The organism is Bacillus sp. LBG-1-113, assembly GCF_020708615.1.
Classification (GTDB): domain Bacteria; phylum Bacillota; class Bacilli; order Bacillales; family Bacillaceae; genus Bacillus; species Bacillus mojavensis.
On the sequence record NZ_JAJFDG010000010.1, the window covers coordinates 1 to 57,671 of the forward strand.

The window sequence follows — 57,671 nt, forward strand, 5'->3', positions numbered from 1 at the left end:
GAAGAATTTCTTGTGTGGAACATGAGAAAGACACCGTCCTTTTGAAGTCTTTCTTTTATTTTATTACAGGAGAGTGGGTATTTTAAGAAAAAATAAAGGCTGTCGAGATTTTCTCGACAGCCTGAGAATTTCTTAAGAAATTCTGCTTTTATATGCTAAAACAACGATAATTGGTTTTGATCCGGCAACGACTCCAAACAGCCGTGACGATCTAAATACTCTAAAATCGTTTTTGATACTTTCCCTCTCTTTTGCAAATCTTCTTTTGAGAGAAATTCTCCTTCTTCACGGGCCTTTACAATATTTAGAGCGGCGTTCGTACCTAAACCAGGAATAGAATTAAACGGCGGGATCAGGCTGTTGCCGTCAATAATAAATTCCGTTGCACTGGAGCGATATAAATCGACTTTTTGGAACGAATAGCCTCTTTCACACATTTCCAGCGCTAACTCTAATACTGTGAGAAGGTTTTTTTCCTTCGGTGACGCATCAAGCCCTTTGGAGTTGATATCCTCCATTACAGCTTTGATTGCTGTGGAGCCTTTGATCATCGTATCGATATCAAAGTCGTCTGCACGAACGGTAAAATAAGCCGCATAATACAGTAGCGCGTGATGCACTTTAAAATAAGCAATGCGGACTGCCATTAATACATAAGCCGCGGCGTGGGCTTTCGGGAACATGTATTTAATCTTTTTGCAGGAATCGATATACCAGTCTGGGACATTGTTATTTTTCATTTCTTCTTCCCATTCAGGCGTTAAACCTTTTCCTTTACGCACAAATTCCATGATTTTAAACGCCAGTGACGGCTCGAGGCCTTGATAGATTAAATAAACCATAATGTCATCACGGCAGCCGATCACCTCACTCAGCTCACAAATATTATTGTGAATGAGTTCTTGCGCATTGCCGAGCCATACATCTGTACCGTGAGACAGCCCTGAAATCTGAACGAGCTCAGAAAAGGTTGTCGGCTTTGTGTCTTCAAGCATTTGCCGGACAAAGCGGGTTCCGAATTCAGGGATTCCCAGGGTGCCCGTTTTACATCCTATCTGTTCCTGAGTGACACCGAGTGATTCGGTTCCTTGGAAGATTTTCATTACTTCAGGGTCATCCGTCGGAATCGTTTTCGGATCAATGCCGCTTAAATCTTGGAGCATACGGATTACCGTCGGATCATCGTGCCCCAGAATATCAAGCTTCAGCAGGTTGTCATGAATGGAATGGAAGTCAAAATGCGTCGTTTTCCATTCAGAACCTGTCGCATCTGCCGGAAACTGAATCGGAGAGAAATCATAAATATCCATATAATCAGGAACTACGATAATACCGCCAGGGTGCTGTCCGGTCGTCCGTTTTACACCTGTACAGCCCTGCACAAGCCGGTCGATTTCGGCGCCGCGCATATGGAGATTATTGTCGCCGGCATAGCCTTTTACATAACCGTAGGCTGTTTTTTCTGCAACCGTACCGATCGTTCCGGCACGATATACGTTGTCTTCTCCGAACAATACTTTTGTATAATTGTGGGCCTGCGGCTGATATTCCCCAGAGAAGTTCAAATCGATATCAGGTACTTTATCTCCTTTAAATCCCAGGAACGTTTCAAACGGAATATCGTGCCCGTCTTTTTTCAAAGGCGTTTTGCAATGAGGACACATTTTGTCAGGCAGATCAAAACCTGAGCCGACAGATCCGTCATTAAAGAACTCAGAATGCTGGCATTCAGAACATATATAGTGCGGCGGCAGCGGGTTCACCTCTGTGATCTCAGTAAGTGTCGCAACTAAAGAAGAACCTACCGATCCCCGTGATCCTACCAGATACCCGTCATCTAGAGATCTCTTCACGAGTTTATGAGAGATCAAATAAATAACAGCAAAGCCGTGGCCGATGATACTTTTTAATTCTTTTTCAATACGCGCTTCAACAATTTCAGGGAGCTGCTCTCCGTAAATGCTTCGTGCACGCTGATAGCTCATTTCCCTGATCTCTTCATCAGCGCCTTCGATTTTCGGCGTATATAGGTCATCTTTAATCGGCTTGATGTCTTCGATTAAAGATGCAACCTTTTGTGTGTTGGTTACAACGATTTCCTTCGCTTTTTCTTCCCCTAAGAAGGAAAAAGCTTCAAGCATTTCATCTGTCGTTCTGAAATGCACTTTCGGAAGTTCATGTCTGTTCAGCGGATTCGCGCCGCCCTGTGAGGATACTAAAATCTTTCTGTAAATTTTGTCCTCATCATTCAAATAATGAACATTTCCTGTTGCAACAACAGGTTTATTAAGCTTTTCACCGAGTTTGGTGATATTCGTTATGATTTCTTTCAGCGATTTTTCATCGCGAACCAGTTCTAGCTCAAGCAAGTGGCGGTATACCTCAGGCGGTTGAACCTCGAGATAATCGTAGAATGACGCAACATCTTCCACCTCTTCCGGCGACTTTTGCATCATGCCTTCAAAAACCTCTCCTCTGTCGCAGGCAGAACCGATCAGAAGGCCTTCCCTGTATTTCTCAAGCTGAGATCTCGGAATACGCGGCACTCTGTAAAAATAATGAATATGAGAAAGTGAAACGAGCTTAAATAAATTTTTCAAGCCTGTGCTGTTCACCGCCAGCACCGTTGCATGATAGGGTCTTGACCTTTGATAAGAATTGGACTGACCCATATTTTCATTCAGCTGGTCATGATACTGAATACCCTTTTCAGCAGCATCCTCCAGCATTTTCATAAGCAAATAAGCGGTCGCCTCGGTATCATAGATCGCACGGTGGTGCTGTGTAAGTTCAATGTTAAACTTTTTACATAGTGTGTTCAGACGGTGATTCTTAAATTCCGGATAAAGGAAACGGCCGAGCTCCAGCGTATCAATGACAGGATTTTTTGCTTTCTCGACTTGGAGAAGCTTTTTGAAAGCAACGTTTAAAAATCCCATATCGAAGCTTGCATTATGGGCAACGAGAATGTCATCGCCAATCCATTCTCTGAAATCTCCTATCACGTCTATTACATCCGGCGCGTCGACCAGCATATCATCAGTGATGCCTGTCAGTTCAATGATAGTCGCTGAAAGCGGACGATGCGGGTTGGCAAATGACTCAAATTTATCAATGATCTCCCCGCCTTTCACTTTTACAGCCGCCAGTTCAATAATCGTATCGTACACAGCGGATAGTCCGGTTGTCTCGACGTCAAAAACAACATAGGTTTCTTCATCAAGCAAACGGTGTGCAGGATTATAAGCAATTGGTACCCCGTCATCCACGATATTTGCTTCCATTCCATAAATCATTTTAATCCCATGTTTTTGGGCAGCAGAATACGCATCTGGGAAGGATTGAACGACAGCATGGTCAGTCAAAGCGATCGCCTCATGTCCCCATTTTTTCGCCTGTTCGACAAGCTTTCCGATGCCTGTTACAGCATCCATTTGGCTCATTGGGGAATGCAGATGCAACTCTACCCTTTTTTCTCCTTCAGGCGCCGTGTCCTCACGGGTTTTTGCTTTTATTTCATTTACATCGTTTGCAATCATGACCAAATCTCGGACAAATGTGTCGTTTTGAATGCTTCCGCGCGCTTTTACCCACATACCTTTTTTCAGAGACTTCATGAGGGCCGCATCTTCTTTTTCTCTTGCAAACATTTTAATTAAGATACTATTTGTGTAGTCAGTAATTTTAAAGATGCACAGCGTGCGCCCGCTTTTCAGTTCTCTGGTTTCCACATCAAACACATAACCCTGAACCGTAATTCTCCGTTCCTCGTCCATTATGCTGTCAAGTGTTCTGATTTCCTCGTTATCTTTAATTTGATAGCCAATGACAAGGGGTCCTGAAGGAACTTGATCTTCATCACTTTCTTTATCTTTCTTTTCCATTTCAATTAACGCCTGCATCGCCCGCTCTTGGTCTTCAGCTAGCTTTTGCTCCCGAAACTTTTGTACTTCTTGATCAGATACAAATATTTCAGCATCAAGCTGAAAATCTGGAAACCCAAATTGACGGTATCCCGCTTGAATCATCGCACTGTATTTGTTCTTAAGAGCAGATGCTTCTGTATCCGTTTTTGTTTTGACAATCAGTTTGTTGCCCTTCAGCTTCGGTTTTTGCTGGCTTAAGAGACTGATAATCGGCGGTGAAATACCTTGCAGCTCTTCAATGCAGCGTGTCCAATAATCCTGCACGAGACCTTCGTCAACCTCGGCATCATGCACTGCGATTGAGGACGTCACTTTTGCAATATGGGCAAACGATTGAGTCAGCCTCATGGTTAACATGTCATATATTTGATAAGGCAGCAAAGATTTAAATTTAAAATGAAAATGCCAAGACTTAGACGCTTTGTGTATCGTCAGCTTTTCAATCTCGCCATCTTCAAAGTATGTCATGAAGGTATCATCTGTCATATTAATCTGCTGCAGAAGAATTTGAAACTGCCTTCTGTTTACTGATAACTGCTCCATTAAGACAGTATTCCCCCCTTAAAAACATCATAAGTGAAGGTACCTCAGGCAATGAGGTACCTTCTATTATTTCTATTTTAACATGTTTTTTGATAAATCGTTATGGTGTTTACTGCTTGCTTATAAAAGCAGATAACTCATCAACAGAAACTTCTGTTGACTCACCCGTTTTGCGGATTTTAACCTCTACAATTCCTTCATCAGCCCGTTTGCCGACAGTAATACGGATTGGAAGACCGATTAGATCCGAGTCAGCAAATTTTACGCCGGCGCGTTCCGCCCGATCGTCATATAGCACTTCATAGCCTTTCGCTTTTAAATCTGCGTACAGCTTTTCAGCCAATTCTCTTTGCGCATCGTTTTTGATATTCAATGCAAGAATATGAAGATCATACGGCGCCACGCTTTTTGGCCATATTAAACCTTTTTCGTCGTGATGCTGTTCAGCAATGGCAGAAAGGGTTCTGGAAACACCGATTCCGTAACAGCCCATCAGCATTGGCTGCGCTCGTCCGTTTTCATCTAAATATGTCGCATTCATCGCTTCAGAATAACGAGTTCCAAGCTTAAAGACTTGTCCGACTTCGATTCCTTCTGCAAAACGGATCGTGCCTTTACCGTCTGGTGATGGATCGCCTTCCTTAATAAAACGAAGATCTGCAAATTCTTTAATTTGCGCATCCCGGTTTACGTTGACATTTTTATAATGATACTCTTCTTCATTCGCACCGGCAACAGCATTAACCATTGCTTTAACAGCGACATCTGCATAGACGTCAATCTCTTGATTCACACCGATAGGTCCGACAAAGCCAGGCTCTGTTCCAAGGTGCTGAACGACCTCTTCATGAGAAGCAAGTTCCATAACCTCTGCATGCAGGAGATTCTTCACTTTAATATCATTCACTTCGTGATCCCCTCTTACAAGCACCAGAACAAAACGGTCATCCGCTTTAAACAATACCGATTTAATGCAGGCTTCAGCCGAAACCTGTAAAAATGCAGTCAGCTCATCAATCGTTTTCACATTAGGAGTGTGCACTTTTTCTAAAGCGATAGGCTCTTCATTTGAAGGGACTTCCTGATAAAGAACTTCAGCCATTTCGATATTGGCTGCATATTGGGATTCATCAGAGTACGCAATGGTATCCTCTCCGATTTCAGAAAGCGCCATAAACTCATGTGTATCTTTTCCACCCATGGCACCTGAGTCAGCGATAACAGGTCTTACATTAATGCCGCAGCGGGCGAAAACATTAGAATACGCGTTGTACATTTTTTGATATGTTTCATCCAAGCTCTCTTCGGAAGCATGGAAAGAATAAGCATCCTTCATAATGAATTCGCGGCCTCTTAATAAACCGAAGCGCGGGCGTTTTTCATCCCTGAACTTAGACTGGATTTGGTACAGAGTCAGAGGGAGACGCTTATAGGATTTAACCTCATCGCGAACGAGTGAAGTGATCACTTCTTCATGCGTTGCCCCTAAAGCAAATTCACGGCCGTGACGATCTTTAAGTCTCATCAGTTCAGGACCGTACGTATACCATCTGCCTGATTCCTGCCATGTCTCAGCCTGCTGCAGCGCGGGCATAAGCATTTCTACAGCGTCGATTTTTTCCATTTCCTCACGGACAATCTGCTGAATGTTTTGAATAACCTTATACGCAAGAGGCATATAGCTGTATACCCCGCTCGTATTCTGTCTGATAAATCCTGCTCTTAGAAGAAGCTGATGACTTTTCGCTTCGGCATCAGCTGGAACTTCACGGAGCGTAGGAATAAGCGTCAAGCTTTGTCTCATTTCTTCGCACCTCTGATTGATTTACTTTTCATTTACAAAAACAGCCGCTGGATATCGTTCCATGTTACGACCAGCATAAGAAGCATTAGGAAAGCAACTCCGATAAACACCACAAAGGCTTCTTTTTCTCTGTTGATCGGTTTGCCCCGAATCGCTTCTATAAATAGAAACAACAGTCTTCCGCCGTCAAGAGCCGGAATCGGAAGCAGGTTGACGATACCAAGGTTAATACTTAAAAACGCAGCAAACTGGAATAAATTAATGATTCCCGTCTTTGCCACTTGGTCTGTCATATCGTATATGCCGACAGGACCTGAGAGCATATCAATTTTAAATTGTCCTGTCACTAATTTACTGAGATTCGTTAATATCGCTTTTGTAACATCAACAGTTGATGTTGCACCGTAAGCAACTGCTGAGAGAACGCCTTTCTCAGTCGGCGCGTAAGAACCAAAGCGGCCGATTGTCTTTTTGTTCTCGTCTTTAACGGCTTCCGGAGTAACTGAAATGTGGAGCGTTTTGTTATCTCTTTTTACCTCAACGTCTATTTCTTTATCCGGGTTTTCTTTTACCGCAGAGACAATGTCGGTCCAGGACCTCATCTTCTCTCCGTTAATGCTTTGAATGTAATCTCCTTCTTTTAGCCCTGCTTCGGCCGCCCGTCCGTTGTCTGTCAGCTGTCCAAGCATAGGCTCATTTGACGGAACACCCTGAATCAGCCCAAGCATCACTAAAATGACATAAGCCAAAATGAAATTCATAATCGGGCCTGCGGCAATCGCCTTAATTCGCTGCCACACAGGTTTGGAACCAAATTGGCGGTTATACGGCGCGATCTGCACTTCTTCTCCGTCTACAATGAAAAAGGAGGTTTCACTCACAGTAAAGCCGGAAAGCTCATCCTCTTTGCCCTGTTCATAGCCGGTGATCTTCATGTCATGCTCTAGGTCCGCCGTTTCCACCTCGATGATTAAAGCATCCGGGTATTTTTCCTTTTGATTGATGATGACTTTTTCAACCTGATCCTCTTTGTTAAAAAGAAGCCCGATCGTGTAGCCCGGTTTCACCTCAATCATTTCCGGATCTTCTCCGGCCATGCGGACAAATCCGCCGACTGGAAGAAGTCTGATCGTATACACCGTTTCATTTTTTTTGAACGAAAAGATTTTTGGACCAAAGCCGATCGCAAATTCACGGCACAGAATTCCCGCTCTTTGGGCTAACAGCAAATGGCCCAGTTCATGGAAGAAAACGAGCGTTCCGAAAATAATGATAAACGCTATAACTGTATTCACGAACATACCACCTTATGTGAGTATTGAATTGACGTATCCCCGGGTATCTTTGTCCACTTCCTGAATGTCTGCCAAGCTAGGCTTTTGAATAAGCTGATGGCGGTTTAATGCCTTTTCGATACAGTCTTCAATCGCCAAAAACGATATCTTGCCGGCTAAAAAGGCGGCGACAGCCACTTCATTTGCCGCGTTTAGCACAGTCGGCATTGTTCCTCCTATTTTACCTGATTCAAAGGCAAATTGTAAGCAGCGGAACCTGGCAAAGTCAGCTTTTTCAAAATGAAGACTGCCGATTTCCCACAGCTCGAGTCTTTTGGCGTCCGGCAATGGCAATCGGTCGGGATAGGTGAGCGCATATTGAATCGGGACCCTCATATCCGGAGTACCGAGCTGTGCAATCACACTTTTGTCATGAAACTCTACCATGGAATGGATGATGCTCTCCTTATGTAAGACCACATCAATTTGTTCATACGGAATATCGAAAAGCCAATGCGCCTCAATCACCTCTAATCCCTTATTCATCATTGTAGCCGAATCAATCGTGATTTTTGCACCCATTGACCAATTCGGGTGCTGTAATGCATCTTCAATTGTAACTGATTCGAGCTCCTCCCGCGTCTTGTCCCGAAAACTTCCGCCGGATGCCGTAATGATGAGGCGATCAATGTTTTTAGCCTGTTCGCCTTGTAGCGCTTGAAAAATGGCTGAATGCTCACTGTCAACGGGCAGCAGCGGAACATTGTATTTCTTAGCATGTTCTTTAACTATATGCCCGGCAGTGACAAGAGTTTCCTTATTTGCAAGCGCAATTGTTTTTTTCTGTTCGATCGCCTTTAACGTAGGGATGAGACCGACACTTCCAAGCAAGGCATTGACAACAATATCGACTTCCTCCATAACTGCCGCTTCAATCAGGCCTTCTTCTCCAAGCCCGATTTGGCAATCAAATGAAAAAGAAACTTGTTTTAATTTGTGATATGTATCCAGATCACCGACAGATACAAACTTCGGCTGAAAGGCCTCTATCATCGGCACGGCCTTATCAATATTTTTGCCGAACGACATAGATACCAGCTGAAATTGGTCTTGGTGCGTATGCAATACGTCAAGAGTCTGTTCGCCGATTGATCCTGTTGCTCCTAAAAGACAAATATTTTTCAAAGTGCCACTACTCCTATTCTTTTTGCTGCATAATCAGTCTCATATTCATATTAGACTTTTTTATGAAAAAAGGGCAAGCAGAAAGTACAAGAAAGGCATGACAAACAAAAAACTGTCAAAACGGTCTAGCACCCCGCCATGCCCAGGAAGGATCTTCCCAGAATCCTTTACCTCGTAATGTCTTTTCAGAGCGGATTCTACTAAATCCCCAATCTGTCCGAAAACAGACAAAAACAGTGTGATCAAAAGCAGATAGAAATATGGGATCGGCAGGTTTGCGACAAGCTGAAAAATTGTCGAGAGTACAAGTGCAATGACAATTCCGCCTACAAATCCCTCAACTGTTTTATTAGGGCTGATTTCAGGCCACAGTTTTCGTTTACCAAGCGACTTCCCGACAAAATATGCACCGGAATCAGTCGACCAAATCACGACACAGGCATAAAAGATGTATGTCAGCCCGTGCTGATCAAGGTTTCTGATTTCAATAAAATAATGAAAACACATTCCGATGTAAATCGTTGCAAGGGTAATAAAGCCGACTTCATCAAAGGTAAAAGTGTTCTTCACCAATACTGTGTACGTCAATAAAATAAGTACTGCGAACAAAGCCGCTTCAATTTTCGAGATACCAATCGCTTCAAAAAAAGAATACTGGCTTGGCATTAAGAACATCCACAATAATAAAAGACTGATCAATCCCGGCAGTGACACAAGCTTAAGTTTTTTCATTCGCAAAAGCTCAAAAAGCGCTACACTGCCCATTGCATAAACTAATATGGTGAACGGCAATTCCCCGACAATAACTAAAAATAAAAATACAATTGCTGCCAGAACACCTGTCAAAATTCTTTGTTTCATGTCCACCATCCTCTAAATTCCGCCAAACCTCCGGCCCCGTTGCTGATATTCTCCTAACGCCTGCAAGAAATGATTTTCTTTAAAGTCAGGCCACAGGACGTCAGTAAAGACAAATTCACTGTAGGCAACCTGCCAAAGCATAAAGTTGCTTAGTCTAATCTCGCCGCTCGTTCGGATTAAAAGTTCAGGATCCTGCAAAGATTCAGTCATTAAATGTTTAGAAAAAAGCGATTCATCAATGTCTTCTATATTCAAAGAACCCTCCTTGACTTTTTCCGCGAGTGTTTTTGCAGCAGTGACAATTTCAGTACGCCCCCCATAGTTGAGAGCAAAATTAAGAATCAACCCGTCATTTTGCGCCGTATCCTTTACAGCCTTTTCAATCGCACGCATTGTGTGCGTCGGCAAGGCTGATTCATCTCCTATAATCCGGACCTGCACATTCTCCTCAACAAGCTCCGGGAGATACGTATTTAAAAATTCTTCAGGAAGCTTCATCAAAAAATCAACTTCCATTTTCGGCCGCTTCCAGTTTTCTGTTGAAAATGCGTACAAAGTCAGTACTTTGACACCCAATTCGTTAGCAAGCTTTGTCGTCCTTTTAACCACCTTCATTCCTTCATGGTGGCCTGCAATTCGGGGAAGAGAGCGTTTTTTAGCCCAACGGCCATTTCCATCCATTATAATGGCGATGTGTTCGGGAATTTCTCCCTTAAGTATGTCTTCTTTTGTATAGCGTTCTAAGTTGGAAGCCGCTGTTTGCTGGTTCTTCCAATTTTTGAGTATGTTGAGCATGAGATTCCTCCGTCACCCAAAAAGGTTGCATTCCCTGCTGATAACGATGTAATCAACAGTATTAACAAAAAAACCCCCTGTAAACATGAGAGGGTCTTTTCACTATTATCTATTGTACATAGTTTTTCATTAAACTTCCATGATTTCTTTTTCTTTGTCTTTTGTTACACTGTCAATTTTTGACACATATTCATCTGTCAGTTTTTGAACATCTTCAGTGGAAGCACGTAGTTCATCTTCAGTGATGTCTCCGCTTTTCTCAAGTTTTTTGAGATCATCGTTCGCATCACGGCGTACATTTCGCACAGCCACTTTCGCGTCTTCAGCATATTTTTTTACAACTTTGACTAATTCTTTACGTCTTTCTTCTGTTAACGCAGGAATCGCAATGCGAATCATATTGCCGTCACTCGTCGGTGTTAAGCCTAAATCCGCTTTTAAAATTGCTTTTTCGATATCACCGATTGCTGACTTGTCGTATGGTGTTATAACCAGCATACGAGCTTCAGGCACGTTAATAGAAGACAGCTGATTTAAAGGTGTCTGTGCTCCGTAATATTCAACTGTTACTTTATCTAATAAAGATGGGTTCGCACGGCCTGCTCGTACAGTAGCCAGTTCACGCTGATAAGCAGCAATTGCTTTTTCCATTTTTTCTTTCGTTTGTGTTAATACTTCTTTTGACACGTTATTTCCCCCTCACGATCGTTCCGATTGATTCGCCTGTCACAGCGCGTTTAATATTTCCTTCTTCCATAATAGAAAAGACGATTAGCGGAATGTCATTATCCATGCATAAAGATGATGCTGTTGAATCCATAACTTCCAAACCGTCTTTTAAAACGTCAAGGTAAGAAAGCGATTCATATTTAACAGCTGATTCATCTTTTCTAGGGTCAGCATTATACACACCGTCAACATTGTTTTTAGCCATTAAAATAACGTCTGCTTCAATTTCAGCAGCCCGCAGTGCAGCTGTCGTATCAGTTGAGAAGTATGGGTTCCCTGTGCCCGCAGCAAAAATCACGACACGTTTTTTCTCTAAGTGGCGTATCGCTTTTCTTCTGATGTATGGTTCAGCAACTTGTCTCATTTCAATGGATGTTTGCACTCTGGACTGGATTCCGAGTGTTTCTAAGCTGTCTTGAAGAGCAAGCGAGTTCATCACTGTGGCCAGCATCCCCATATAGTCAGCAGTTGCACGGTCCATGCCCAGGTCACTTCCTGTTTTTCCGCGCCATAAGTTGCCGCCGCCTACTACAACAGCCACTTCGACTTCAAGCTCAGCGATTTCTTTCACTTGCTTTGCAATGGATTGAATGACAGTAGGGTTAATTCCGTTACCCTGTTCCCCTGCCAATGCTTCACCGCTAAGCTTTAATACGATACGTTTGTATTTTGGTTTTTCCATAATAACCTCCAAGTGTAAACATTGCCGTTTTCTATTATGCAAGAGAAAAAAAGGTTTGTAAATATAGTTTTAAAAATAGGGAACACAAAGTGTGTCCCCTATACTGCCTGAAAAGACGCGACTTGATCGCGAAATCTTTTCACCATTATTTTTTCACTTGGTTCATTACTTCTTCAGCAAAGTTTTCTTGACGTTTTTCGATACCTTCTCCAACTTCATAGCGAACGAAAGTTTCAACAGTTGCGTTTTTCGCTGCAACAACTTGTTTCACTTTTTCATCTGGGTTTTTAACGAATGCTTGGTCTAAAAGACAAATTTCTTCGAAGAATTTGTTCAGACGGCCTTCAACCATTTTCGCTACGATGTTTTCAGGTTTTCCTTCTTGAAGAGCTTGCTGAGTTAAGATTTGACGCTCATGGTCTGTTTCTTCTGCTGATACTTGGTCACGAGAAATGTAACGAGGGTTAACCGCAGCAACATGCATTGCGATATCTTTTGCAGTTTCTTCGTCAGTTGTACCGTTAAGAACAGTTAATACGCCGATGCGTCCACCCATGTGAAGGTAAGCACCGAATGCAGAGCTGTCGTCTTTTGTAAGAACAGCAAAGCGGCGAAGAGTGATTTTCTCACCGATTTTAGCTACTGCACTTGTAATGTACTCTTCTACAGTAGATCCGTTGTCCATTTTTTGTCCCATTGCTTCTTCAACATCTGCAGGAGTGTTTGCAAGAAGGTGGTCAGCTAATGTGTTAAGAAGCTCTATGAAGCCTTCGTTTTTCGCAACGAAATCAGTTTCAGAGTTTACTTCTAAAATAACACCTTTGTTGCCGTCAGTTTTAATAAGAGTTGAACCTTCTGCTGCGATACGGTCAGCTTTCTTCGCTGCTTTTGCAATTCCTTTTTCTCTAAGAAGGTCAATTGCTTTGTCCATATCTCCATCAGTTTCAGTTAACGCTTTTTTACAATCCATCATACCCGCGCCAGTTTTTTGACGCAGTTCTTTTACTTGCTGTGCAGTAATAGCCATTTGTATTCCTCCTTATATGTTTAAACAAGATATGTATCATTACATTTTTCTTGAAAAAAGGTGATAAAAGGCAGTCCCTCTTATCACCTTTTGAATAGGTTACGCAGTTGTTGTTTCTGTTTCTGGTGCAGTATCTTCAGCAACTTCCGCTTCTTCTTCGCCTTGCTTCGCTTCTAAGATTGCATCTGCCATTTTAGAAGTTAGAAGTTTAACAGCGCGGATAGCGTCATCGTTCGCAGGAATTACAACATCGATTTCATCAGGATCACAGTTAGTATCTACAATTCCGATGATAGGGATGTTTAATTTGCGAGCTTCAGCAACAGCGATGCGCTCTTTACGAGGATCGATGATGAATAATGCATCAGGAAGATCCTTCATTTCTTTAATTCCGCCTAGGAATTTTTCAAGACGCTCTAATTCTTTTTTCAATTGAACGACTTCTTTTTTAGGAAGTACTTCAAACGTACCGTTTTCTTGCATTTTTTCAATGTCTTTAAGACGTTTAATACGTTTTTGGATTGTTTCAAAGTTTGTTAATGTACCGCCCAACCAGCGTTGGTTGACATAGTACATGCCAGAGCGTTGAGCTTCTTCTTTAACAGAATCTTGAGCTTGTTTTTTTGTTCCAACGAAAAGGATTCTTCCGCCTTCAGCAGCAAGATTTTTAGTGAAGTTGTAAGCTTCCTCTACTTTTTTGACTGTTTTTTGAAGGTCAATGATGTAGATTCCGTTACGCTCCGTGAAAATATAACGCTTCATTTTTGGGTTCCAACGGCGTGTTTGGTGACCGAAGTGAACACCAGCTTCAAGCAATTGCTTCATAGAAATGACTGACATGTTATTTCCTCCTAATATAATGGTTTTTTTCCTCCGCTTAGGTCATTTTTGTGCAGAACTGCCGCCTGCAGCACCCTCTGCATAAATCGTTAAGCGTGTGTATTTAACACCAAGACATAATATAACACAGCTTTATGCGACAATCAAGAATCCTTTACAGCTTTGGAGCGAAATTTTAGAAATAGCTCGATTTCTGTCTTTCCGCTCTTCAATTTCTGAGCAATTTCACCAGCTGAATATCCCTGCTCATGTAATGCCATAACTTGATCTTCAAATGATCGGGCATCGCTGTTTACGTTCTCTTCCGTCCTCTCAACCTCATTGATGAGACCTTCGATATGCTCGGGAAGAGTGTTGTCTTCTTCCTGAACAGCATTCCGCTCTGAATGTTGTTCAGCGTGCAGATGCTCCGTCTTCTGTTTTTCTTCAGTTTGACTAGAAGATGCATCCAAGTTGTCTATCAACTTCTCATTTTCTTCTTTTAATTCAAGAAGAAATGCCGCAAGTGTGTTCTCCGTCTCTTCCAGCATCTTCTTTTGCTGTTTTTCTGTTTCTTTCACAGCTGCGAGCCTCATATACAGGATGATGACAGCGTACAGAAGAACGCCGTGAAGCGTGAAGCTTAAAAGCCATAATAGTGTTGACATGTTTTTCACTCGCTAATCATGAGAATTCTTTATTGAATTACTTTTTCCAGCAGATTCTTTAATTTAAATAGTGCCTTTGAATGTATTTGTGATATACGGGACGTAGAAAGATTCAATACCTGTCCGATTTCTGTCAATGTCAATTCCTCTTTATAGAACAAACTGACCACAAGCTGTTCTTTCTCAGAGAGTTCGTGAATCTTGTCCGCAAGCTGCGCAATCAGTTCATCTTTCATGATCTTTTCTTCCGGCGGGACATTTTTGTCATCTCTGATCATGACCTGGATGTTTTCCCCGTCATCCTGATCATGAAGCTTTTCGTCAATTGACAGCAGGTTTGCAAAAAAACCTTCATTCATTGTTGACACTACATCCTGTTCCGTCATTCCGAGTTCCTCTGCAATTTCTGCGGGCGATACATTCCGAAGATAGCGCTGTTCAAGCTTTTCAATCGCCGCTTCTACCTTCTTTGTTTTTTCACGCGAGGTTCTGGGCAGCCAATCCTCTTTACGAAGCCCGTCAATAATTGCACCGCGAATTCTAAACGAGGCGTAGGTATCAAATTTTAAGTCCCGGCTAGGGTCAAATTTTTCAAGGGCATCATATAAACCAAGCATACCAAGGCTCATAAGATCGTCTTTATGCACCGATTTTGGCAGTCCGACAGAAATTCTGCCTACATGATATGTGACAAGCGGCATATAACGGCGCATTAAATCATCACCGGCCTTAGGATCTTTCCACTCTTTCCAGCGCGACCAAAGCACCTGATCTTCATAATTCAAGGATTGCATTGTTATCCCCCTAATACCTTAATTAAATCGTTTTTTCACCTTGTTTAACAGTTCGAATATGCAGCATGCAGGACTTCGGTTCAAATTCTATCGTCCGGCCGCTTGAGCCGCCCGTATCTTCACTGATAATCGGAATATTATATAATGACAGCTGTTCCTTTATCGCTAAGACATTTCTCGGTCCGATCTTCATCAAATCATTCGTCATTTTAAATTTAAACATCTCTGATCCGCCGGCAAGCTTTGCTTTTAACGCAAACTTTCGGCAGCCCGCTTCTACCAGCATATCAATCGTAGCTTTTACAGCGGTATCGGCATATTTTGCCCGATTGAGTTCAGCTGTTTTTGATAACGTCGAATCCGGCAGCATGACATGAACAAGCCCCGCCGTTTGCTTTTCTTTATCGTAAAGTACCAGCCCCACACACGACCCTAAACCAGCCGTCCGGATCGAATCCGGGAAGCGGGCAATTTTCACGTCCGCAATTCCAACCTTTACAACAGCAGCCTCAGTCGTACTCATAATGAAGCACCCAAGGCGACAAAGAGCTTTTCAAATGAATCATAGTCCGGCAGCATAAACATATGCGCTTTTAGCTCCTGCTGATGGCTCTGATCAAAAATTGACGTATCAACAACAATTGCATGTTCCCCAGCCTGACTGAGCTCCATCAGACCTTCACTGATGACAGCACCGAACATGTCCAGTGAAACTTCTGGAACACTCGGGTAAAGCTGGAGTTTCGTCAAATCAGCCAATGCCGTTAAATATGATCCTGCTAAAATATTGCCCAGTTCATGCAAAGCGGAAGAACTCATATGATCTTCACCCAGATTTTCAATATCAAAATCCGGGTTGCCGATCAGCTCTCTGATAAACTGCTCCGCCTGATAAAAAGGCATTATAAAGAACATCGAGCCCGTCAAATCGCCTTCCATTCTTAAAAAAATGCTGGCGACCGGCATTTCTGCTCCGCCGAAAAAGTCTACAAGTTCATCAAACGATAATAACTTTGCAAACGGGACTTCCATATCAATCTTTCTATTTAACAGCTGGGCCATTGCAGAAGCAGAGTGGCCGGCTCCGATATTGCCGACTTCCCGCAAAATGTCCATCTGCTCTTCTTTGATTCCATTAAAAATACTCATGTCATAACCCCTTTAAGATTAAGCTTGATCGGGCACAGCGGACTGAGATGATTCTTTATCCAAAACCGCATTTGCATCAATAATATTTAAGAGCCTGTTCTCTTGTTTTACAATCTGTTTGATCGACACATACGTGTCTTTTTGAACACTTTCTGGAGCGGACTCTATTTCACTTTCCTGTACTGTTATGACATCATTTGCTTCATCCACTATCCAGCCGACTTCAATATCACGATAAGCAATAATGATAATTCGTGTTTCATCGGTAATTTCATACTCAGGCAAGCTGAGACGCTTTCTTAAATCAATAACTGGAGTCACCACGCCGCGCAAATTGATCACTCCGCAAATATAAGGCTCAACCCCTGGCACTCTCGTCGGCTTTTGCCATTTCTCAATTGATTTCACCTGAGTGACAGAAATGGCATATTCTTTGCCGTTTACCATAAAAACAATCATTTTTTCGCCTGTTTTAATTTCTGCAGTCATGTGAGACACCTCCTCGTATGGTTAAATAATCAGTGCGTTACAATCGATAATGAGCGCTACTTCTCCGTCTCCTAAAATAGTAGCTCCGGAAATTGCAAAGACGTTTGTTAAATAATCTCCGAGTGATTTCAGCACAACTTCCTGCTGGCCAATAAAGGAGTCCACCACAAATGCAGTAGGTTTGTCGCCTTTTTTCACGACAATGATATGGAGCTGTTCCGCATCTTGTTTAGTATCTTCTATTTTAAACTCTTCTTTTAAATAAACGACAGGGACAATATGGCCTCTAAAATCGATGACTTCACGGTCATGCGTTTGCAGAATGTCTTTTCTATCGATAACGGCCGTTTCAATTATAGAAGAAATCGGAATCGCAAATGTCTCTTCTTCCAATTTGATCAACAGAACTGAAATAATGGACAATGTAAGCGGAAGCTGGATGCTGAATAGTGATCCTTGTCCTTCTGCAGATTTCACACTGACTGAACCGCCGAGTGATTCGAGTTTGTTTTTTACAACATCAAGTCCGACGCCCCGTCCGGAAATATCCGAAATTTGATCAGCTGTAGAGAACCCCGGAGCAAATATCAATTCATAAATTTCATTGTCTTCTAAGGTTTCAGCTTCTCTTTCTGTAATGACACCGCGCTCAAGCGCTTTTTCAAGGATTTTTTTGCGATTAAGGCCTGCTCCGTCATCCTCCACTTCAATAAAGACGTGATTTCCGCTGTGATAAGCTTTCAGCACAACTTTGCCAGACTCAGGTTTCCCTTTTTGCAAACGCATTTCCGGAGACTCAATCCCATGGTCAATACTGTTTCTGATTAAGTGAACGAGCGGATCTCCAATTTCATCAATTACTGTTCGATCAAGTTCTGTTTCCGCGCCGATGATGGAGAGTTCGATTTTTTTATTCAGCTCTTTTTGAAGCTGGCGAATCATTCTCGGGAAACGGTTAAAAACGGTTTCAACCGGAACCATTCTCATGTTGAGTATAATAGACTGCAAATCGCCGGAAATTCTCGTCATTCGCTCAACTGTTTCAGTCAATTCATTGTGCTCAAGCTCTTTTGCAATCTGCTCAAGACGCCCGCGGTCAATGACAAGCTCTTCAAACAGGTTCATTAAAGAATCAAGTCTGTCAATATTGACACGAATTGTTTTAGATCCGCCGGCTGTATGCTTCGACTGTTCATCGTTTTTAGCAGGCTGCTTTTGTTTGTCCTGCTTAACAGGTGTCTGTGCAGCAGCTGGTATATCCGCCTGAGGCTCTTCCGGTTTTTCAGCTGGTTGTAAAGGCGAGCCCTGAATAATTTCAACATGCTCAACCTCTGAAACTCCGTTGATGATCTGTTCAACGTCTTCAGCCGTTTGATTCGTTAAGAAGCAAACCTGGAAGTCAGTGCCGAAATCTTCCGTCTCAAGCACTTCCGCACTCGGTATTGTTTTGGCTACCTCTCCGATTTCATTTAGCTTTTCAAAAACCATATATACACGGACTGCTTTTAACATACAGTCTTCTTTCAGAGAAATTGTAATTTCATACCGTTTGAAACCCTGCTCCTCTGCTTCTTCTATTACTGTTCGTTCAAACTCATCATATTCCCAGTCAGATGCTGAACCCTTCGCTTCAGCAGGTTCCGCTGAAGCAGCAGTCTCAGCATGCACACCGTTCACGTCAAGCTTTGCGCTCACTTCAGAGATATCTCTTTTACCATCCCCGCCGTCAATAATAGACTGAACCATTGCTTCCAGATGATCCAAGGCTTCAAACAAGATATCCATCCAGTCTGATGTAACTGCCATATCTCCGTTTCGAAAAGCATCCAATACATTTTCAAGCAAATGGGTTAAATGGGCTAAATCCGTATAACCCATTGTTGCACTCATTCCTTTTAGTGTATGGGCAGCCCTGAATATATCGTGGATGAGCTGAAGATCTGTCGGGTCTTTCTCTAAAAGGAGCAGCTTTTCATTACATGTTTGTAAATGTTCTTTACTTTCATCAATAAAGACATCTAAATATTGATTCATATCCATTTGAATCACACCCTCTCTTTTTTCACACAGCTTGTGATGGATGCTGCGATATCTTCCACATGTTTAATTTCATGAACGAGGCCCGCCTTAACGGCTGCTTTCGGCATCCCAAATACAACACAAGATTCTTCAGACTCTGCAATGGTTTTCACATTGCCGGACGCAAGCATGTCCTTAAGACCGGCAGTACCGTCACTGCCCATTCCAGTCATAATGACCGCTACTTTTTCATAGTCTGCAAGTTTGCCGACAGAACGGAACAAGTAGTCTGCTGATGGTTTATGACGGCTTGGGGTATTGTGATTATCAAGCACGATTTTAAGGCTGCCGCTGTTTTTGATAACGGATATGTTTTTTCCCCCCGGAGCTATGTACACACAGCCGTTAATAGCTGCTTCGCCATCTTTTGCTTCCTTTACATGAATGTCAGACAGATGGTTCAGCCGATCAGCCAGAGAAGCAGTAAAACCTTCAGGCATGTGCTGTACAACGATTACAGGCGCGTTTAAATCTTTAGGAAGCTTTGGTATTACCTTTTGAAGCGCCCTTGGGCCGCCCGTTGACGTGCCGATACAAACAATATGTCTGCTTGGACCAGATTTTGGCTGACTCCACACTGGCTTAGCGATGGGTTTAGGTTTAGGCTCAGGCCGAATGACCGTCGGAGCCGCAGCTTTTTGTTGGGTAGAACGTCCAGCCGCGATGACCCGCTCAACTAATTGTTCTTTAATTTTGTATAAATCTAAAGATATAGAACCAGATGGCTTTGTGATAAAATCAAAGGCTCCTATCTCTAAACAGTTAATCGTGCACTCTTTTCCTTGCTGGGTCTGACTTGAAACCATAATAACCGGCAGCTGATAAATCTCAATAATTTTCCGTAGTGTGTCTGTTCCATTCATCACCGGCATTTCAATATCAAGTGTAATAACATCCGGTTTCAGCAACTCTATCTTTTTAAGTGCCTCTTCTCCGTTTCTCGCAGTTCCGATTACTTCTATCTGCTTTTCCTCGGTTAGAAAATCACTTATCATTTTTCTCATAAATGCCGAATCATCAACTACAAGCACACGAATCAAATTAAGCCCTCCTCATTAAAAAAGAAGATAATTTCTCAATAAATGTCTGTTTTTCTTCTTTGTGTCTAGTTTCTTCTCTTTCAAACAAGGCGTCCGCTAAGAGACGGACTGACCGGCTGGCTTTTGCCTGAGGACTTTTTAATAAAAAAGGAACCTGTTCGACAACTGCTTCGCTCACGATCACGTCGTCAGGGACTGAACCGGCAAACTGAACCGCTTCGCCTAAAAACATCTGAATGGTCCGGGAAAGGCGGGTAAAAGCGTCAAGCCCTTCCTTTTGACCACGGCACCGGTTGACTGCTACTTTCATTGAAAGCTGATTTCCTGTCAGAGCGAGATGTTTGACAGCGCTGTATGCATCCATAATGGCTGTAGGCTCCGGGGTTGTTATGATCAAAATGTCTTCTGCTGATAAAATAAAAGGCAGCTGGTCTTTTGATAAGCCCGCCCCCATGTCAAACAGTACATAATCGAACTGACTTAACGCATGAGAAAGCTCATTAGCAAAAAAGGGCCATTTTTCCTGGTCCAGCTGAAACATCACATCCAGCCCAGTACCGCCAGATATATACCGTAGACCCTTTGGCCCTGTAGATATGGATTGCATAAAAGGCTTGCGCTCAGTTAGAACGTCAATAATCGTGGCGGAGGATGAGTTTCCCATTAATATATCAATGTTGCCCATTCCGATATCAAGATCAATAAGCAGGACCTTTTTACCTTTATCCTGCAGCGCAAGAGCCATATTTAAAGTGATGTTGGATTTTCCGACACCGCCCTTGCCGCTGATGACTGCAAGTGTTTTAGCTTTCTGTTCAAAAACAATCGGCAGATCGCGCTGACGCTTCTTCATTTTCGCCCGTAAAGTTGCTGCTTGGTCAAATCTGTTCATCTGCACAGCATCCCTACAAACTCCCGCGGCGAGACTGTCTGTATATCCTCCGGCACATTCTGGCCGTTTGTGATAATCCCGGCGCCTATCTTCGATTCTGCCAGTATATTGAATACAGAGCCTAATGAAGCAGTCTCATCTATTTTAGTAAAGATAAACTGATTGACAGGAACAGATGAAAAACGTCTGACAACCTGTTTCATATCTTCATACTTTGCAGTCGCTGACAAAACGAGAAATGACTGAATGCTGCTTTCAAAAGGAATCGTCTCTTTCAGTTCATCAATATATTGCTGTTCTCTAAAATTTCTTCCTGCTGTATCGATAAATACATGATCATATTCAGCAAATAATTCTTTCGCCCGCTGAAATTCCTCTTTTGTATAACAAACTTCCATAGGAGCCTGCAGCAGCTCGGCATATGTTTTCAACTGTTCAACAGCTGCAATCCGGTAAGTATCTGTTGTAATAAAAGCAATTTTTTTCTGTTTTTCAAGCAGAGAAGACGCTGCTAGTTTTGCAAGCGTTGTTGTTTTTCCCGCACCCGTCGAACCAAACAGCACGATATATTTCGAATGAATAGGCTCCTGCCACTTGTTTGCTGGAGGAAGTGCCTCGCACAGAATATCCTGAAGTTTACCGACCACGTTTTCTTCCGTCAGTCCGCCCGATTCAACAGAGAATTGCAGTATTTTTTTCATAGTACTGGTCTTAATTGATTCATTAACACCGGTTTCATCCAAAAGCAGTTCGGCTTTTCTGAGCGATTCAGGAAGTACGGATTGATAAGCTGAAAAATCGCCTGGCTCAGATTGAGCAGGCATTTGAGGGGTTATCCTCTCCTCTATTTTCGGACTGCTGACAGGTGATTTTGACGTTTGTTTCGGCTCTGCTGCCTTTTCAGCTGTCTTTTTCTCGAGAAAATCTTGATCCAATACGGCAATTACTTCAACAGCCGGTTTTTTTAAAAGCCCGAACCATTTTCGCTTATTGATTTTTTTAGAATTTAGTATAACCGCTTCATTGCCTAGTTCTTTTCTGATAAGAAGTGCCGCTTCTTGCATTGAAGCAGCAGTAAATTTTTTGATTTTCATTAAATATCCACCACTCCAATGCTTTGAACTTCGACATTAGCCTCAAGCTCGTTATAAGAAAGAACAGGGAGATCTGGAAAATATCGTTCCAGAAGCTGTTTCACATACATCCTTACAGGCGGCGAGCAAAGAAGGATCGCAGTTTCTTGCCGTATTGAGAGCTGTTCGGCTTCTTTTGCAACAGAGCGTACAATGCTTTCCGACACATCAGGTTCAAGCGACAAATAGTTCCCATGTTCTGTTTGCTGTACGCCATCAGCAATTGCCTTTTCTACACGGCCCGAGCAAGTGATAACTTTTAACACTTCATTTTCTTTGGCAAACTGGGCAGTAATTTGCTTAGCAAGCGCCTGCCTTGTGTACTCTGTCAAAAGATCAGAGTCTGTTGTCAGTTTTCCATAATCGGCAAGCGTTTCAAAAATGGTTACCAAATTGCGAATTGAAACTTTTTCTTTTAACAGCTTAGCCAGCACTTTCTGAATATCTCCGACAGATAATGGATTTGGTGTAACCTCTTCCACCAGGACCGGATACGTTTCTTTCAAATGATCAATCAGCTGTTTCGTCTCCTGTCTGCCGATTAATTCATGAGCATGCTGCTTAATTTTCTCTGTAATATGTGTTGAGACAACTGAAGCCGGATCTACAACCGTATAGCCCAACATGTCAGCTTCATCCTTCACCGATTCACCAATCCATTTGGCTGGAAGTCCAAACGACGGTTCTACTGTCTCGATCCCTTCAATCAAATCGTCTTCAGGCGTAGGCGACATTGCTAGATAATGATCTAGTAATAGCTCGCCTTTCGCTACTTCATTTCCTTTAATTTTTAATCGATATTCATTGGGCTGCAAAGCAATATTGTCTCTGATACGCACGACAGGAATGACAAGCCCAAGTTCCAGCGCCAGCTGACGGCGAATCATCACAATCCGGTCTAATAAATCCCCGCCCTGATTAGCATCCGCCAACGGAATCAGGCCATAGCCAAACTCGAATTCTATCGGATCTATATGCAAGAGCTGTACAACACTTTCGGGGCTTTTGAGCTCGTCAACTTCAGCCTCTTCCTCAAGAATCTCATCCACTTCTTCTTTTTCCTTGCCTGTTTTAGATAGCGTATAACCGCCAAAAGCAAGCAGACCTGCAAGCGGCCCTGTTAGAAAAATACCAATCGGAGTAAACAAGCCAAGAAGCAGAATGGTTGCTGCTGTAACATATAAGAGCTTTGGATAAGCGAACAGCTGGCCTGTGATGTCATGACCTAAGTTTCCTTCGGAGGCTGCTCTTGTCACAACAATACCTGTAGCAGTAGAAATTAAAAGTGCCGGAATTTGCGATACAATTCCATCCCCTACAGTCAGCATCGTAAAATGAGAGGCTGCCTCTTGTATCGCCATGCCTTGCTGCAGCATACCGATAATGATTCCGAAAATGATATTGATCATTACAATAATAATTCCGGCAATTGCATCACCTTTCACAAATTTGCTGGCACCGTCCATCGCACCGTAAAAGTCTGCTTCTCGAGCTACTTTTTCACGGCGGTGCTTCGCTTCCTGTTCATTGATCATGCCTGCATTTAAATCTGCATCAATACTCATCTGCTTCCCCGGCATTGCATCAAGCGTAAATCTTGCTGCAACCTCGGAAACACGTTCCGCGCCCTTTGTGATGACGATAAACTGAATAATAATTAAGATAATAAATACAACAAGTCCGACTAAAACATTTCCGCCGACAACGAAGTTACCGAAGGTCTCAACAACCTTCCCTCCTTCACCGTGCGAAAGGATCGAACGCGTCGTGGACACATTCAAGCCCAGACGAAATAAGGTCAAAAGCAGTAGCAGAGACGGAAAAATCGAAAACTGCAGCGGTTCTTGCATATTCATTGTGGTGAGAAGCACGATCAACGCAAGAGAAATATTAATAATGATCAAAATACTTAACAGCCATGGAGGAAATGGTATCACCAGCATTGCCACAATGAGGACAACACTTATTAAAACGGATAAATCTCTTGTTGACATGCTGTTTTTTCTCTCCTTTTGAATCATAAAATTCAATTTACTTTTTGTTTCGTTTTAAATACGTAAGCCAGGATTTCTGCCAAGACTTTAAAAAACTCTTCCGGCACTGCCTGATCAATTTCAACCTGATCATATAACGCACGGGCAAGCGGCCTGTTTTCTACCATCATGACATCATGCTCTTTAGCAATCTTTCTTATTTTTAATGCAAGGTGGTCAACACCTTTTGCAACAATGTAAGGTGCGTCCATTTTTTCTTCGTCATATTTAAGTGCGATCGCATAGTGAGTCGGGTTTGTGATGATGACATCAGCTTTCGGCACTTCCTGCATCATCCGCCTCATTGCCATTTCCCGTTGTCTTTGCTTAATTTTAGACTTAATAATCGGGTCTCCCTCAGATTTTTTGTACTCATCTTTTATATCCTGCTTTGACATTTTGATATTTTTCTCATAGTCAAATCTCTGATATAAATAATCGAGGCCGGCAAGAATCAACAAAGCCCCTGCTCCGCTCAGCCCCATCCACAGGGTGAGTTTCGAAACAAAGGAAAGTGCTTCCTCAGGTGTCAAAAGCGGGAGACGGAGAATTTCTCCATAGTGCACCCAAAGCACAACAAACGCCGCAAACCCGACTACAGCAATTTTCAAAACCGATTTAAGCAGTTCTACAATCGCCCTCATGCTGTATATCCGTTTAAAGCCTTTTATCGGATCCAATTTTTCAAGCTTAGGCTGGATCACTTCTGTAGAAAATAAAAATCCAACCTGCATATAGTTGCTTACAACTCCTGCAACAAGAGCGACGAGCAGAATTGGAGCAAGTACGATGCCAGTATCCTTTAATAAGCTGATAAACAGGGTATGTACATTTGATTCTGAGAGCTTCATTGTGAGTGACTCCGTGTAAAATGTCTCTATAAATGACAGCAGCCTGTCTCTCATATACGGGCCGATCGCAATAAACGAAAGGAAGATGACTAATAATGAAACGGCGGTATTCACATCAGAGCTTTTTGCAACCTGCCCTTTTTTTCTAGTATCCTTCCGTTTTTTCGGAGTGGCTTTCTCGGTCTTCTCTCCCGCAAAAAATTGGAGGTCAATTCTTAGCTTCATTAAGAAACACCGACCAATGCTAAAAGATTCCGCATCGTTTCAATCGTTAAGCCGAAAACATTCCGAACAACGACGAAGATAACGGACATACACACGATGAGCATGATAAAACTGACAGCGATCTTTAAAGGCAGACCGACAACAAATACATTTAATTGCGGAACCGCCCGGGCTACGATGCCTAATGCAAGATCCACAAGAAACAAACTGGCCACAACCGGTGCCGACATTTGAAATGCGATAATAAACATTGCATTAAAGCTTTTGGCGATAAGATAAGCAAACTTTTCATCGCCAAAATTCGGAAATGCCTGATCAACTGAAATATACTGAAAGCTGTAGTAAATACCGTCCAGCAGCAAATGATGCGCATTGACACTCAGCATAAACAAAAGAGCCATCGTATAGATAAACTGGCCAATCAATGGACTCTGTGCGCCCGTTTGCGGATCAATAACGTTCGCAATTGAAAAACCCATCTGAAAATCAATAAACGAACCGGCTATCTGAACAGCAGCAATCATCATATAAGCAATCAAACCAAGACACAGCCCCACCAAAGCTTCTTTAAACGCCAGCAGCATATATTGCTCGTCAACCTCCATAGACGGGGGTTTATCAATCGTGCTGAAACATATGACTGCAAGAAAAAAAGCAAATCCGACACGATGTACAGCCGGTACGTTTCGGTGGCCGTATAACGGGACCGTTACAAAAAAAGCAGAGATTCTAATAAAAACCAATAAAAAAACAGGAAATAAATCAATAATTGAATTCATCACTGTATTACCCTGCAAATCGATTTAAATTAGAAAACAGCTCTGTTGTGAACGAAAGGATCGTCGACAGCATCCATGGCCCGAAAAAAATCAGTGCCAACAGGACTGCCACGATTTTGGGAATAAACGCCAAAGTCTGTTCCTGGATTTGAGTTGTGGCCTGAAAGATGCTGACGATTAATCCGACCAATAAAGCAATCGCAAGCAGAGGCGCGCTGATCATCAGCGTTACATATACAGCTTTTTCCGCCATAGAAATTACAAATTCTGAATTCACGTTTAGCACCTACCCTAAAAGCTCTGAAGCAAAGATTTCACAATTAAATACCAGCCGTCTACTAAAACAAAAAGTAAAATTTTAAAGGGCAGAGAAATCATAACTGGAGGGAGCATCATCATCCCCATTGACATCAGAACGCTCGCCACTACCATATCAATAATTAAAAAGGGGATAAAAATCATAAAGCCAATTTGAAACGCTGTTTTGAGCTCCGAAATGGCAAAAGCGGGAACCATCGTTGTAAGAGGAATATCTTTTAACGATTCGGGTTTATCCATTTTCGCGTAATTCATAAACAGTGCCAAATCCTTCTGCCTTGTATGCTTACTCATAAATTCTTTAATCGGTTCCTCAGCTTTTGTATACGCTTCTTCCAAACTGATTTTATTGTCCATCAATGGTGTCAGCGCTTCTTTATTAATCTCTGAAAAAGTGGGAGCCATAATAAAAAACGTTAAAAATAGCGCAAGGCCGATAAGGACCTGATTCGGCGGCATTGATTGCGTCGCCAGTGAAGTTCTGACAAAAGACAGAACGATGACGATGCGGGTAAAACAAGTCATAAGAATCAATATTCCAGGCGCCACTGAAAATACAGTTAACAATAATAGTAGTTTAACCGTTGAACTGACGTTATCCGGATCGCTTGAACTGAAAATATTTATAAACTCATTCATGATGACGTGGGCCTTTCTTTTTTCCTTCTGAACGGTTTTGTTTTAGCTCTTCAAGCTGCTCTTTTAATGCTTTTGAAAATGAAGTCAGCTTTTGCTGCGGCTGATTCTCAGAACCCTTTAGGGGTTTCGCAAGCTTTTGCCATTCTATTTTGCTTGACATCGCCTCTTCATGCTGACTGAGAATGTCTTCGATTTCCTTTTCATCCTCAATTTCTTTAAGAAGCTGGATCGTCTCTCCTACCCCAACGACGAGAACACTGTTGCCGACTTTAATCAATTGGATAGATCGGTTTTGGCCAACCGATGTTCCGCCGATATTTTCGACATATTGAAAAGGCTTTAGCAGCCGGTTTCTTTTGTTCATAAGCTTAACAAGCCCGTAAATCAGCGCGATGACAAACAATAAAGCGAAAATCATCTTCACAAAATCAAAGGCTGAAACAGAAGGAGCAGCAGCTCCCTCCGTCTCATCAGCAGTTTGTGTCGTTTTTTCTTTCTTTTGCTCTGACTTATCTGTGGTCTTTTCATCTTTCTTTTGAAACCATTCGTTTACAGTTGAATCTTCAGATGCCGCGGCATCAGCAGCAAGCGGATGTACACTGAATAAAATGAAAAAACATATAAAAGCAATGAAATATTGACTCTTTTTCAACAGTCGTACACCCTTTAGCTTAATGTTTTGTTGATTGCTTCAAGCACACGGTCTGCCTGGAAAGGTTTTACGATAAAATCCTTAGCGCCTGCTTGAATAGCATCGATAACCATTGATTGCTGTCCCATGGCAGAGCACATAATGATTTTAGCTTGTGCATCAATTTGTTTAATTTCTTTTAATGCAGTGATACCGTCCATTTCTGGCATTGTGATATCCATTGTAACTAAGTCAGGAGAATGCTCTTTAAATTTTTCTACAGCCTGAGCGCCATTTTCGGCTTCTGCAACTACGTCAAAACCGTTTTTCACCAAAATATCTTTGATCATCATTCTCATAAATGCTGCGTCATCTACAATCAAAATTCTATGTGCCATAATTTTTTCTCTCTCCTCGTGTTTCTTTATTTTAAATTATTAATGCGTTCTGCCTGGCTTAAAATGTCAGTGACCCTTACTCCGAAGTTTTCCTCAATGACCACGACTTCGCCTTTGGCAACGATACGCTGATTCACTAAAATATCTACCGGCTCACCGGCTAATTTATCAAGCTCAATAATACTTCCGGCTGAAAGCTCTAAAATTTCCTTTACGCTTCTTTTCGTTCTGCCGAGTTCAACAGTGATCGAAAGCGGGATATCCAAAAGCATATCCAGATTGTTGATAGGAGCTTGTGTGCTCTCACTCGGATCAAATGATGAAAATTCCACTGGTGAAACTTGAACAGGCGCTGCTTTTTTCGGTTTCCCCTGTCTTTTAGCCGGCACATGCTGCTGTTCGATGCGCGGCTCAGGCGTTACAGGCTCTTGCGGCTGTTCATATGTAACGTCAGAATCCTGCGTTGTTTCTTCAGCTGGACTTTCCGTGGTCGTCATAAGACTCGAAATCAAATCTTTAGCAAATGTCAGCGGGTAAAGCTGCATGATGTTAGAGTCTATTAACTCGCCCACCTTCAAGCGGAAAGAAACTTTAACCAGCATTTCATCAGCAGGAATACGGTCTGTTCCTTTTTCTTCATTTACATCAAGCAGTTCTACACGCGGGGGTGAAATATCAATTTTTTTACTGAATACAGTAGACATTGACGTTGCTGCCGACCCCATCATTTGGTTCATCGCTTCTTGAACCGCGCTCAAATGAATCTCTCCTAGTGAAGGATCTGCCCCTTTCCCGTCTCCCCCGATCATTAGGTCCGCAATAATAGCCGCGTCACTTTGTTCGACGACTAGCAGGTTGCTGCCGCTGAAACCTTCCGTATAATTCACTTCAATTGCTACATACGGTTCAGGAAACGCATCACTGATTTTGCTTCTTGGGATGACGGTTACGTTTGGAGTCGTAATATCAACTTTTTGATTCAAAAGCGTGGATAAAGCTGTCGCTGAACTGCCGAATGAAATATTTCCGATTTCACCGATCGCATCACGCTCCATGTCCGATAAGTCATGCACTTCCGGAGCCTCAGGCTCGTCCGGTGTGCTGCTCGTGCCATTAAGAAGCGCGTCAATCTCATCTTGAGATAATCTGTTATTCTCCATCTTGTTCACCTCTTATGTCGTGGTCTAAAATTTGCACTGCCTGTTTTCGATTCACCCGGCCGGCTTGTCCTAAAAATTTCGGCTTATCTCCGACCAATACAGTAAGAGGATCTGTTACTGATTTGTCCAAAGTTATGCAGTCTCCGACTTCTAAACTTAAAAACTCTTCTATTGTCAGTTCAGATGTGCCGAGTTCGGCCACGACAGGTATTTGTGCTGTCATGATACGTTTTTCAAGTGACTTTGTTTCCTCAGGTTTCGGTTCATTTCTTTCTGATTGCATCCAATAATGGACCGAAAGCTTTGGTATGAGCGGCTCGAGGACGATATGCGGGATACAAAGATTAATGACACCGCTGATTTCCCCGATTTGGGTATTGAGTGAAATAACAACAACCGTTTCATTAGGAGATACCATCTGAACAAATTGCGGATTCACTTCAAACTCAGTCATTTCGGGTTCAATATCAGCTATGGATTGCCAAGCTTCTTTATAATTTCCCAGTGCATTTTCAAATAAATTAGAAATAATTTTCGTTTCAATTTCTGTTAAACTATCAACCTTATTATGACTGATCCCGATGCCACCCATCACACGATCCATCATCGTATAGGCAATCGTCGGGTTGACCTCCATCATAATTCTGCCTTCCATCGGATGGACATCGAATAAATTCAGAATCGTCATATTCGGTATGGATCGGATAAATTCCTCGTATGGAACCTGATCAACAGAGCTGACCGATATATGGATATACGTTCTGAGCTGAGCAGAAAAGTGAGTTGTAAGAAGTCTTGCAAAATTGTCATGAATTCTTGTTAAACTGCGGATTTGGTCTTTAGAAAACCGCAGCGCACGTTTGAAATCATAAACTTTCACTTTTTTCTCTTTTTCTTCTTTTTTCAGCTCTTCAGCATCCATTTCACCCGTTGATATTGCAGAAAGCAGTGCATCTATTTCATTTTGGGAGAGAACTTCTCCTGACATTTTCCTCACCTCCGTATTCTGTCAAATTATGCTTTATTGCAGATTAAAAGAGGTAATATACACTTTTTCTACTTTTCCTTCTTGGAGGTAGCTATTCACTTTATCTTTTAGTTCCTTCTTAAAGGTTTCTTTTCCCTTGTCTCCCTCAATCTCATCAGCATTCGTATCAGCCAGCAGTGATATAACAGCATCTTTCACTTGAAAATCACGTTTTTCAAGCTCTTCTTTTGATTTATCAGAGTCCGTTTCAAGTTTAATCGCTAAGCGAATAATGTTATCGGACTTTAAATTCGTTGTGATTTCTGCTACATCAACAGAAGATGCAACGATTTCATCAATACTTCGTTTTGCCTCACTTTTTTCGGACTTTCCGCCTAAAACAAAATAAGCCGCCGCCCCGAGAGCACCAATTACGATAAGAATAATGAGTAAAATGATCGATAATTTTTTCTTCATTCCGGTTCCTCTATTCCATGGTCCATTGAAAATATTTGTATTTTTTGATAGAAAGACACAATCTTCTCCAGAACAGCTTCTTCATCTTCTTTTACTACAAACTTCTTACCGTTCGACAGTGTGATTGTAGTATCCGGAAAGCATTCAATCTGTTCAATAAATAACGCATTCAGCGTAAAGGGCTGCCCATTTAAACGGGTTACTTTAATCATAAAACAGCGGAGAAGCGATTACTCGCCTCCCCTCCCTCCTTAACGTTTAAGGTTAACCAGCTCTTGAAGGATTTCATCCGATGTTGTAATAATCTTGGAGTTTGATTGGAACCCGCGCTGAGCAACAATCATTTCAGTAAACTCGTCAGTTAAATCAACGTTAGACATTTCTATAAATCCTGACTTCAAGGCACCTGTACCGCCATCACCAGGCTGATTAGCTGCACTAGCAGTTCCAGAGTTCAAAGATTCACGATACAAGTTGCTTCCGATTTTATCTAAACCGTCACTGTTTGCAAAAGTAACAACTCCAATCTGGCCGCCATCTTGCGGTTTACCGCCAGCATCAACAATTGACACTTTTCCATCAGATCCGATGCTAAAGCTTTGAGCATCAAGAGGAATTTTTATTGTTCCTCCGGTCATATTTAACACATGGTAGCCGTCACCAGTCACCAATGTTCCGGTATTATCTAAATAGAAGTTTCCGGCTCTTGTGTAAGCCGTTCCATCACCTGTATCGATTTGAAAATAACCGTCGCCGTCAATCGCTAAATCAAGCGTTCTTCCTGTGCTTTGTGTTGCGCTTGTTGAATGAATGGTATCAATTGTGCCAGATGATGAACCTAAACCGATCTGCTTAGAGTTAGTTCCGCCGATTGTTGCACCAGCAGCAGAACCGCCGGCAATCGTTTGACTCACCATATCTTTAAAAGTAACCCGGCTCTTTTTGAATCCCACTGTATTTACGTTGGCAATATTGTTGCCGATAACATCAAGTTTAGTTTGAAAGTTTTTCATACCGCTGATTCCAGAATAAAGTGAACGTAACATAATATATTCCCCCAGATGTTTTTATTTAGAAGATTGTCCCACAGACATGACATTCGCCGGACTGATCTCGGTCCCATCATCAAGAACGAGATAATATTTTCCTTGAGAATGTTTAACAGAGCTTACTGTGCCTGTTTTATCTGTTGCACTTTTACCATCAGTCCAAGATACTTCTTTTCCCATCCAATCAACATACGTTGTAAACGGATCTTGGTTTTCAACGAATTTCGTCATCGTCGTATTCAGATTCATCATCTGTTCCAGACTTGAAAAAGTTGCCATCTGGCTGATAAATTCTTTGTCATCAACCGGATTAAGCGGATCTTGGTTTTGGACTTGAGTCATTAATATTTTTAAGAACTCGTCTTTTCCCAAGCTGCTGTTGCTTCCAGGCGCAGTGCTGCTTTTTTTTTCAGGCAATTTATATTCTGAGCTTATTGATGTCATTCTTCTTCCTCCAATTCAACCATTGACACTTCATCAAGCAAGTCTCCAAACTCGTTTGATTGCTTTTTCTGTCTTTGCTGCTTCTGACCCTCTTGCTGCTGTTTCTGTTCATCAGCAAGCTGGCCATATATCGGCTGGTCACCGCTTTGAATCGGCAAAGTAAAACGGTCAACTTGGACAGCCATATTGGGCAGTGATTGCTTCAGCTGAGGCAGATGTTGTTCGAGCAGCTCTTTTGCAGATTGGCTGGATGCAATGATTTTACTCTGGAACATTCCATTTTCATTTGTCAGCTTAATTGTGACAAATCCTAAATGTTCAGGGTTCAGCCGAATTGTAAAGCTGCCGGTTGATCTCCCAAAGGGTGTATATTTCATCCGCTTCCATGCACTGATCACTTGATCAGCAACCGTTTTTGTTTCTGCTGTATGTAAATCAGATGAGAGCTGCAAATCGAGTGTCTGAACTCCTCCGGTGCTCCGGTAGCCTGAAAACATCATTTGAATTCCTGACTTACTATCTATTGGCTGAATACTCACAGAGGAGTCTGTCGTACTTTTATTACCTGACGTTGGAGTGTCCGGTGTAAGGGCACGTTTTGCGACATCTTGTGATGATTCGGATGATTTCGATAACAAGAAAGCTTTCAGCTGACTTTCAGTCATATTCCATTCCTTCGTCCCTTTTTGAGGAAGCAATGACATCTGTTCCATTAAGCTTTGAAAACTTTTCAGCTCTGACTTTGACATCGTATAAAGCTTTGAACTTGACTCATCTTTTGTAAATATCTGCTGTTTAAGATCCTGAATAAGCTGTTCAGATATGCCCTTTTTTTCTAATGCAAAAAGAAATTCATCTCCATTTTTGTAGACAGTATGAGCTTGATTATCACGGTCAGTCATTTTATTTCCTTCTAAAAGCTGACTGATAAGCATTTGGATATAGATAAGCGCTTTATCAACTTCTGCTGATACCTCATTTTCCTGAACTCCTTGCTCTCTATCAGACTTGAGTTCATCAGTAGCGGCATCACCAGCTGAATTCTTTGCAGTCAGAGCCGTTTTATCTTCAGAAATGATTTTTTCAGCAAGTATTTGCCCCATATGCAGTTGATCAGTTTCGTCAGCCAATTTTAATTCAACTGCTTGCAGTAGGCTCTGTAATATTTGCTGAGCGGATTCATCCAGTTGCTTTCCTGTTAGTTTACTTAACGTTTGCAGAAGATCGGCTTTTTGCTTGTCTTGATTTTCAGGAGTTGCTTTTAGCCAACCACTGATCTTTTTACATGCATCTTTCAAAAGCTGATCGTCAGTCAGAGTCCCTTTTCCTTGTGATGAAGGTTCTTTCGAGCCGGCTTCAGACATAAGCCAATTTTGAAAAACTCCCTGGCTATTTTTGATTGTTTTAGCAGCTGTCCCTGCTGTAGTTTGCAGCCGAGGTCCGGCTAATTCAAGCAGCTTCACCTTTATTCCCCCTATTCTTGGCTGGCAGCAATTTTTTCTGTATATGTTGCCGCTTGCTCAGGAGTCATTTTTGCCAAAATTTCAGCAAGCTGCTTTTTGCTCAGTCCATTCAATATTTTCAGCGCTTCTTTCTCCTTTAATTGGGCAATGATTTTAGCAGCCTTTCCGCTGTCCATGCTTTTATAAACACTGATGACTTTATCATTAGAAGCTGTATCAGAACTTGATGATTCTTCTGAGATATCCTTTGATGTCTTTTTTTGGTCTTCCGCTGTTTTTTCAAGTGAACGGATCTTTTGATTCAGCCTGTCAATTTCAGATTTGCTTGTTTCTAAATCTTTATTCAATATACTGATCTCACTTTTTTGATCCTTAATGGTTTTTTCCAGAGCCGCCGTATTACTGTTATTCTTAGCTGTTGATGATGTATCTTTTTTATCTTCGGTCTCAGGAACCAATTCTTTAAGCACTGGCGTTTTGGCTGCAGCTTCCTGTATCGGCTTTAAGACATTGACACCAGCCGCCCAGAGAACAATCCCCCCTGCTATAAGCAGAAAAATCAGCGGAAGGATAATGATCAGCAACACCGATCGGAATTTACCTGATTCTTTCTTTTTGCCGGACATTACATTCGCTCCTAATGGCCTTGAATCATAAACTGCTTGATCGAGATATCGTCCATTTCTTTCATCTCTGCAGCTTTGTCTTCAAGAGCAAACATTTTAAACTGTTTTTCACGCATCTTTTCAAACTTCTTCACTTCAATATTTTTTTCTGTTAATACTTCTTGCTTTTGGTTCATTTGATTCCTTTTCATAATGACAAGCTTTTGGTAGTGATAAATTGTGTTTTCAAGATTTGAGACAAATTGCTGATAATGCCTCATCTCTTGAACGCTCATCCCGCTTTTCAGTTTGTTTTCTTTATTCTGTTCAAGCAATTCCTTTTTGCTCATGTTCTCATATAGTTTCTCCGCTACAGTTTCGAATTCAGAAACTGATTGCTGATACTCAGATAAAGACTGGTCTTTCTCGTTCTCTTTTAGTTCCAGCAGCTTTTGGAATCTAAATTGATAGGCCACGTTCTATTCCTCATTTCCTGTCAAACTAGTTAATGCTGCAATGCTTTCTTCCAATGATGCTGATTCTTCTGTTCCCTGCTTCAGAAATTGAATAAGCTGCGGATAAAATTGTATCGCCTCATCAATTTCTCTTGAGGACCCTCTTTTGTAAGCTCCAATATTAATCAGGTCTTCAGAATTTTGATACGTTGATAAAAGTTCACGGAATTTATTCGCTGCGTCTAAGTGCTGTTTTGTCGAGATGTTTGACATCACCCTGCTGATGCTTTTTAGCACATTGACGGCAGGAAACTGGCCTTTATTAGCAAGAGCCCTGTCTAACACAATGTGTCCGTCTAAAATTCCGCGTACCGTATCAGCAATAGGTTCATTCATGTCATCTCCGTCGACTAACACTGTATAAAACGCTGTAATTGTTCCGTGTTCATTTGCACCTGTTCTCTCTAACAACCGAGGTAAAATAGCGAACACAGAGGGTGTATATCCTTTTGTCGTCGGGGGCTCTCCAGCGGCAAGTCCGATCTCCCTCTGAGCCATCGCCACCCTTGTGACAGAATCCATCATAAACATGACATTTTGGCCTTTATCACGAAAGTACTCAGCAATGGCTGTCGCCGTATATGCGGCTTTCAACCTCATTAATGCAGGCTGATCTGAGGTAGCAACGACTACAATTGACCGCTTCAGTCCCTCTGCTCCCAGATCTTTTTCAATAAACTCCCGAACCTCTCGACCGCGTTCTCCGACAAGTGCAATTACGTTCAAGTCAGCTTCGGTCTGTTTAGCGATCATTCCCATTAATGTGCTTTTTCCGACGCCGCTTCCTGCGAAAATACCAATCCGCTGGCCTTTTCCGACAGTCAGCAGACTGTCAATAGACCTGACTCCAACACCCATCTTTTCACGGATAGGCGGACGTTTCATCGGGTTAGGCGGTGATTGCTCCGTTGATACAGGCGAAAGTCCTTTTGGCAAAATTTTTCCCTCGAGCGGTTCGCCAAACGCATCAATGACTTGTCCGATCAGACCGGCTCCTACCTTTATACGAAGAGATTCACCGGTGGCTTCAACAATGCTCCCGGGCGCAATGCTTGCGGCCTCTAAATAGGGCATTAACAGAATATTTTCTTCCTGAAAGCCAACAACTTCAGCTTTGATGACTTTACCTGATTGACCCTTTGCGTAAATCAGGCATAGATCGCCAATTGAGCTTGCCGGCCCCTTTGATTCAATCATCAGGCCGATTACCCGTTTCACTTTTCCATAACGCTTATACGAATCTGTCATTTCTATGCAATCTATCAGACTCTGTGTCTTCATAGATCCGCACCTGCTTCCAGTGCTGTAAGGAGCTTATGCTTCAGTTGCACCAGCTGGGTATCAATGCTTGCATCTACTCTGCCAAAGGGAGTTTCTATATAACATGATCCTTTTTCAGCTTTTTCATCGGCGTATAAACCAAGCCGGCATTCTTTGTATAGAAGCTGCTGAATTTCGTCTTTATGCTGAAAAACTGTTTCATAGTAATAAGGATCTACATATATTGATATATCGTCATATTCCTTTACTTCGTTTACCACCTGTTTCACAAGCAGGATAAAGGCCTCTTTATCATCAGATTTTTGCTGCCATACTTTTCTAGCTAACGCAACGGCAAGCTCAACGATTTCTCCGGAGGCATCTTCAAGTTTATCCTCTACAGCTTTTCTGGACATTTCCATTATGCTGGTTGCTTGACTGATCAGCTCAGCATACTGTTGTAAGGCTTCAGTTTTCCCTAATGCCACACCTTGTTCGAATCCTTCTGCTTTCGCTTCTTCTATAAGACGCTGTTTTTCAGCCGCCCAATCATTTTTTTCCTGCTCAATTTGACGGCGGATATCTTCCATCTGGCTGTTCGCTTGCTCGGAAATTCGATTAGCTTCTTCTTTGACCCGGGCCATTAAAGCTTCCGGATTTTCTTCAGTCTGTAAAAGATGTGAATGATCGATCCGAACCTCTTGTAAAGAAAGCTTCCTTCTTTCCTGCTGTGGGGAAAAAGATGATTCTTGTTTAATGATATTAGACAATAATATCGTCTCCTCCGCCTCTTGCTATCACAATTTCACCGGCTTCTTCAAGCTTTCTGACGATGCTTACAATTCTTGATTGAGCCTCTTCTACATCCTTCAAACGTACAGGGCCCATAAATTCCATTTCTTCTTTGAATGTTTCAACCATACGCTGTGACATATTGTTGAATACAATTTCTTTGACTTCCTCGCTTGCCACCTTTAATGAAAGGAGCAGATCGTCGTTTTCAACATCGCGAATAACCCTCTGAATTGCGCGGTTATCAAGTGTAACAATGTCCTCAAAGACAAACATCCGCTTCTTGATCTCTTCAGCAAGATCAGGATCCTGAATTTCCAAGGAATCCAATATCGTCTTTTCTGTTCCTCTGTCTACACCGTTTAAGACTTCAACAACAGCTTCGATTCCGCCGGTTTGTGTATAGTCCTGAGTGAATGCGGAGGATAATTTCTGTTCCAGAATCCGTTCTACCTCATTAATAATTTCAGGTGACGTTCTGTCCATTACCGCAATCCTTCTTGCGACTTCTGCCTGAACCTCAGGATTCAGCTCGGATAAAATTTGTCCGGCCTGCACAGGGTCAAGGTAAGACAAGATTAAAGCCATCGTTTGCGGATGCTCTTGTTGAATGAAATTTAAAATTTGTTCTGGCTCTGCTTTTCTGGCAAAGTCAAATGGTTTAACTTGCAGAGAAGAAGTCAGCCTGTTTAGTATGTTTTCAGCCTTATCTTCTCCCAGCGCCTTCTCAAGAACTTGTCGGGCATAGCTTAAACCGCCCTGAGAAATATAATCTTGGGCAATCGCTATATTATGAAATTCCTCTATAATTTCATCCTTTTTTTGATGATCGACACTTCTAACTCCTGATATTTCAAGAGTAAGCCTTTCAATTTCTTCATCGGTTAAATGCTTATATACAGAAGCTGACACATCTAAACCTAAGGAAATCATGAGAATGGCTGCTTTTTGTTTTCCTGTAAGCTTATCTTGATCACGTCTCGCCATTTCTAATCCCTCCTAATCCTCGGCCAGCCAGCTTCTCAGCAGTTTTGCAAAGTCTTCAGGCTTATCTTTCGCCATCTTTTCAAGCTGTTTTCGTCTGACTGTTTCCTCTGTTTCATTTTCCTCTTCATTTATATCAGGCAAATTGATAGGCTCCTGAGGCACTTCGTACGTGTATTCCTCAAATTCATCCTCTTGAGCGCGTTTCTTTCTGATAAACATAATGATCAGAATGATGATGACTGCGATCAAAACGCCCCCAACGATATATACCCACATTGGGATACCGGAGGATTTTTCCGTATCAGTATCAAGACTTACTTTTCCATCAAAAGGCTGAACGGAGACAACAATTTTATTACTGATATCTTCATCAGAAAGGTTCTGGTTCTGTGTTTCATCCTTATTCAATGATGTTCTGACAACAGTTGAAAGAATTTTTTGTATATCATCCTGTCTTGCGGTTGATAGCGACGCCGTGTTTTTGGCATCAGGCGGCTCTACCATTACTTGAATCCCTAAATCCCTTACCTTATAAGGGCTTTCAGCTATTTCTTTATGGATTCGGTTAACCTCATAATTGATTTTATTACTGCTTTTTTCGTAGTTCCCACTTTCGGTATTTTCGCCGTCAGCTTGATAGTTTGTTACATCTTCATCCCCGGTTCCGGCAGTTCCGCCATTAGCTGCGCCGTCTCCCTGATATGTTTCCGATACTTTTTCAGCACTAACCGCAATGCCTTCCATGTTTTCTTTGTCAACAGGCTCGACGATGTCTTCTGTCCGTTTTTCTTTTGTAAAGTCAATATCGGCCGTGACAGAAACTACAACTTTGTCCTGCCCCATCATCGTTCCAAGCAATGACTGAACATGTTTTTGAATGTCTTTTTCAACTTGGGATTTAATTCCCTGCTGTGAAGAATAACTATCAGCGTAGGACCCTGCACCGCTGTCTGTTTTGTCGTAGTATGTAGAGTTCTGGTCCATGATGACGATATTATCTTCTTTTAAGTTCGGCACACTTTTTGATACCAGATGATACAATCCGTTGATCTGGCTTTGATCTAGTGTGTATCCAGGCTGAATTTGCAGAACGATTGAAGCAGATGCTGCTGATTGCTCTTCACCGACAAAGACAGCGTCTTTCGGAAGGTTAATCATTACTTTTGAATTTTTGATACCGTCCATTTCATTAATCAGATTGGACAGTTCCGTTTGTGTGGCTTTGACTTTCACCATATCAAATTCATTATCTGTTAAACCAAAGCCGGCGTTCTGTCCAAAAAATGAGTAATCAATTGATCCGGTTTTAGGAAGCCCTTCTGCAGCCAGCTGAACTTTCAGTGAATCAACCTGATCTTCCGGAACCTTAATGACCGTACCGCCATTTGAAAGTTCGCTAGGCACCTTTTTCGCATCCAGTTCTTCTTTGATCTGTCCGGCTTCTTCAGCTGACAAATCTTTGTACAGCGGCGCCATTTTCTGATTAGAAGAAAAAATACTGATAATAATGGCAAGAATGATAATTGCCGCTAAAGCACCAATCATTAAAATCTTTTGTAATTTAGATCTATTTTTCCAAAACTCACTCGTTTTGTTTTTCATTTGCATTAGAGTACGATTCATGTTAACCCCCGGTCATTCCACTCTTTCTCTTTCTCGTCAGACCCCCTACATTTGCATTCTCATAATCTCCTGGTATGCTTCCACAGCTTTGTTGCGGAACTCAGTTGCAGCAGTCAGAGAGATGCTTGCTTTTTGAGCGGCGATCATGACCTCATCAAGATTCACATCTTTCCCTGCAGCCAAGGCATTAGTCATATTGTCAGAAGCTACTTGGGACTCATTTAACGAACTTATAGAGTTTTTTAAAAGCTCCGAAAAGCTTGTTTGATTTGAAGAATCTGTTTTTTGGCTATTGTTTACTTGATTTGTTACATTTTGAGTGTTTTGAGTATTTTGAACCTGAAAAGGAGAAATTTTATTGATCACATTCATCACCTTACTTTCCGATTTCTAGAGCCTTCATCAGCATTCCCTTTGAGGCATTCATCGCTGTGACATTGGCCTCGTATGATCTCGTACTGCTGACAAGGTCAACCATTTCTTTTAATGGATCAACATTTGGCTTTTGCACATATCCTTCAGCGTTTGCATCAGGATTGGTCGGATCATAGACCAGATTAAAATCAGAGTTATCCTCAGTGATTTTTGTAACCTTTACCCCATTTCCGACATTGCCGCTGCCGCTCATTTTAGAATTCAAAATCGATGAGAACGATTCACCTTTTGACTGAAGCGAAACCATTTTCCTTCTGTAAGGCAACCACTCACCGTTTACCTGCTTGGCTCTTGTCGTATCCATATTCGCCAAGTTAGACGATACAACATCCATTCTGAGGCGCTGAGCAGTTAAAGCTGATGCTGAAACATTTAAGCTTTGAAAAGCTGTCATTACTTTCCTCCTGTTAGTACGGTCTTCAGAGAATTGAATTTTCCGTTCATTCTTTCAACTAAAGCTTGATAGTTAATCTGATTTTCTGCTAGTTCTGTCATCTCTTTGTCAACGTCAACGTTATTTCCGTTTTGCTGAAAAGATGTATCTCCGCTCGTTACAATTGAATAATTTGAATCAGCATCAGAAAAATCAACATGCCGATAGTCTGTTTTTATAGATTCGAGACGAGAGGATTCTTGATCTAATAAATTTTGGAAAGAGACTTTTTTCGCCTTATAGTTCGGTGTATCTATATTAGCAATATTATTGGTTATGACTTTTTGCTTAATATTCGCTCTGCCCAAGGCATTTTCAAGATTTTGTATCGTTCCAGAAAATAGGCTCAAATCCACTTACCTCCATTTCAGTTTTTTTCACCCTCAATATCCTTGTCGAGATTTGTAAAACCATATGCTTATTGTAAGAAATAACAGGCATAAAGTCTATGAAGTTCGTGTAAAAAAATGTCCTCATATATATCTATTTTACAAATAGGTACATAGTCCTAGATTATTTGAACTACGTTTTTTACATTAATATAAGGCTGAAAATAGCTTAATTTCTGTATTTCCCCATTCATTTATCGTCTTTTTTCTGTTTTTATGAAGAAAATCATCAATTTTATTAACATATTACAGAGAAAGACTTTTCGCCCAGGAAATAAAGCTTATTGATTTCCTTTATTTGAATGCAAAAAAGAACCCCTCTTTTAAGGGGTTCTTCTGTTCATTAATGCGATTTCAGATTTTCTAATTCAATCAGGAATTTGTTGTTCAGCACTTTGATATAAGTACCCTTCATGCCTAATGATCTTGACTCAATTACCCCAGCACTTTCAAGCTTTCTGAGTGCGTTAACAATAACTGAGCGAGTAATGCCGACACGGTCTGCAATCTTACTTGCAACAAGAAGGCCTTCGTTTCCGTCAAGCTCTTCAAAGATGTGTTCAATTGCTTCAAGCTCACTATAAGAAAGAGAGCTGATTGCCATTTGTACGACTGCTTTGCTTCTTGCTTCTTCTTCAATTTCTTCTGCTTTTTCTCTCAGAATTTCCATTCCGACAACTGTAGCGCCGTATTCAGCAAGAATTAAATCATCATCATTAAACTGATCCTGTAAACGTGAAAGAATGAGTGTACCTAATCTTTCTCCGCCTCCGATGATCGGCACAATTGTTGTTAAACCAGCTTGGAACAAGTCTCTGTTTTCAACAGGAAAAGCAGTATACTCACTATTGATATCCAGGTTAGAAGATGTTTCAGGGACGTTGAACAGATTCTTCGTATATTCCTCTGGGAATTGGCGATCCTCAAGCATTTTTTTCATGCGGTCATTTTCAATTTGCTGGTTGATAGAGTACCCGAGAAGTTTTCCTCTGCGGCTCACAACGAAAATATTGGAATCAATTACATCCCGAAGCGTTTCCGCCATTTCTTTAAAGTTAACCGGTTTCCCTGCCGCAGCTTGCAGCATGGAGTTAATAATTCTTGTTTTTTGTAATAAAGCCATGATAAATGATCCTCCTAAACATTCCTCTTATTAAATTTTCACAATATAAATTGACTTAAATCTTTGTTTTTAGCTATCGTTCCGAGCTTTTCTTCCACATACTGCGGTGTAATCGTTATTTTCTCCATTGTTACATCCGGGGCTTCAAAAGAAAGATCTTCTAACAGACGTTCGAGTATTGTATGAAGGCGTCTCGCACCGATATTATCTGTTTCCTGATTCACATGATAGGCGACTTCAGCAATCTTATGAATAGCTTCGTCAGAAAATTCAAGAGATATACCTTCTGTCTGTAATAATGCCTGATATTGTTTTAAGAGCGCGTTATCGGGTTCAACTAAGATTCTCACGAAATCGTCAACCGTCAGTTTGCTCAGTTCTACACGAATTGGAAAACGCCCTTGCAGTTCAGGAATCAGATCAGACGGTTTGGCCATATGAAATGCTCCCGCTGCGATAAACAATACATGGTCTGTTTTAACTGAACCGTATTTAGTGACAACGGTAGAACCCTCAACGATTGGGAGAATATCACGCTGAACACCTTCTCTTGATACATCAGCTGAAGATGACGCGCCACCGTTTTTTGCAATTTTATCAATCTCGTCGATAAAGATAATTCCGCTCTCTTCTGCCCTATGGACAGCTTCCTGGCTGACTTCATCCATATCAATGAGTTTGCTTGCTTCTTCATTCGTCAAGACTTTTCTGGCTTCTCTGACTGTCATTTTACGGCGTTTCTTTTTCTTTGGCATCAATCCGCTCAGTGCATCCTGCATATTCATGCCCATCTGCTCCATACCCGAGCCCTGCAGCATGTCAAACATAGAAGGCTGCTGCTCTTCAACTTCTACAGTAACATAGTGGTCCTCCAGCTCTCCTAATGCCAGCTGATGAGCCATGCGTTTTCTTTTTTCTTCAATGTTTGCTTCTTCCTGGCTTTCCGTTTCGTCTTCACCGTTTGGCTGGCTGCCGCCAAAAAACATTTCAAACGGGTTTTTAACGCCTGATTGTTTTTTCTTCCCTGGGACTAACAGGCGCACAATGCGTTTGTTTGCATTTTCTTCAGCCTGCTCCTTCACTTCATTGATTTTTTCTTCTTTTATAAGACGAACAGAAGTTTCCACAAGGTCTCTGACCATTGATTCAACGTCTCTGCCTACATAGCCGACTTCTGTAAATTTTGTTGCTTCAATTTTGATAAATGGCGCACCTGAAAGCTTAGCGATTCGTCTGGCAATTTCAGTTTTCCCTACCCCGGTAGGCCCCATCATTAAAATGTTTTTCGGAACGACCTCGTCTTTCAGCTTTTCATCCAGAAGACTTCTTCTATAGCGGTTTCTTAATGCCACGGCGACAGCTTTTTTCGCGTCTTGCTGACCGACGATGTATTGGTCTAACCGATCTACAATCTGTCTTGGTGTTAACGGTGTTTTTTCCATGCGCCTCAAGTCCTTTCTATTCAAGCTCTTCCAGTATGATTTGATCGTTCGTGTATACACAAATTTCGCCCGCTGTTTCCAGCGCAGCTCTAGCAATCTCACTTGCAGTCATGCTGTCACCGGCATGCTTTTTCAGCGCTCTTCCGGCTGCCAAAGCGTAGTTGCCGCCTGATCCAATTGCCAGAATGCCGTCATCCGGTTCGATAACCTCACCAGTTCCCGATACGAGAAGCAAGGTATCTTGATTCATAACGATCAGCATGGCTTCAAGCTTTCTAAGCACTTTGTCGCTTCGCCATTCCTTTGCAAGCTCAACAGCAGCCCGTTTTAAGTTGCCATTATATTCTTCAAGTTTCGCTTCGAACTTTTCGAATAGAGTGAAAGCGTCTGCAACAGATCCCGCAAATCCTGCGAGAACCTTGCCGTTAAACAGTTTTCTTACTTTTCTCGCAGTATGTTTCATTACAACAGCCTGACCAAATGTAACTTGACCGTCTCCGGACATTGCGCTTCGTCCCTGATGCTGTACTGCAAAGATTGTAGTCGCATGAAAAGATGACATAAAGGGCCTCCTTTAATTTTTCTTAAAAGCTCTTGGATGGTGAGACATATATGTGTTTCTCAGCATTTCCTTCGAAACGTGCGTGTATATCTGTGTCGAAGACAGATTAGAATGCCCGAGCAGTTCTTGAACGCTCCTCAAATCTGCTCCTTCGTTTAACAGATGAGTGGCGAACGTATGTCGAAGCATATGCGGATGGATATGTAAAGTGCCGGACGCTTTTTTGACAAGCCCGCTTAAAATGTGCCTAATGCCTCGGGCTGTAAGCGGTCCGCCTCTTTGATTCACGAATAATAGATCATGAGGTTCTTTTGCTTTTTTCAGCAAGCACTGTCTTCCGCTATTCATATATAACTTCAACGCTTCGCGGGCGTAAGACCCAAAAGGGATATAACGCTGCTTCTTGCCTTTCCCGTGAACAAGCACAGTGTCCATAAATAAATCAAGATCATGAATCGTTATGGAAGAGCATTCACTGACCCTCATTCCGGTGGCATAGAGAAGCTCTAATAGCGCTTGATCCCTCATGCCGGTTGGCTGGCTTATATCTGAAACTTCAAACAGTTCCTCAAGCTCTTTTTGATATAGAAACTTCGGTATCCGTTTCTCTTGTTTCGGCAGATGAACAAGCTGGAACGGATTATCATCAACAAGCTTTTCCCGCATCAGAAATTTGTAAAAACTTCTCAATGCAGAAATTTTTTTACTAATTGTTCTTCTTGATAAACCCTTTTCATAGGCTTCCGTCAAAAAAATTCTAGTATCTTGATATGCAGCTTCTTCAAATCCATTTATACCTTGAACACGCAGGAAAGTCTCGAATTCTTCAATTGAATCCACATAATTCACAATAGTATATTGTGAATAATTTTTTTCAATTTGTAAATATTCAACGAATAAGTTTACGAAATTCTTAACATTCTCCATGCCAAATACCTCCCCAGGAAGGGCTTTTAAATGGTATCACAAATCGTGTTCAAGTTGCAATCAATACCTAAATTGTTTTCGAAATTGTTTGAATTGTCTCGATCGCCCGATTTGCGTACTGTTCATTACGCTCTTTTTTATTTTTAATTTTAACAGGCAATTCTTTTAAAAGCCCAAAGTTTGCGTTCATCGGCTGGAAGTTCTTCTGGTTTGTTGTTGTAATATAGTGAGCCATACTGCCTATTGCTGTTTCCTGAGGAAAAGTGACAAGCTCTTCTCCTAAAACAAGTTTAGCCGCATTAATACCTGCTACAAGTCCAGAAGCAGCAGATTCCACATATCCTTCTACTCCCGTCATTTGTCCTGCGAAGAACAAATCGTTCCGTTTTTTAAATTGGTAAGTCGGCTTTAACAAGCTTGGAGAATTAATGAATGTATTTCTGTGCATAACGCCGTATCTGACGATTTCCACATTTTCAAGTCCGGGAATCAATTTGAGGACTTCCTTTTGGTCTCCCCATTTTAAATGAGTTTGGAATCCTACAATATTATAGAGAGTTCCCGCCGCATCATCCTGTCTAAGCTGAACGACTGCATATGGACGTTTTCCGGTAACAGGATGCTCTAATCCCACTGGCTTCATCGGTCCGAAAAGCATTGTTTTCTTTCCTCGTTTTGCCATTACTTCAATCGGCATGCAGCCTTCAAAGAAAATCTCTTTTTCAAATTCTTTTAACGGCACAGTTTCCGCCGAAGTCAAAGCTTCATGAAATCGGTCAAACTCTTCTTCTGTCATCGGGCAGTTTAGATAAGCCGCTTCTCCTTTGTCATAACGGGACTTCAAATACACTTTATCCATATCAAGGCTGTCTTTCTCTACGATAGGCGCCGCTGCATCATAGAAGTATAAATAGTCTTCTCCAGTAAGCTCTTTTAACTGTGCAGACAATGATTCTGAAGTTAACGGACCAGTTGCGATAATTGTTGGTCCTTCCGGTATTTCTGTTACTTCTTCATTAATAACAGTAACGTTGGGATGGTTTTTCACCCGGTTTGTCACACTTGCCGCAAATTCGTGCCGGTCTACCGCGAGTGCGCCGCCGGCAGGCACTGAGCATTCGTCAGCCGCAGCGATAATTGCTGAATCAAGCGCACGCATTTCTTCTTTTAATACACCTACAGCGTTAGCAAGTGTATTGGAGCGTAAAGAGTTGCTGCATACCAGTTCTGCAAATTTATCAGTATGATGGGCAGGCGTCTGTTTGACTGGGCGCATTTCATATAATCTGACTTGAATCCCCCGTTTGGCAAGCTGCCATGCCGCTTCACTGCCTGCAAGTCCGGCTCCGATTACATTCACTGTTTGTTGGTTCATCTTTCACATCTCCTAGTTTATTATTCATTGTCTTCTTTTAACACACAAAGAAGGTGAGCAAGACCCTGCTCACCGCTACTTCTGTGGTTCTTCCTTATAATCGCATTCCACGCATTGGACTTGTATGCCTTTTTTGAGCTTTTTCTCAACAAGCATTTTTCCGCATTTCGGACATTTTCGTTCAATTGGTTTGTCCCAGGAAACGAATTCACAGTCCGGATAACGGTCACAGCCGTAAAAAATCCGTTTCTTTTTCGATTTTCGCTCAACAATATTTCCTTCTCCGCAGCTCGGGCACTTCACACCGATTTGTTTGACAATCGGCTTTGTATTCCGGCAATCGGGGAAATTGGAGCAAGCTAGGAATTTACCGTATCGGCCCATTTTATACACCATAGGAGAACTGCACAATTCACAATCTTCTCCGGCATATTCAGGCTCAATTTCAACTTCCTTCATTTCTGATTCGGCTTTTTTCACGCGCTTTTCAAAATCGGTATAGAAGTTATCAATAATCTGTACCCATTCTATATTGCCTTCCTCAACATTATCAAGGTCTTTTTCCATTTTTGCCGTAAACTCAACGTTAATGATTTCAGGGAAAAATTCCATGATCAACTCAAGCACGATCTGCCCTAATTCTGTGGGAACAAACCGTTTATTATCCAGACCAACGTACCCGCGCCGCTGAATCGTATCAAGCGTCGGAGCATAAGTGGAAGGACGGCCGATACCTAGTTCTTCAAGCGTTTTAACCAATCGGGCCTCAGTATAGCGCGGAGGCGGCTGGGTAAAATGCTGTTCCGGTTCTATATCCTTAGATAAAACAGTGTCTCCCTCTTGCAGGTCAGGCAGCATCCGGTCTTTTTCTTCCAATTGATCGTCTTTGCCTTCAACATACACTTTCATAAACCCGGAAAACTTGACTTTACTTCCGTTTGCACGAAAAGTCAAACCGTTGTTTGTCAAATCAACACTCATTGTATCTAAAACAGCAGATGCCATTTGGCTGGCAACAAAACGCTCCCAAATTAATTTATACAGTCTCAGCTGATCTCTGCCAAGGACTGCTTTTAATTCGCTTGGTTTTCTGAGAACCGACGTCGGACGGATCGCTTCGTGGGCATCCTGAGCATTTTCATTCTTTTTAGCGGGCTTTCTTTTGCCGCCTAAGTACTCTTTTCCGTACGTTTGATCAATAAACGCTGCCGCTTCATCAACTGCTGTATTGGAAATACGGGTTGAATCCGTTCTCATATACGTGATCAAACCGACAGTTCCTTCTTTTCCTAGATCAATTCCTTCATATAATTGCTGCGCAATCATCATCGTTTTCTTCGCTCTGAAATTGAGCTTGCGCGCTGCTTCCTGCTGAAGGGTTGAAGTTGTAAAAGGCAAGGCCGGATTGCGTTTCCGTTCCTTTTTAGTTACTTTTTCAACTGTATACTTATTGCCTTTGAGCTGAGAAAGTATGTCTTTTACATCCGCTTCGCTCTTTAAAGGAAGTTTTTTTCCGTTTTTACCGAAAAAGCTCGCTTCAAACGTCTCCTGTCCTTTTAAGAACGTGCCGTCTATTGTCCAATATTCCTCTGGCTTAAAGTCGTTAATTTCCTTTTCACGATCAATAATTAAACGGAGGGCAACAGATTGAACACGGCCAGCGCTGAGCCCTTTTTTAACTTTTTTCCAAAGAATTGGGCTGATTTTATATCCGACGAGCCTGTCTAATATACGTCTCGCCTGCTGTGCATCCACCAAATCCATATTGATCATGCGGGGATGCTTAAATGATTCTTTAATTGCGTCTTTCGTAATTTCGTTAAACACAACACGGCAGTCTGAATTAAGATCCAGGTCAAGGCTGTGGGCCAAGTGCCATGCAATCGCTTCCCCTTCTCTGTCGGGGTCGGCTGCGAGATAAACTTTTTTCGCTTTTTTGGCAGCCGTTTTCAGCTCTTTTAATACCGGACCTTTACCTCGAATGGTTATATATTTTGGTTCGAAATTTTGTTCTATGTCAACTCCCATTTGACTTTTTGGAAGATCCCGGACATGTCCCATTGATGCTTTCACTTTATATTTTTTACCTAAGTAACGTTCAATCGTTTTCGCCTTAGCGGGCGATTCCACGATGACTAGATAATCAGACATTTTCATCCCCCTCAAGAGGTGTTCTCTCTCTTCAAGTATTTCAAATTTTATTTTATATTTGCAGCTGTCTTTATTTGGCTTTCAACATTTCATTCTTTATGATGAACGTCATTATTTAAATAGAAAACAATATGCAACTTTAAATCCTCACTATTATTAAATATTACAATGCTGTTTGTCAAACGATAATTCAAAAGGGTTCCGTATATTGAACGTTTCTCTCAGGAAGCTCTGCATAAATATCCTCTGCTGACCATATGACTTTAGCCCCCTCTTGGATCAATTTTATAGGACCTCCGGCGTAAGGATCAAATACAGAACCAGGTACGGCAAATACTTCTCTCCCTTGTTCCAGCGCTTGGTATGCGGTAATCAAAGAACCGCTTTTCTCTTTACCCTGCACAACAATAATGCCCTCACTTAACCCGCTGATAATACGGTTTCTCATAGGGAAATGCCATTTTTGGGGTTTGGTTTCAGGTGGATGCTCTGACAGAAGAAGATGGTGTTTAGCCATGTGTTCTGCTAATTGAAGATTTTCTCGAGGATAAATGTTCTGAAATCCGCCTGCGATGACTCCGATTGTCCGCCCCTTCGCCTTAATACTTGCCGCATGGGACAATCCGTCAATCCCAGACGCCAGCCCGCTGACAATCACCCACTTTTTATGGCAAAGCTCTATTGTAAGATGATTGACAACCTGGATTCCATAGGCTGTCGGATGCCGCGTACCTACAATTCCTATTTTACGCCCTTGAGAAAGAAGGGATATATCACCTTTTGCAAACAGCACAGGAGGCGGATCATAAATGGTTTTCAGCCAGAATGGATATTGATCTGAGGATATTGGGATGACTTCAATGCCTTGCTGATGGTATACAGAGAGTAAATGCTGAAGTTTGGGATATTGTTCTTCTATTTTATTTTTTAATGCCGCAGTCTTTACTTTGCCATGTGAAGCGGTTTCTAATGCGCATGAAGGATTTGACAGGGACATTGACGGATCAGCTTTCCACCATTTTAATAGAAGAGAAGGGGATAATAATTGATTGATTCTGCAAGTGATTAAACAGGCAGCGGCCTGATCCAATATGAGGACCTCCTTTTGACAGCAAAAGCAGGAACAGCCAAAATGGCTGTCCCTTCTCTATTAATGTGTTTTGCATGTTTCAAATAAATTCTTCTCTTTCAATACTTTAATTAATGTTTCTCCCATGACAGAAGGTGTCTCTGCAACTTCGATTCCGCATTCGTTAAGTGTTTTGATTTTTTCATCAGCAGTGCCTTTTCCGCCGGAAATGATGGCACCTGCATGTCCCATGCGCTTCCCTGGAGGTGCTGTTTTGCCGCCAATGAATCCGACTACCGGTTTTGTCATATTGGCTTTTACCCACTCAGCAGCTTCCTCTTCAGCTGTACCGCCGATTTCGCCGATCATGATGACAGCGTGTGTATCAGGATCTTCGTTAAACGCTTTTAAAACGTCAATGAAGTTGGTTCCATTTACAGGATCGCCGCCAATCCCAACGGCTGTAGACTGTCCTACACCCGCTTCTGACAGCTGATGCACTGCTTCGTATGTTAATGTTCCTGAACGCGATACAACGCCTACATGACCCTTTTTATGGATATATCCGGGCATGATGCCGATTTTACATTCTTCAGGCGTGATGACGCCAGGGCAGTTCGGGCCTATTAATCTCGTTTTCTTGCCTTCCATGAAGCGTTTCACTTTTACCATGTCTAGAACCGGGATATGCTCTGTGATGCAAATGACCAGATCAAGCTCCGCATCTACCGCTTCCATAATAGCATCAGCCGCAAAAGGTGCCGGAACATAGATAACAGACGCATTTGCGCCAGTCGTATGAACTGCATCAGCCACTGTATTAAATACAGGTACCCCTTCCACTTCTGTTCCGCCTTTTCCAGGTGTCACACCGCCCACGATATTTGTGCCGTATTCAAGCATCTGCTTCGTATGGAATAAAGCGGTAGAACCTGTAATCCCTTGTACAATAACTCTTGTATCTTTATTGATAAAAACACTCATTATTTGGTCCCCTGCCTTTCATTCTTTCCTATACTAAAGATACGATTTTCTGCGCGCCGTCAGCCATGGATTCCGCAGATGTAATATTTAATCCTGATTCACTAAGGATTTTCTTCCCTAGATCCACGTTTGTTCCTTCAAGACGGACTACAAGCGGCAATGTTAAACCGACTTGTCTTGTCGCTTCAACAACCCCTTCTGCGATAACATCACATTTCATAATGCCGCCGAAAATGTTGACGAAAATCCCTTTAACATTTTGGTCAGAAAGAATGATTTTAAATGCTTCCGTGACTTTTTCTGCGGTTGCGCCGCCCCCCACATCAAGGAAGTTGGCCGGCTCTCCTCCATAATGTTTAATGATATCCATCGTGGACATCGCAAGCCCTGCGCCGTTTACCATGCATCCGATATTTCCATCAAGGGAAATGTAGCTCAGATCGTATTTAGACGCTTCAATTTCTTTTGGATCTTCTTCATCCAAATCTCTATATTCCATAATATCTTTTTGTCTGTATAATGCATTGCTGTCAAAATTTAATTTCGCATCAAGTGCCATCACATTCCCGTCTCCTGTTACAACGAGAGGGTTGATTTCGGCAATTGAGCAGTCTTTCTCCACAAACGCTTTGTATAGTCCAAGCATAAATTTAGCAGCTTTCCCAACAAGCTCTTTTGGAATATTAATAGCGAATGCAATTTCTCTGGCTTGATAGCCTTGGAGGCCAACAGCCGGATCAATGACAGCCTTTTTGATTTTTTCCGGTGTTTTCTCTGCTACTTCTTCAATTTCTGTTCCGCCTTCTTCAGAGGCCATCAGAACAATTCTTGAAGTGGCACGGTCAAGCACTAATCCCACATAGTATTCCTTTTTAATATCGCAGCCTTCTTCAATAAGTAAGCGTTTTATTACTTGTCCGTCCGGACCCGTCTGATGCGTAACGAGGGTCTTACCTAAAAGTTCTTCGGCATACGCTCTTACTTCTTCTAATGATTTTGCTATTTTTACCCCACCAGCTTTGCCTCGACCGCCAGCATGAATTTGAGCCTTTACGACATAAACCGAGCTGGATAAGCTCTTTGCTTTTTCAACTGCTTCTTCTGCTGTAAAAGCCACTTTACCTTCAGGAACAGATACCCCATATTTTCTGAGGACTTCTTTTCCCTGGTACTCATGGATATTCATTTCCCATCCTCCTAACTTATGTAACAAAACTAAAAATAGACTGCGCTTTCATTCTATATAATACTGGAAGAATTGTCTAGAGTTCGATGCAAAATCTTAAAATCCTTCTAAACATTCAAACTTTTATTTTATTAAAAACATAAATTTCAAGCGGAGAATGGGGAATATTTCGGCTATTTTTTATTTTTTACACTTTCGTCCAATCTGTAAATGAAAGAAAAAATCTCGGCTACCGTTTCATAAAGAGCTTCCGGGATCTGGTCATCCACAGTCAAATGGCGCATTAATTCGACAAGGGTCCGATCTTCTTGGATCGGGACCCCCGCCTTTTTAGCTTCTTTGATAATGTTGTCAGCAACATAGCCCTTTCCGGTTGCAATTACTCTTGGCGCCTTGTCTTTTTTTTCATCATAATGGAGAGCTACGGCTTTCCTTAAAGGCGTTTGCTCGTTCATATTTTCACATCCACTTCCTGATCACTGATGCTTGTTATGTATTGATCAATTGTAGCCATTTCATCAGATCGAAGGCGCTTTTTAGCGTTAACTCCTGAAAGACTGTAGCCCATTTCTTTGAGCGATTGCTTAAGGGTGGGCACCATTGGATCGATGGCCGGCTGAAGTTCAAAATCCGTCTCAATTGTAATCGTCATGACTTGCTGCTGTATCAGGCAGTCAACAACTGTTTCTTTTAACGTATCCAATTGCAGTAAAAACAGGAGCCGGCAATGGGAAGGATCGAGCTTTCCATCCGCTTCTTTTTTTCCTTTAAACAGAACAGTCATGTCCTGAACCCCCGATTTTGAAAACATCGGAAATGACATCACAATTTGGCTGTATGAAGGATGATCCTGCTGCATGAGAAGCTGACCGTTTAATTTATGGAAGAGCTGATCCGCTTCCTGTTTGACAGGTTCCGGTAACTCATGTGACGCTCTGACGGCATGCAGAGCCATCTTGACTGATTGAATATCATCAGGCAGCACTGCGGTGCCTTGTTCAAATGCTTTAATAAATGCAAGCTCATCTCGCGCGCCTATTGCCATTTTTACTTTGGATAAAAAGGAAAGAACATCTGCCTTATCCGTTAAATTCGGAGCTGTCTGCTGAACAGCCTTTAAAAATACATCGGCTTCTTGATCCGTGACTCGTGCGGCCTGCAAAACAGATGCTGCTGCCTCGGGCTTATTTTGACTAGAGGAAACAACAGCCTTTGTCCAATTCGCTGCTTCTTTTACGATTGAATTGCCGTTTTTATCCGCAGCTTCCGTCAGTTTGGCCAGCAGCCTTCCGGCTTCTTTCATTGGAATGTCTGAGACAGTTTTAGCAGCACCGTCTCGTATGTTTCGCTGCTGCTCCTGCGGGTTTACAGGTGCCCGGTGTGCCTTTCCTGCGGAGCCGTCTGCTGCGCTAAGCTCCCGGTTTCCGGCAGTACTGACTGAAGAGGCAGATCTGGTATGATCCGTTAACGAGAAAAGCTTCTCGATAAGACGTTCTGCATGGACATCTGTTTCGCTATTAAATAGTGCTGTAACGGCTTCTCTTAGCTTTGTCAGCGCCTGGCTCGGCTGAGGATTTTCATGAATAGCCTGAATCAGCTGAGATAAGTGCTGATGGAGCGGTACAGGCGATTTGACAGCATGAACTCCGCTCAAAACATCGGGATGAACGGGGAGATCCCGCTTTAAGGCAAATAAAACTGTTTCAATGGCTTTTTTTGTGTCTGACGCAGGCAGCGTGTCCATCCAGCGGACAGCTGTCTTGATATCATTTTCTGTGATGGGTGTTTTGCTTTTCAGCATTGCGCCTGCCATCATAAGGGAGGCGTTTGACGGCTTCACTGAAATAGCGTTCAGAAGCTTGCCCGCTGCATCCTGAATTGTTTTGGGATTTTGGTCAAAGCTTTGAACGACCTGGAGACGGCCTGTCTGTTCCGCTGGTTTTTTTTCGTAGGAAAACCAGTAATACGCCTGAGGACGAAGCTGAGTTTCAAGTTTGCCTTGAATCGTTTGATTCCCTACTTGGATCAGTGCATGCTGGTCCCCTAATAAACGAAGTACTTTTCCTAAAAGGAGACGCTTTACGGCATTTGATTCGTCGGTTGTATGTGATGTTTCCTGCGGAGCTGCAGTGTTACCAAAAAGGTTTTTGAGCGCCTGCTGTACATCATTTCGTATGTTCATTTCAAAAAGGTGCCTCCTTGTTCATTAGATTATCTGTAAGATTGAACAGGAGCGAAAGTTTTCCGGTGCAAATCGGTCGGTCCGTAGGCTGCGAGCGCTTCAAGATGCTCTTTTGTTCCATAGCCTTTATTTTTTTCAAAGCCGTACTGCGGATACTTTTCTGCATATGCGCTCATCATCCGGTCCCTCGTCACTTTCGCAATACACGCACCTGCAGCGATAGATACGCTTTTGGCATCGCCTTTTATAATTGAAGACTGAGACGTATCGAGCGGCAGTGTCATCGCGTCAACGAGCAAATAATCGGGTGTATCGGACAAATCGCGGATTGCTTCGACCATTGCCAATTTTGAGGCTTCATAAATATTGATCTCATCAATAACAGCTGCTTCTACAATTCCTATACCGACTGCCACAGCTTCTTTCATAATGAGATCGTAATATTCCTCACGCTTCTTTTCTGTAAGCTTTTTTGAGTCTGTGAGTCCAAGTATTTCGCATTCCTCAGGAAGAATGACTGCGCTGGCGACAACCGGTCCTGCCAATGGGCCCCGGCCTACTTCGTCTACTCCTGCAATAAAACGAAACCCCTTGTTTCTCGCAAGCCTTTCATAGGAGGTCATATTTATCCACTGTTCTTTTAGCGCTTTTTCCTTCGCGTGCTTTTTCAGCCATTGCTCTACAAGCGCTTGTACGCTTTTTCTCGGATCATTTTCACACTGGACAAGAAATGGGTCCTGGTCATCTTTTACCCCTTGCAGACGGTCTCTAATGTCTTTTACGGTTAATGTATTCACTTTCTCTTCTCCCTTACTGTATGTATCGGTCGGGTCAGGAAAAAATAAAGACCCGCATTTCTGCGGGTCTTTACATCGTCGGCTGTTCGAATGACAGCCTCCCGAACTTTTCTGTGCGGATATCACGAATAATCACTTCAGTCGTTTTATCGTAGTTAATAAGCCCCCCGCTCATGAGGCAGCCGCGTTTTTCACCTATCGCATCAAACAGCTCCGCGATGTCTTCGGGTATCTCATCGAGCCCGTAGCGCTCTTTAAGCCGTTCAGGATAATGTTCTTCGAGAAAACGGAGGCCAAACACGGCAACATCCTGAAGATTGATAATCGAGTCTTTAATAGCCCCCGTGACTGCCAGCCTCAACCCGACAAGCTCGTCCTCAAATTTAGGCCATAGAATCCCCGGAGTGTCTAAAAGCTCTAATTCTTTTCCGACTTTGACCCATTGCTGAGATGTTGTGATACCCGGTCTGTCTCCGGTTTTCGCAATATTTTTCTTTGCCAGCCGGTTGATAAGCGTTGATTTTCCAACGTTTGGAATGCCGATGATCAGCGCCCGGATCGCTCTTGGCTTCACACCTTTTGCCCTCATCCGGTCAAATTTCTCCTGCAGGATATCTTTTGAAGCGGGAACGATTTGATTTAATCCTTGGCCGTTTACAGAATTAATGGACAGAGAGCGGATTCCTTGATTCTCAAAGTGCTCTTTCCACTGCTGTGTAACTGCCGCATCTGCTTTGTCAGCTTTATTTAACAGCATAATCCTCGGCTTATTTTTTAAGATGTCTTCAATCATTGGGTTTCTTGAGGACATCGGAATTCTGGCATCTACCAATTCATATACGATATCGATTAATTTTAATTTTTCGGTTACTTCCCGTCTTGCCTTTGCCATATGGCCAGGGAACCACTGGATTGTCATGTGACACGAACACCGCCTTTATCTTCTGAGTGTGCAAGATTCTTAGTTGTTCTTTATGTATTTTACGATGCCTGACCGGCATTTTCAAATTCTATATAAAAAAAGAGCTTGTTACTGGTAACAAGCTCTTTTCGTTCGTTATCATTATCGTCTGATTTCTTTAATACGAGCCGCTTTTCCGCGAAGTTCACGTAGGTAGTAAAGCTTAGCACGGCGTACTTTACCGTAACGTACAACTTCGATTTTCGCGATTTTTGGTGTGTGTACAGGGAAAGTACGTTCAACGCCAACACCGTAAGAAATCTTACGAACTGTGAACGTTTCGCTGATTCCACCACCACGACGCTTAATCACAACACCTTCAAAAATCTGGATACGCTCACGGTTACCCTCAACAACTTTTACGTGTACACGTAAAGTGTCACCAGGACGGAACGTAGGAAGATCAGTACGAAGCTGTTCTTTTGTGATATCTTCAATTAGTTTTTGCATCGTTTTCAACTCCTTCCAACAGATGCTCTTGGCCACAAAACCCGGCACAGCGGAACATCGTTTTCAAGCTTTCAACGGATAAGCCCGCTCAAGCCACAAGTAGTATCTTATCACAATTTCATAGCCTATGCAATAAAATCTATTCTTTTTCCCATTCAGAAATCCATTTTCTTTCTTGCTCTGTAAGCGGATAGTCTTTCAGGAGATCCGGGCGTCTTAAATAGGTTCTTCTGATCGATTCTTTATTCCGCCATTCTTTGATTTTAGCATGGTTTCCTGATAGAAGTGTTTCAGGCACTTTTAAACCTTTATAATCTGCCGGTCTTGTATAATGCGGATGCTCCAAGAGCCCCGTACTGAACGAATCCTCTATGTGGGAAGCCTCTTTGCCAAGCACTCCCGGAAGCAGCCTGACAACACTGTCAGCAATCATCATCGCAGGCAGCTCACCGCCTGTCAGAACGAAGTCGCCAATTGATATTTCATCGGTCACCAAATGCTCACGGATTCGCTCATCATAGCCTTCATAATGGCCGCAGATAAACAGCAAATGCTCTTCCTTTGCCAATTCCTCGGCTTTTTTTTGAGTGAAACGCTCACCTTGCGGGCAGACGAGGATAACGCGCGGCGGACTGTCTGCTTTTGAGGTCAGGTCCTCAACCGCGTCAAAAACAGGCTGAGGCTTCAGCACCATACCTGCTCCGCCTCCGTAAGGGTAATCATCTACTGTATTATGCTTGTTATCAGAATACTCCCGGAAATTGACGATCTGGAACTGCACTGCTTCTTTCTCTTGGGCTTTTTGAAGAATGGATGAACCGAGCACCCCTTCAAACATGTCAGGAAACAGTGTCAAAAAATCGATTTTCATTCGTCTATTAATCCTTCCATGAGTTGAATCTCAATTTTCTTTTCGCTGACATCAATCTGTTTGACGACTGATTCAATGTAAGGGATCAGCGCGTCTTTTTTACCTTTACGCTCGATTACCCATACATCATTGGCTCCCGGTGTTAAAATTTCTTTCACCTTTCCGATCAGTTCGCCTTCTTCAGTAAAAACTTCACAGCCGATAATTTCGTGGAAATAAAATTCTCCCTCATTCAACTCACCCAAATCCTCTTCCGGAACTTTGATGATGGCGTTTTTCAGTTCCTCTACTTCATTCAGGCTTTGTCTTTCTTTAAACTGCAGCAGATGAAATTGCTTATGCAGCCTGTACGTGTTTACCGTTACCTCTATCGGTTCTTGGCGTCCGTCCATAAACAAATACAGCGTGTTGCCCGGCTTGTACCGTTCTTCGGCAAAATCCGTTTTTGAAATGACCCGCACCTCGCCTTTAATTCCGTGGGTATTTACAATTTTACCGACATTAAACCATCGCTTTGTCATATGATCACCTCTGGCGAATTTCAATTACTGTTCCGTCTTTTATGACGATGGTGTTTGCTGCTGTTTTCTCATGCCAGTCATCCCCGACTTTAATGGTCAGCAGCGCATCGATTTCCTTTTCTTTCATTTCACTGCCAAGCGGTAATGTATGTACTTGGGTAATTTGAAAATCGATCATTTTCATATTATCTTTTCGTTTTTCTATTGCCTTTTTAAATTGCTCAATTACATCTGGGTTCTGCTGTTCTTTTTCATGTTTTCTAAGCTGAAAATAGAGCTGGCTGCATTCTCGTTCAAGCATTTGTTTCTTATCTGTGAAAGTAGATAACAGCTTTTCTTTGCTGTGCTCGGTTAAGACTTGCATAACGGCTACACGGTGAATAATTTGCATCGCACCAAGCTCCCTGCTTTTAAAACTTTTTCAAGACCAGACGTTTCTATCTTGTCTTATCTTCTATCAGTTTACCCGTTTTTTGCGTGTAAAAAAAGGGGAGGTGCCGGCCCTCTCCCTTTTAGTCAAATATTTCAAATTGAACTTTCTTAGAAGACTGTGCGCCAGCTGCAAATACAGCTGTTCGAATCGCTTTTGCAGTCCGGCCTTGCTTACCGATAACTTTACCGGTATCTGACTTATGAACAGATAAGCGCAGCGCAATCTTTTGATCGGTTTCTTCTCTTATGACCCGAATGTCATCTGGATGATCAACA

60 protein-coding genes (1 of these 60 running past the window's edge) are annotated in these 57,671 nt (G+C 42.2%); all 60 read right to left on the reverse strand.

Going from position 1 to position 57,671, the window contains the following annotated elements; genetic code table 11:
* Window positions 1-155 precede the first annotated feature (155 nt).
* Complete coding sequence (locus LJF29_RS18210) at window positions 156-4,469, reverse strand: PolC-type DNA polymerase III (protein ID WP_229150018.1); 4,314 nt, start codon at window positions 4,467-4,469, stop codon at window positions 156-158.
* Between the two features lie 109 nt (window positions 4,470-4,578).
* Window positions 4,579-6,273 (reverse strand): proline--tRNA ligase, encoded by a 1,695-nt coding sequence (proS, locus tag LJF29_RS18215; protein ID WP_229150020.1) that lies wholly within the window; start codon window positions 6,271-6,273, stop codon window positions 4,579-4,581.
* 32 nt (window positions 6,274-6,305) lie between these two features.
* Window positions 6,306-7,574, reverse strand: coding sequence for an RIP metalloprotease RseP (gene rseP / locus LJF29_RS18220; RefSeq protein WP_229150021.1), 1,269 nt, complete (start codon window positions 7,572-7,574; stop codon window positions 6,306-6,308).
* A gap of 6 nt (window positions 7,575-7,580) precedes the next feature.
* Window positions 7,581-8,732: a 1-deoxy-D-xylulose-5-phosphate reductoisomerase gene (gene dxr / locus LJF29_RS18225; RefSeq protein WP_229150023.1), complete on the reverse strand. Its 1,152-nt coding sequence runs from the start codon at window positions 8,730-8,732 to the stop codon at window positions 7,581-7,583.
* Window positions 8,733-8,792: 60 nt separating this feature from the next.
* Complete coding sequence (gene cdsA, locus LJF29_RS18230) at window positions 8,793-9,602, reverse strand: phosphatidate cytidylyltransferase (RefSeq protein ID WP_168747846.1); 810 nt, start codon at window positions 9,600-9,602, stop codon at window positions 8,793-8,795.
* A gap of 3 nt (window positions 9,603-9,605) precedes the next feature.
* On the reverse strand, window positions 9,606-10,388 hold the full coding sequence (locus tag LJF29_RS18235) for an isoprenyl transferase (RefSeq protein WP_229150024.1): 783 nt from the start codon (window positions 10,386-10,388) through the stop codon (window positions 9,606-9,608).
* Between the two features lie 129 nt (window positions 10,389-10,517).
* A complete protein-coding gene (gene frr / locus LJF29_RS18240; RefSeq protein ID WP_010334276.1) occupies window positions 10,518-11,075 on the reverse strand; it encodes a ribosome recycling factor in 558 nt (185 codons plus the stop codon).
* A gap of 1 nt (window position 11,076) precedes the next feature.
* Window positions 11,077-11,799, reverse strand: coding sequence for a UMP kinase (pyrH, locus tag LJF29_RS18245; protein ID WP_010334275.1), 723 nt, complete (start codon window positions 11,797-11,799; stop codon window positions 11,077-11,079).
* Window positions 11,800-11,944: 145 nt separating this feature from the next.
* Window positions 11,945-12,826, reverse strand: coding sequence for a translation elongation factor Ts (gene tsf / locus LJF29_RS18250; protein ID WP_029441263.1), 882 nt, complete (start codon window positions 12,824-12,826; stop codon window positions 11,945-11,947).
* A 99-nt stretch (window positions 12,827-12,925) separates the two neighbouring features.
* Complete coding sequence (gene rpsB, locus LJF29_RS18255) at window positions 12,926-13,666, reverse strand: 30S ribosomal protein S2 (RefSeq protein ID WP_010334272.1); 741 nt, start codon at window positions 13,664-13,666, stop codon at window positions 12,926-12,928.
* A gap of 143 nt (window positions 13,667-13,809) precedes the next feature.
* Window positions 13,810-14,313: a Swarming motility protein SwrB gene (locus LJF29_RS18260; RefSeq protein ID WP_229150025.1), complete on the reverse strand. Its 504-nt coding sequence runs from the start codon at window positions 14,311-14,313 to the stop codon at window positions 13,810-13,812.
* 29 nt (window positions 14,314-14,342) lie between these two features.
* Window positions 14,343-15,107: an RNA polymerase sigma-28 factor SigD gene (gene sigD / locus LJF29_RS18265; protein WP_010334270.1), complete on the reverse strand. Its 765-nt coding sequence runs from the start codon at window positions 15,105-15,107 to the stop codon at window positions 14,343-14,345.
* Window positions 15,108-15,129: 22 nt separating this feature from the next.
* Complete coding sequence (cheD, locus tag LJF29_RS18270; protein ID WP_229150026.1) at window positions 15,130-15,630, reverse strand: chemotaxis protein CheD; 501 nt, start codon at window positions 15,628-15,630, stop codon at window positions 15,130-15,132.
* On the reverse strand, window positions 15,627-16,256 hold the full coding sequence (gene cheC / locus LJF29_RS18275; RefSeq protein ID WP_229150028.1) for a CheY-P phosphatase CheC: 630 nt from the start codon (window positions 16,254-16,256) through the stop codon (window positions 15,627-15,629). Before cheC ends, cheD begins: the two co-directional genes overlap by 4 nt.
* Before the next feature lie 18 nt (window positions 16,257-16,274).
* Window positions 16,275-16,745 carry a chemotaxis protein CheW gene (gene cheW, locus LJF29_RS18280; protein WP_010334267.1) on the reverse strand — a complete coding sequence of 157 codons (471 nt, stop codon included), beginning with the start codon at window positions 16,743-16,745 and terminating at the stop codon, window positions 16,275-16,277.
* Window positions 16,746-16,766: 21 nt separating this feature from the next.
* The gene (gene cheA / locus LJF29_RS18285) at window positions 16,767-18,785 is read right to left on the reverse strand and encodes a chemotaxis protein CheA (RefSeq protein ID WP_229150030.1); all 2,019 of its coding nucleotides are present in this window, start codon (window positions 18,783-18,785) and stop codon (window positions 16,767-16,769) included.
* Between the two features lie 5 nt (window positions 18,786-18,790).
* On the reverse strand, window positions 18,791-19,864 hold the full coding sequence (gene cheB / locus LJF29_RS18290) for a protein-glutamate O-methylesterase CheB (protein WP_229150034.1): 1,074 nt from the start codon (window positions 19,862-19,864) through the stop codon (window positions 18,791-18,793).
* A gap of 1 nt (window position 19,865) precedes the next feature.
* Complete coding sequence (locus LJF29_RS18295) at window positions 19,866-20,762, reverse strand: MinD/ParA family protein (protein WP_168747838.1); 897 nt, start codon at window positions 20,760-20,762, stop codon at window positions 19,866-19,868.
* Window positions 20,753-21,850, reverse strand: a complete 1,098-nt coding sequence (locus LJF29_RS18300; protein WP_229150038.1) for a flagellar biosynthesis protein FlhF — start codon at window positions 21,848-21,850, stop codon at window positions 20,753-20,755. The genes LJF29_RS18295 and LJF29_RS18300 overlap by 10 nt, the downstream gene beginning before the upstream one ends.
* Window positions 21,850-23,883, reverse strand: a complete 2,034-nt coding sequence (flhA, locus tag LJF29_RS18305) for a flagellar biosynthesis protein FlhA (protein ID WP_010334262.1) — start codon at window positions 23,881-23,883, stop codon at window positions 21,850-21,852. Before flhA ends, LJF29_RS18300 begins: the two co-directional genes overlap by 1 nt.
* Window positions 23,884-23,915: 32 nt before the next feature.
* Entirely contained in the window at window positions 23,916-24,998 is a 1,083-nt protein-coding gene (flhB, locus tag LJF29_RS18310) for a flagellar biosynthesis protein FlhB (protein ID WP_168747832.1), read from the reverse strand.
* Window positions 24,998-25,777, reverse strand: coding sequence for a flagellar biosynthetic protein FliR (gene fliR / locus LJF29_RS18315; RefSeq protein ID WP_229150039.1), 780 nt, complete (start codon window positions 25,775-25,777; stop codon window positions 24,998-25,000). Before fliR ends, flhB begins: the two co-directional genes overlap by 1 nt.
* 7 nt (window positions 25,778-25,784) lie before the next feature.
* Entirely contained in the window at window positions 25,785-26,054 is a 270-nt protein-coding gene (gene fliQ, locus LJF29_RS18320; protein ID WP_010334259.1) for a flagellar biosynthesis protein FliQ, read from the reverse strand.
* Between the two features lie 14 nt (window positions 26,055-26,068).
* Complete coding sequence (gene fliP / locus LJF29_RS18325; RefSeq protein WP_010334258.1) at window positions 26,069-26,734, reverse strand: flagellar type III secretion system pore protein FliP; 666 nt, start codon at window positions 26,732-26,734, stop codon at window positions 26,069-26,071.
* Entirely contained in the window at window positions 26,727-27,386 is a 660-nt protein-coding gene (fliZ, locus tag LJF29_RS18330) for a flagella biosynthesis regulatory protein FliZ (RefSeq protein WP_229150041.1), read from the reverse strand. The genes fliP and fliZ overlap by 8 nt, the downstream gene beginning before the upstream one ends.
* Window positions 27,387-27,400: 14 nt before the next feature.
* Window positions 27,401-27,763 (reverse strand): chemotaxis protein CheY, encoded by a 363-nt coding sequence (gene cheY, locus LJF29_RS18335; protein WP_010334256.1) that lies wholly within the window; start codon window positions 27,761-27,763, stop codon window positions 27,401-27,403.
* A 26-nt stretch (window positions 27,764-27,789) separates the two neighbouring features.
* Window positions 27,790-28,923, reverse strand: coding sequence for a flagellar motor switch phosphatase FliY (gene fliY / locus LJF29_RS18340; protein ID WP_229150043.1), 1,134 nt, complete (start codon window positions 28,921-28,923; stop codon window positions 27,790-27,792).
* Entirely contained in the window at window positions 28,913-29,911 is a 999-nt protein-coding gene (gene fliM / locus LJF29_RS18345) for a flagellar motor switch protein FliM (RefSeq protein ID WP_010334255.1), read from the reverse strand. Before fliM ends, fliY begins: the two co-directional genes overlap by 11 nt.
* A 33-nt stretch (window positions 29,912-29,944) precedes the next feature.
* Entirely contained in the window at window positions 29,945-30,367 is a 423-nt protein-coding gene (gene fliL / locus LJF29_RS18350; protein ID WP_229150044.1) for a flagellar basal body-associated protein FliL, read from the reverse strand.
* Window positions 30,364-30,579: a flagellar FlbD family protein gene (locus tag LJF29_RS18355; protein WP_010334253.1), complete on the reverse strand. Its 216-nt coding sequence runs from the start codon at window positions 30,577-30,579 to the stop codon at window positions 30,364-30,366. The genes fliL and LJF29_RS18355 overlap by 4 nt, the downstream gene beginning before the upstream one ends.
* A 39-nt stretch (window positions 30,580-30,618) precedes the next feature.
* Entirely contained in the window at window positions 30,619-31,413 is a 795-nt protein-coding gene (gene flgG, locus LJF29_RS18360) for a flagellar basal body rod protein FlgG (protein ID WP_029441260.1), read from the reverse strand.
* 21 nt (window positions 31,414-31,434) lie between these two features.
* Window positions 31,435-31,860 (reverse strand): flagellar hook assembly protein FlgD, encoded by a 426-nt coding sequence (flgD, locus tag LJF29_RS18365; protein WP_010334252.1) that lies wholly within the window; start codon window positions 31,858-31,860, stop codon window positions 31,435-31,437.
* On the reverse strand, window positions 31,857-33,323 hold the full coding sequence (locus LJF29_RS18370; RefSeq protein WP_229150045.1) for a flagellar hook-length control protein FliK: 1,467 nt from the start codon (window positions 33,321-33,323) through the stop codon (window positions 31,857-31,859). The genes flgD and LJF29_RS18370 overlap by 4 nt, the downstream gene beginning before the upstream one ends.
* An 11-nt stretch (window positions 33,324-33,334) precedes the next feature.
* The gene (locus tag LJF29_RS18375; RefSeq protein WP_229150048.1) at window positions 33,335-33,949 is read right to left on the reverse strand and encodes a MotE family protein; all 615 of its coding nucleotides are present in this window, start codon (window positions 33,947-33,949) and stop codon (window positions 33,335-33,337) included.
* Window positions 33,950-33,960: 11 nt separating this feature from the next.
* Window positions 33,961-34,404: a flagellar export protein FliJ gene (gene fliJ, locus LJF29_RS18380; protein WP_010334249.1), complete on the reverse strand. Its 444-nt coding sequence runs from the start codon at window positions 34,402-34,404 to the stop codon at window positions 33,961-33,963.
* 3 nt (window positions 34,405-34,407) lie between these two features.
* On the reverse strand, window positions 34,408-35,724 hold the full coding sequence (gene fliI / locus LJF29_RS18385; protein ID WP_229150049.1) for a flagellar protein export ATPase FliI: 1,317 nt from the start codon (window positions 35,722-35,724) through the stop codon (window positions 34,408-34,410).
* Complete coding sequence (fliH, locus tag LJF29_RS18390; protein WP_229150050.1) at window positions 35,721-36,473, reverse strand: flagellar assembly protein FliH; 753 nt, start codon at window positions 36,471-36,473, stop codon at window positions 35,721-35,723. The genes fliI and fliH overlap by 4 nt, the downstream gene beginning before the upstream one ends.
* A complete protein-coding gene (gene fliG, locus LJF29_RS18395; protein WP_003231981.1) occupies window positions 36,466-37,482 on the reverse strand; it encodes a flagellar motor switch protein FliG in 1,017 nt (338 codons plus the stop codon). The genes fliH and fliG overlap by 8 nt, the downstream gene beginning before the upstream one ends.
* A 12-nt stretch (window positions 37,483-37,494) precedes the next feature.
* Complete coding sequence (gene fliF, locus LJF29_RS18400; RefSeq protein ID WP_229150051.1) at window positions 37,495-39,105, reverse strand: flagellar basal-body MS-ring/collar protein FliF; 1,611 nt, start codon at window positions 39,103-39,105, stop codon at window positions 37,495-37,497.
* A 45-nt stretch (window positions 39,106-39,150) separates the two neighbouring features.
* Window positions 39,151-39,471 (reverse strand): flagellar hook-basal body complex protein FliE, encoded by a 321-nt coding sequence (gene fliE, locus LJF29_RS18405; RefSeq protein ID WP_229150097.1) that lies wholly within the window; start codon window positions 39,469-39,471, stop codon window positions 39,151-39,153.
* Between the two features lie 10 nt (window positions 39,472-39,481).
* Window positions 39,482-39,934: a flagellar basal body rod protein FlgC gene (gene flgC, locus LJF29_RS18410; protein WP_010334245.1), complete on the reverse strand. Its 453-nt coding sequence runs from the start codon at window positions 39,932-39,934 to the stop codon at window positions 39,482-39,484.
* Window positions 39,934-40,323, reverse strand: a complete 390-nt coding sequence (gene flgB / locus LJF29_RS18415) for a flagellar basal body rod protein FlgB (protein WP_229150052.1) — start codon at window positions 40,321-40,323, stop codon at window positions 39,934-39,936. Before flgB ends, flgC begins: the two co-directional genes overlap by 1 nt.
* Window positions 40,324-40,705: 382 nt before the next feature.
* Window positions 40,706-41,485, reverse strand: a complete 780-nt coding sequence (gene codY, locus LJF29_RS18420; RefSeq protein WP_003220850.1) for a GTP-sensing pleiotropic transcriptional regulator CodY — start codon at window positions 41,483-41,485, stop codon at window positions 40,706-40,708.
* A gap of 38 nt (window positions 41,486-41,523) precedes the next feature.
* On the reverse strand, window positions 41,524-42,927 hold the full coding sequence (gene hslU, locus LJF29_RS18425) for an HslU--HslV peptidase ATPase subunit (RefSeq protein ID WP_029441258.1): 1,404 nt from the start codon (window positions 42,925-42,927) through the stop codon (window positions 41,524-41,526).
* 16 nt (window positions 42,928-42,943) lie between these two features.
* On the reverse strand, window positions 42,944-43,489 hold the full coding sequence (gene clpQ, locus LJF29_RS18430; protein WP_010334241.1) for an ATP-dependent protease subunit ClpQ: 546 nt from the start codon (window positions 43,487-43,489) through the stop codon (window positions 42,944-42,946).
* Between the two features lie 12 nt (window positions 43,490-43,501).
* A complete protein-coding gene (gene xerC / locus LJF29_RS18435) occupies window positions 43,502-44,416 on the reverse strand; it encodes a tyrosine recombinase XerC (RefSeq protein WP_229150057.1) in 915 nt (304 codons plus the stop codon).
* Between the two features lie 67 nt (window positions 44,417-44,483).
* Window positions 44,484-45,791, reverse strand: coding sequence for an FADH(2)-oxidizing methylenetetrahydrofolate--tRNA-(uracil(54)-C(5))-methyltransferase TrmFO (gene trmFO / locus LJF29_RS18440; protein ID WP_010334239.1), 1,308 nt, complete (start codon window positions 45,789-45,791; stop codon window positions 44,484-44,486).
* A 75-nt stretch (window positions 45,792-45,866) separates the two neighbouring features.
* Window positions 45,867-47,942 carry a type I DNA topoisomerase gene (gene topA, locus LJF29_RS18445; protein ID WP_029441257.1) on the reverse strand — a complete coding sequence of 692 codons (2,076 nt, stop codon included), beginning with the start codon at window positions 47,940-47,942 and terminating at the stop codon, window positions 45,867-45,869.
* A 190-nt stretch (window positions 47,943-48,132) separates the two neighbouring features.
* Entirely contained in the window at window positions 48,133-49,032 is a 900-nt protein-coding gene (gene dprA / locus LJF29_RS18450; RefSeq protein WP_229150058.1) for a DNA-processing protein DprA, read from the reverse strand.
* A 60-nt stretch (window positions 49,033-49,092) separates the two neighbouring features.
* Complete coding sequence (sucD, locus tag LJF29_RS18455) at window positions 49,093-49,995, reverse strand: succinate--CoA ligase subunit alpha (RefSeq protein WP_010334236.1); 903 nt, start codon at window positions 49,993-49,995, stop codon at window positions 49,093-49,095.
* Window positions 49,996-50,023: 28 nt separating this feature from the next.
* On the reverse strand, window positions 50,024-51,181 hold the full coding sequence (sucC, locus tag LJF29_RS18460) for an ADP-forming succinate--CoA ligase subunit beta (RefSeq protein WP_010334235.1): 1,158 nt from the start codon (window positions 51,179-51,181) through the stop codon (window positions 50,024-50,026).
* 173 nt (window positions 51,182-51,354) lie between these two features.
* Window positions 51,355-51,636 (reverse strand): FlhB-like flagellar biosynthesis protein, encoded by a 282-nt coding sequence (locus LJF29_RS18465; RefSeq protein WP_010334234.1) that lies wholly within the window; start codon window positions 51,634-51,636, stop codon window positions 51,355-51,357.
* Entirely contained in the window at window positions 51,633-53,363 is a 1,731-nt protein-coding gene (locus LJF29_RS18470) for a hypothetical protein (RefSeq protein WP_229150060.1), read from the reverse strand. The genes LJF29_RS18465 and LJF29_RS18470 overlap by 4 nt, the downstream gene beginning before the upstream one ends.
* A 29-nt stretch (window positions 53,364-53,392) precedes the next feature.
* Window positions 53,393-54,160 carry a ribonuclease HII gene (locus LJF29_RS18475; protein ID WP_168747810.1) on the reverse strand — a complete coding sequence of 256 codons (768 nt, stop codon included), beginning with the start codon at window positions 54,158-54,160 and terminating at the stop codon, window positions 53,393-53,395.
* 70 nt (window positions 54,161-54,230) lie between these two features.
* Window positions 54,231-55,079 carry a ribosome biogenesis GTPase YlqF gene (gene ylqF / locus LJF29_RS18480; protein ID WP_010334231.1) on the reverse strand — a complete coding sequence of 283 codons (849 nt, stop codon included), beginning with the start codon at window positions 55,077-55,079 and terminating at the stop codon, window positions 54,231-54,233.
* A gap of 144 nt (window positions 55,080-55,223) precedes the next feature.
* Complete coding sequence (rplS, locus tag LJF29_RS18485) at window positions 55,224-55,571, reverse strand: 50S ribosomal protein L19 (RefSeq protein WP_010334229.1); 348 nt, start codon at window positions 55,569-55,571, stop codon at window positions 55,224-55,226.
* 139 nt (window positions 55,572-55,710) lie between these two features.
* Window positions 55,711-56,442: a tRNA (guanosine(37)-N1)-methyltransferase TrmD gene (gene trmD / locus LJF29_RS18490; protein WP_010334228.1), complete on the reverse strand. Its 732-nt coding sequence runs from the start codon at window positions 56,440-56,442 to the stop codon at window positions 55,711-55,713.
* Window positions 56,439-56,963, reverse strand: coding sequence for a ribosome maturation factor RimM (rimM, locus tag LJF29_RS18495; RefSeq protein WP_010334227.1), 525 nt, complete (start codon window positions 56,961-56,963; stop codon window positions 56,439-56,441). The genes trmD and rimM overlap by 4 nt, the downstream gene beginning before the upstream one ends.
* A 4-nt stretch (window positions 56,964-56,967) precedes the next feature.
* The gene (locus tag LJF29_RS18500; protein WP_229150061.1) at window positions 56,968-57,354 is read right to left on the reverse strand and encodes a YlqD family protein; all 387 of its coding nucleotides are present in this window, start codon (window positions 57,352-57,354) and stop codon (window positions 56,968-56,970) included.
* Between the two features lie 121 nt (window positions 57,355-57,475).
* On the reverse strand, window positions 57,476-57,671 hold the 3' portion of the coding sequence (locus LJF29_RS18505) for a KH domain-containing protein (RefSeq protein WP_024121381.1). The gene runs 50 nt beyond the window's last position; 196 of the gene's 246 nt are visible here — the last part of the coding sequence; its start codon lies off the right edge, out of view; the stop codon is at window positions 57,476-57,478.

Coding starts and splice junctions, on each gene's coding strand:
- fliG (WP_003231981.1), bottom strand. CDS start 37,482: ATGGCGAGACGTGATCAAGATAAGCTTACAGGAAAACAAAAAGCAGCC.
- cheC (WP_229150028.1), bottom strand. CDS start 16,256: ATGAGTATTTTTAATGGAATCAAAGAAGAGCAGATGGACATTTTGCGG.
- cheD (WP_229150026.1), bottom strand. CDS start 15,630: ATGAGTACGACTGAGGCTGCTGTTGTAAAGGTTGGAATTGCGGACGTG.
- fliR (WP_229150039.1), bottom strand. CDS start 25,777: ATGAATTCAATTATTGATTTATTTCCTGTTTTTTTATTGGTTTTTATT.
- LJF29_RS18355 (WP_010334253.1), bottom strand. CDS start 30,579: ATGATTAAAGTAACCCGTTTAAATGGGCAGCCCTTTACGCTGAATGCG.
- rplS (WP_010334229.1), bottom strand. CDS start 55,571: ATGCAAAAACTAATTGAAGATATCACAAAAGAACAGCTTCGTACTGAT.
- LJF29_RS18470 (WP_229150060.1), bottom strand. CDS start 53,363: ATGAACATACGAAATGATGTACAGCAGGCGCTCAAAAACCTTTTTGGT.
- LJF29_RS18375 (WP_229150048.1), bottom strand. CDS start 33,949: ATGTCCGGCAAAAAGAAAGAATCAGGTAAATTCCGATCGGTGTTGCTG.
- rpsB (WP_010334272.1), bottom strand. CDS start 13,666: ATGTCAGTCATTTCTATGAAGCAATTGCTTGAAGCTGGTGTTCACTTC.
- rseP (WP_229150021.1), bottom strand. CDS start 7,574: ATGTTCGTGAATACAGTTATAGCGTTTATCATTATTTTCGGAACGCTC.
- flgG (WP_029441260.1), bottom strand. CDS start 31,413: ATGTTACGTTCACTTTATTCTGGAATCAGCGGTATGAAAAACTTTCAA.
- LJF29_RS18300 (WP_229150038.1), bottom strand. CDS start 21,850: ATGAAAATCAAAAAATTTACTGCTGCTTCAATGCAAGAAGCGGCACTT.
- cheY (WP_010334256.1), bottom strand. CDS start 27,763: ATGGCACATAGAATTTTGATTGTAGATGACGCAGCATTTATGAGAATG.
- cdsA (WP_168747846.1), bottom strand. CDS start 9,602: ATGGTGGACATGAAACAAAGAATTTTGACAGGTGTTCTGGCAGCAATT.
- sucD (WP_010334236.1), bottom strand. CDS start 49,995: ATGAGTGTTTTTATCAATAAAGATACAAGAGTTATTGTACAAGGGATT.
- flgC (WP_010334245.1), bottom strand. CDS start 39,934: ATGACAGCTTTTCAAAGCTTAAATGTTTCAGCATCAGCTTTAACTGCT.
- fliM (WP_010334255.1), bottom strand. CDS start 29,911: ATGTCAGGAGAAGTTCTCTCCCAAAATGAAATAGATGCACTGCTTTCT.
- codY (WP_003220850.1), bottom strand. CDS start 41,485: ATGGCTTTATTACAAAAAACAAGAATTATTAACTCCATGCTGCAAGCT.
- fliI (WP_229150049.1), bottom strand. CDS start 35,724: ATGAAGACACAGAGTCTGATAGATTGCATAGAAATGACAGATTCGTAT.
- clpQ (WP_010334241.1), bottom strand. CDS start 43,489: ATGTCATCTTTTCATGCGACTACAATCTTTGCAGTACAGCATCAGGGA.
- fliF (WP_229150051.1), bottom strand. CDS start 39,105: ATGAATCGTACTCTAATGCAAATGAAAAACAAAACGAGTGAGTTTTGG.
- trmD (WP_010334228.1), bottom strand. CDS start 56,442: ATGAAAATCGATTTTTTGACACTGTTTCCTGACATGTTTGAAGGGGTG.
- LJF29_RS18465 (WP_010334234.1), bottom strand. CDS start 51,636: ATGAACGAGCAAACGCCTTTAAGGAAAGCCGTAGCTCTCCATTATGAT.
- LJF29_RS18210 (WP_229150018.1), bottom strand. CDS start 4,469: ATGGAGCAGTTATCAGTAAACAGAAGGCAGTTTCAAATTCTTCTGCAG.
- cheA (WP_229150030.1), bottom strand. CDS start 18,785: ATGGATATGAATCAATATTTAGATGTCTTTATTGATGAAAGTAAAGAA.
- fliL (WP_229150044.1), bottom strand. CDS start 30,367: ATGAAGAAAAAATTATCGATCATTTTACTCATTATTCTTATCGTAATT.
- trmFO (WP_010334239.1), bottom strand. CDS start 45,791: ATGAACCAACAAACAGTGAATGTAATCGGAGCCGGACTTGCAGGCAGT.
- sigD (WP_010334270.1), bottom strand. CDS start 15,107: ATGCAATCCTTGAATTATGAAGATCAGGTGCTTTGGTCGCGCTGGAAA.
- ylqF (WP_010334231.1), bottom strand. CDS start 55,079: ATGACAATCCAGTGGTTCCCTGGCCATATGGCAAAGGCAAGACGGGAA.
- xerC (WP_229150057.1), bottom strand. CDS start 44,416: ATGGAGAATGTTAAGAATTTCGTAAACTTATTCGTTGAATATTTACAA.
- flhB (WP_168747832.1), bottom strand. CDS start 24,998: ATGAAGCTAAGAATTGACCTCCAATTTTTTGCGGGAGAGAAGACCGAG.
- cheW (WP_010334267.1), bottom strand. CDS start 16,745: ATGACTGCAGAAATTAAAACAGGCGAAAAAATGATTGTTTTTATGGTA.
- proS (WP_229150020.1), bottom strand. CDS start 6,273: ATGAGACAAAGCTTGACGCTTATTCCTACGCTCCGTGAAGTTCCAGCT.
- fliP (WP_010334258.1), bottom strand. CDS start 26,734: ATGAATGAGTTTATAAATATTTTCAGTTCAAGCGATCCGGATAACGTC.
- LJF29_RS18260 (WP_229150025.1), bottom strand. CDS start 14,313: ATGTCAACACTATTATGGCTTTTAAGCTTCACGCTTCACGGCGTTCTT.
- sucC (WP_010334235.1), bottom strand. CDS start 51,181: ATGAATATCCATGAGTACCAGGGAAAAGAAGTCCTCAGAAAATATGGG.
- pyrH (WP_010334275.1), bottom strand. CDS start 11,799: ATGGAAAAACCAAAATACAAACGTATCGTATTAAAGCTTAGCGGTGAA.
- flgD (WP_010334252.1), bottom strand. CDS start 31,860: ATGACATCAATAAGCTCAGAATATAAATTGCCTGAAAAAAAAAGCAGC.
- flhA (WP_010334262.1), bottom strand. CDS start 23,883: ATGTCAACAAGAGATTTATCCGTTTTAATAAGTGTTGTCCTCATTGTG.
- LJF29_RS18235 (WP_229150024.1), bottom strand. CDS start 10,388: ATGCTCAACATACTCAAAAATTGGAAGAACCAGCAAACAGCGGCTTCC.
- topA (WP_029441257.1), bottom strand. CDS start 47,942: ATGTCTGATTATCTAGTCATCGTGGAATCGCCCGCTAAGGCGAAAACG.
- hslU (WP_029441258.1), bottom strand. CDS start 42,927: ATGGAAAAAACACCGTTAACACCAAGACAGATTGTAGATCGGTTAGAC.
- fliY (WP_229150043.1), bottom strand. CDS start 28,923: ATGGAGAATAACAGATTATCTCAAGATGAGATTGACGCGCTTCTTAAT.
- LJF29_RS18500 (WP_229150061.1), bottom strand. CDS start 57,354: ATGCAAATTATTCACCGTGTAGCCGTTATGCAAGTCTTAACCGAGCAC.
- rimM (WP_010334227.1), bottom strand. CDS start 56,963: ATGACAAAGCGATGGTTTAATGTCGGTAAAATTGTAAATACCCACGGA.
- tsf (WP_029441263.1), bottom strand. CDS start 12,826: ATGGCTATTACTGCACAGCAAGTAAAAGAACTGCGTCAAAAAACTGGC.